The 55664-nt window shown below is 59.6% G+C and carries 58 protein-coding genes and 3 pseudogenes (2 of these 61 cut by a window edge); 32 read left to right on the forward strand and 29 right to left on the reverse strand.

The window, feature by feature from the left end; translation table 11 throughout:
* From FJ443_RS23925 to FJ443_RS23950, 6 genes are all read right to left on the reverse strand, one after another.
* Positions 1 to 151, reverse strand: partial view of an MFS transporter gene (locus FJ443_RS23925; protein WP_140565810.1) — the 5' end (the start) only. 1025 nt of this gene lie to the left of the window's left edge; only the first 151 of its 1176 coding nucleotides appear in the window; its start codon is at positions 149 to 151; the stop codon falls past the left edge of the window.
* Positions 152 to 219: 68 nt separating this feature from the next.
* The gene (locus FJ443_RS23930; protein ID WP_140523034.1) at positions 220 to 834 is read right to left on the reverse strand and encodes a 2-hydroxychromene-2-carboxylate isomerase; all 615 of its coding nucleotides are present in this window, start codon (positions 832 to 834) and stop codon (positions 220 to 222) included.
* Positions 835 to 894: 60 nt separating this feature from the next.
* Complete coding sequence (locus FJ443_RS23935) at positions 895 to 1260, reverse strand: nuclear transport factor 2 family protein (protein ID WP_140523036.1); 366 nt, start codon at positions 1258 to 1260, stop codon at positions 895 to 897.
* 288 nt (positions 1261 to 1548) lie between these two features.
* Entirely contained in the window at positions 1549 to 2049 is a 501-nt protein-coding gene (locus FJ443_RS23940) for a DUF2285 domain-containing protein (protein ID WP_140523038.1), read from the reverse strand.
* Between the two features lie 55 nt (positions 2050 to 2104).
* Positions 2105 to 2299: a DUF6499 domain-containing protein gene (locus FJ443_RS23945; RefSeq protein WP_140523040.1), complete on the reverse strand. Its 195-nt coding sequence runs from the start codon at positions 2297 to 2299 to the stop codon at positions 2105 to 2107.
* Between the two features lie 127 nt (positions 2300 to 2426).
* Complete coding sequence (locus tag FJ443_RS23950) at positions 2427 to 3107, reverse strand: hypothetical protein (RefSeq protein WP_224656331.1); 681 nt, start codon at positions 3105 to 3107, stop codon at positions 2427 to 2429.
* A gap of 95 nt (positions 3108 to 3202) precedes the next feature.
* Here FJ443_RS23950 and FJ443_RS23955 point away from each other — a divergent pair, with 95 nt between their 5' ends.
* On the forward strand, positions 3203 to 3463 hold the full coding sequence (locus tag FJ443_RS23955) for a helix-turn-helix transcriptional regulator (protein ID WP_224656332.1): 261 nt from the start codon (positions 3203 to 3205) through the stop codon (positions 3461 to 3463).
* Positions 3464 to 3532: 69 nt separating this feature from the next.
* On the opposite strand, the gene FJ443_RS23960 is transcribed toward FJ443_RS23955, so the two are convergent.
* Positions 3533 to 3859 carry a DUF736 domain-containing protein gene (locus FJ443_RS23960; protein ID WP_042643545.1) on the reverse strand — a complete coding sequence of 109 codons (327 nt, stop codon included), beginning with the start codon at positions 3857 to 3859 and terminating at the stop codon, positions 3533 to 3535.
* A gap of 617 nt (positions 3860 to 4476) precedes the next feature.
* Here FJ443_RS23960 and FJ443_RS23965 point away from each other — a divergent pair.
* The 3 genes from FJ443_RS23965 (at position 4477) to FJ443_RS23975 (ending at position 8427) form a co-directional block, all read left to right on the forward strand.
* Positions 4477 to 4662, forward strand: coding sequence for a DUF3606 domain-containing protein (locus tag FJ443_RS23965; RefSeq protein ID WP_140523042.1), 186 nt, complete (start codon positions 4477 to 4479; stop codon positions 4660 to 4662).
* A 53-nt stretch (positions 4663 to 4715) separates the two neighbouring features.
* Positions 4716 to 6617 (forward strand): DNA ligase D, encoded by a 1902-nt coding sequence (gene ligD, locus FJ443_RS23970; RefSeq protein ID WP_224680367.1) that lies wholly within the window; start codon positions 4716 to 4718, stop codon positions 6615 to 6617.
* 103 nt (positions 6618 to 6720) lie between these two features.
* Complete coding sequence (locus FJ443_RS23975; RefSeq protein ID WP_140523044.1) at positions 6721 to 8427, forward strand: DNA polymerase/3'-5' exonuclease PolX; 1707 nt, start codon at positions 6721 to 6723, stop codon at positions 8425 to 8427.
* A 29-nt stretch (positions 8428 to 8456) separates the two neighbouring features.
* On the opposite strand, the pseudogene FJ443_RS23980 reads toward FJ443_RS23975, so the two are convergent.
* Positions 8457 to 8643: pseudogene (locus FJ443_RS23980) on the reverse strand (hypothetical protein); the annotation flags it as partial.
* A 48-nt stretch (positions 8644 to 8691) separates the two neighbouring features.
* Here FJ443_RS23980 and dinB point away from each other — a divergent pair.
* Positions 8692 to 9792, forward strand: a complete 1101-nt coding sequence (gene dinB / locus FJ443_RS23985) for a DNA polymerase IV (RefSeq protein WP_140523046.1) — start codon at positions 8692 to 8694, stop codon at positions 9790 to 9792.
* 549 nt (positions 9793 to 10341) lie between these two features.
* Here the strand turns inward: dinB and FJ443_RS23995 are convergent.
* The 4 genes from FJ443_RS23995 to FJ443_RS24010 form a co-directional block, all read right to left on the reverse strand.
* On the reverse strand, positions 10342 to 11271 hold the full coding sequence (locus tag FJ443_RS23995) for a DUF2493 domain-containing protein (RefSeq protein WP_140523050.1): 930 nt from the start codon (positions 11269 to 11271) through the stop codon (positions 10342 to 10344).
* Positions 11272 to 11628: 357 nt separating this feature from the next.
* Entirely contained in the window at positions 11629 to 12684 is a 1056-nt protein-coding gene (locus FJ443_RS24000; protein WP_140523052.1) for a toprim domain-containing protein, read from the reverse strand.
* Complete coding sequence (locus FJ443_RS31750; protein WP_140523055.1) at positions 12684 to 12941, reverse strand: hypothetical protein; 258 nt, start codon at positions 12939 to 12941, stop codon at positions 12684 to 12686. The genes FJ443_RS24000 and FJ443_RS31750 overlap by 1 nt, the downstream gene beginning before the upstream one ends.
* A 254-nt stretch (positions 12942 to 13195) precedes the next feature.
* Entirely contained in the window at positions 13196 to 14155 is a 960-nt protein-coding gene (locus FJ443_RS24010) for an ArdC family protein (protein WP_140555422.1), read from the reverse strand.
* A 561-nt stretch (positions 14156 to 14716) separates the two neighbouring features.
* Here FJ443_RS24010 and FJ443_RS24015 point away from each other — a divergent pair.
* The 3 genes and pseudogenes from FJ443_RS24015 (at position 14717) to FJ443_RS24025 (ending at position 16670) form a co-directional block, all read left to right on the forward strand.
* Positions 14717 to 14966: pseudogene (locus FJ443_RS24015) on the forward strand (hypothetical protein).
* A 240-nt stretch (positions 14967 to 15206) separates the two neighbouring features.
* Positions 15207 to 15740, forward strand: coding sequence for a MucR family transcriptional regulator (locus FJ443_RS24020; protein WP_140523057.1), 534 nt, complete (start codon positions 15207 to 15209; stop codon positions 15738 to 15740).
* A 438-nt stretch (positions 15741 to 16178) separates the two neighbouring features.
* A complete protein-coding gene (locus FJ443_RS24025; protein ID WP_140523060.1) occupies positions 16179 to 16670 on the forward strand; it encodes a thermonuclease family protein in 492 nt (163 codons plus the stop codon).
* Positions 16671 to 16698: 28 nt separating this feature from the next.
* Here the strand turns inward: FJ443_RS24025 and FJ443_RS24030 are convergent, their stop codons facing one another.
* A complete protein-coding gene (locus FJ443_RS24030; protein WP_140499776.1) occupies positions 16699 to 17160 on the reverse strand; it encodes a hypothetical protein in 462 nt (153 codons plus the stop codon).
* Complete coding sequence (locus tag FJ443_RS24035; RefSeq protein ID WP_140499774.1) at positions 17157 to 17369, reverse strand: hypothetical protein; 213 nt, start codon at positions 17367 to 17369, stop codon at positions 17157 to 17159. The genes FJ443_RS24030 and FJ443_RS24035 overlap by 4 nt, the downstream gene beginning before the upstream one ends.
* A 121-nt stretch (positions 17370 to 17490) precedes the next feature.
* Here FJ443_RS24035 and FJ443_RS24040 point away from each other — a divergent pair, with 121 nt between their 5' ends.
* Positions 17491 to 18078 carry a hypothetical protein gene (locus FJ443_RS24040; RefSeq protein ID WP_140499772.1) on the forward strand — a complete coding sequence of 196 codons (588 nt, stop codon included), beginning with the start codon at positions 17491 to 17493 and terminating at the stop codon, positions 18076 to 18078.
* A gap of 15 nt (positions 18079 to 18093) precedes the next feature.
* Entirely contained in the window at positions 18094 to 18357 is a 264-nt protein-coding gene (locus tag FJ443_RS24045) for a hypothetical protein (RefSeq protein WP_140523062.1), read from the forward strand.
* 20 nt (positions 18358 to 18377) lie between these two features.
* Here FJ443_RS24045 and FJ443_RS24050 read toward each other — a convergent pair whose 3' ends face one another.
* On the reverse strand, positions 18378 to 18971 hold the full coding sequence (locus FJ443_RS24050; RefSeq protein WP_140523065.1) for an SOS response-associated peptidase: 594 nt from the start codon (positions 18969 to 18971) through the stop codon (positions 18378 to 18380).
* A 21-nt stretch (positions 18972 to 18992) separates the two neighbouring features.
* Complete coding sequence (locus tag FJ443_RS32080) at positions 18993 to 19421, reverse strand: DUF982 domain-containing protein (RefSeq protein ID WP_348641938.1); 429 nt, start codon at positions 19419 to 19421, stop codon at positions 18993 to 18995.
* Positions 19422 to 19692: 271 nt separating this feature from the next.
* On the opposite strand from FJ443_RS32080, the gene FJ443_RS24060 reads away from it, so the two are divergent.
* The 7 genes and pseudogenes from FJ443_RS24060 to FJ443_RS24095 all read left to right on the forward strand — a co-directional run bounded on the left by FJ443_RS24060 (position 19693) and on the right by FJ443_RS24095 (position 24193).
* Positions 19693 to 20394, forward strand: coding sequence for a response regulator transcription factor (locus FJ443_RS24060; RefSeq protein ID WP_140523067.1), 702 nt, complete (start codon positions 19693 to 19695; stop codon positions 20392 to 20394).
* 225 nt (positions 20395 to 20619) lie between these two features.
* A complete protein-coding gene (locus FJ443_RS24065) occupies positions 20620 to 21501 on the forward strand; it encodes a GHMP kinase (RefSeq protein ID WP_140523070.1) in 882 nt (293 codons plus the stop codon).
* A 24-nt stretch (positions 21502 to 21525) separates the two neighbouring features.
* Positions 21526 to 21927, forward strand: a complete 402-nt coding sequence (locus tag FJ443_RS31280; protein WP_181165400.1) for a hypothetical protein — start codon at positions 21526 to 21528, stop codon at positions 21925 to 21927.
* 273 nt (positions 21928 to 22200) lie between these two features.
* Positions 22201 to 22422, forward strand: a complete 222-nt coding sequence (locus FJ443_RS24080; protein ID WP_140499723.1) for a hypothetical protein — start codon at positions 22201 to 22203, stop codon at positions 22420 to 22422.
* A 633-nt stretch (positions 22423 to 23055) separates the two neighbouring features.
* Positions 23056 to 23502, forward strand: a pseudogene (locus FJ443_RS24085) (MucR family transcriptional regulator).
* Positions 23503 to 23563: 61 nt separating this feature from the next.
* On the forward strand, positions 23564 to 23854 hold the full coding sequence (locus FJ443_RS24090; RefSeq protein ID WP_140499721.1) for a hypothetical protein: 291 nt from the start codon (positions 23564 to 23566) through the stop codon (positions 23852 to 23854).
* A 135-nt stretch (positions 23855 to 23989) separates the two neighbouring features.
* A complete protein-coding gene (locus tag FJ443_RS24095; RefSeq protein ID WP_140499719.1) occupies positions 23990 to 24193 on the forward strand; it encodes a CsbD family protein in 204 nt (67 codons plus the stop codon).
* Between the two features lie 463 nt (positions 24194 to 24656).
* Here the strand turns inward: FJ443_RS24095 and FJ443_RS31755 are convergent, their stop codons facing one another.
* From FJ443_RS31755 to FJ443_RS24110, 3 genes are all read right to left on the reverse strand, one after another.
* Positions 24657 to 24908: an AraC family transcriptional regulator gene (locus FJ443_RS31755; protein ID WP_224646664.1), complete on the reverse strand. Its 252-nt coding sequence runs from the start codon at positions 24906 to 24908 to the stop codon at positions 24657 to 24659.
* Positions 24909 to 25501: 593 nt separating this feature from the next.
* The gene (locus tag FJ443_RS24105) at positions 25502 to 26902 is read right to left on the reverse strand and encodes a mercuric reductase (protein WP_140523077.1); all 1401 of its coding nucleotides are present in this window, start codon (positions 26900 to 26902) and stop codon (positions 25502 to 25504) included.
* An 88-nt stretch (positions 26903 to 26990) separates the two neighbouring features.
* Complete coding sequence (locus tag FJ443_RS24110; RefSeq protein ID WP_140499716.1) at positions 26991 to 27737, reverse strand: glucose 1-dehydrogenase; 747 nt, start codon at positions 27735 to 27737, stop codon at positions 26991 to 26993.
* Positions 27738 to 27854: 117 nt separating this feature from the next.
* Here FJ443_RS24110 and FJ443_RS24115 point away from each other — a divergent pair, with 117 nt between their 5' ends.
* The gene (locus FJ443_RS24115) at positions 27855 to 28736 is read left to right on the forward strand and encodes a LysR family transcriptional regulator (RefSeq protein WP_140499714.1); all 882 of its coding nucleotides are present in this window, start codon (positions 27855 to 27857) and stop codon (positions 28734 to 28736) included.
* Positions 28737 to 29226: 490 nt separating this feature from the next.
* Here FJ443_RS24115 and FJ443_RS24120 read toward each other — a convergent pair whose 3' ends face one another.
* Positions 29227 to 29856 carry a HipA domain-containing protein gene (locus FJ443_RS24120; protein ID WP_210239470.1) on the reverse strand — a complete coding sequence of 210 codons (630 nt, stop codon included), beginning with the start codon at positions 29854 to 29856 and terminating at the stop codon, positions 29227 to 29229.
* Positions 29857 to 30807: 951 nt separating this feature from the next.
* Here FJ443_RS24120 and repA point away from each other — a divergent pair.
* From repA to FJ443_RS24145, 5 genes are all read left to right on the forward strand, one after another.
* Entirely contained in the window at positions 30808 to 32010 is a 1203-nt protein-coding gene (gene repA / locus FJ443_RS24125) for a plasmid partitioning protein RepA (protein ID WP_140499712.1), read from the forward strand.
* 77 nt (positions 32011 to 32087) lie between these two features.
* The gene (repB, locus tag FJ443_RS24130) at positions 32088 to 33053 is read left to right on the forward strand and encodes a plasmid partitioning protein RepB (protein ID WP_140499711.1); all 966 of its coding nucleotides are present in this window, start codon (positions 32088 to 32090) and stop codon (positions 33051 to 33053) included.
* Between the two features lie 155 nt (positions 33054 to 33208).
* A complete protein-coding gene (repC, locus tag FJ443_RS24135; protein ID WP_140523080.1) occupies positions 33209 to 34414 on the forward strand; it encodes a plasmid replication protein RepC in 1206 nt (401 codons plus the stop codon).
* Positions 34415 to 34881: 467 nt separating this feature from the next.
* The gene (locus tag FJ443_RS24140; protein ID WP_181165405.1) at positions 34882 to 35217 is read left to right on the forward strand and encodes an MbcA/ParS/Xre antitoxin family protein; all 336 of its coding nucleotides are present in this window, start codon (positions 34882 to 34884) and stop codon (positions 35215 to 35217) included.
* Entirely contained in the window at positions 35214 to 35732 is a 519-nt protein-coding gene (locus FJ443_RS24145) for an RES family NAD+ phosphorylase (protein WP_140523085.1), read from the forward strand. Before FJ443_RS24140 ends, FJ443_RS24145 begins: the two co-directional genes overlap by 4 nt.
* 44 nt (positions 35733 to 35776) lie before the next feature.
* Here the strand turns inward: FJ443_RS24145 and FJ443_RS24150 are convergent, their stop codons facing one another.
* Positions 35777 to 36904, reverse strand: a complete 1128-nt coding sequence (locus FJ443_RS24150; RefSeq protein ID WP_140523089.1) for a site-specific integrase — start codon at positions 36902 to 36904, stop codon at positions 35777 to 35779.
* A 246-nt stretch (positions 36905 to 37150) separates the two neighbouring features.
* Between FJ443_RS24150 and FJ443_RS24155 the strand changes: the two genes are divergently transcribed.
* The 5 genes from FJ443_RS24155 (at position 37151) to FJ443_RS24175 (ending at position 40899) form a co-directional block, all read left to right on the forward strand.
* Positions 37151 to 37447 (forward strand): hypothetical protein, encoded by a 297-nt coding sequence (locus FJ443_RS24155; RefSeq protein WP_140523092.1) that lies wholly within the window; start codon positions 37151 to 37153, stop codon positions 37445 to 37447.
* The gene (locus FJ443_RS24160) at positions 37437 to 38030 is read left to right on the forward strand and encodes a type II toxin-antitoxin system VapC family toxin (RefSeq protein WP_140523095.1); all 594 of its coding nucleotides are present in this window, start codon (positions 37437 to 37439) and stop codon (positions 38028 to 38030) included. Before FJ443_RS24155 ends, FJ443_RS24160 begins: the two co-directional genes overlap by 11 nt.
* A gap of 246 nt (positions 38031 to 38276) precedes the next feature.
* The gene (locus tag FJ443_RS24165) at positions 38277 to 39296 is read left to right on the forward strand and encodes a DUF1403 family protein (RefSeq protein WP_140523097.1); all 1020 of its coding nucleotides are present in this window, start codon (positions 38277 to 38279) and stop codon (positions 39294 to 39296) included.
* A 5-nt stretch (positions 39297 to 39301) separates the two neighbouring features.
* Entirely contained in the window at positions 39302 to 40006 is a 705-nt protein-coding gene (locus FJ443_RS24170) for an SMC-Scp complex subunit ScpB (RefSeq protein WP_181165401.1), read from the forward strand.
* A 116-nt stretch (positions 40007 to 40122) separates the two neighbouring features.
* On the forward strand, positions 40123 to 40899 hold the full coding sequence (locus FJ443_RS24175; RefSeq protein WP_140523100.1) for a hypothetical protein: 777 nt from the start codon (positions 40123 to 40125) through the stop codon (positions 40897 to 40899).
* A 371-nt stretch (positions 40900 to 41270) separates the two neighbouring features.
* Here FJ443_RS24175 and FJ443_RS24180 read toward each other — a convergent pair whose 3' ends face one another.
* The 4 genes from FJ443_RS24180 to FJ443_RS24195 form a co-directional block, all read right to left on the reverse strand.
* Entirely contained in the window at positions 41271 to 42110 is an 840-nt protein-coding gene (locus tag FJ443_RS24180; RefSeq protein WP_140523103.1) for a hypothetical protein, read from the reverse strand.
* A gap of 169 nt (positions 42111 to 42279) precedes the next feature.
* Positions 42280 to 46272, reverse strand: coding sequence for a tetratricopeptide repeat protein (locus tag FJ443_RS24185; protein ID WP_140523105.1), 3993 nt, complete (start codon positions 46270 to 46272; stop codon positions 42280 to 42282).
* Positions 46272 to 46958 carry an RES family NAD+ phosphorylase gene (locus FJ443_RS24190; RefSeq protein WP_140523108.1) on the reverse strand — a complete coding sequence of 229 codons (687 nt, stop codon included), beginning with the start codon at positions 46956 to 46958 and terminating at the stop codon, positions 46272 to 46274. Before FJ443_RS24190 ends, FJ443_RS24185 begins: the two co-directional genes overlap by 1 nt.
* Positions 46951 to 47730 carry a hypothetical protein gene (locus FJ443_RS24195; RefSeq protein WP_224656323.1) on the reverse strand — a complete coding sequence of 260 codons (780 nt, stop codon included), beginning with the start codon at positions 47728 to 47730 and terminating at the stop codon, positions 46951 to 46953. The genes FJ443_RS24190 and FJ443_RS24195 overlap by 8 nt, the downstream gene beginning before the upstream one ends.
* 625 nt (positions 47731 to 48355) lie before the next feature.
* Between FJ443_RS24195 and FJ443_RS24200 the strand changes: the two genes are divergently transcribed.
* From FJ443_RS24200 to FJ443_RS24210, 3 genes are read left to right on the forward strand one after another with little or no spacing between them, the layout of a single operon-like run.
* Positions 48356 to 49909 carry an adenylate/guanylate cyclase domain-containing protein gene (locus FJ443_RS24200; RefSeq protein WP_224656322.1) on the forward strand — a complete coding sequence of 518 codons (1554 nt, stop codon included), beginning with the start codon at positions 48356 to 48358 and terminating at the stop codon, positions 49907 to 49909.
* Positions 49906 to 51618, forward strand: coding sequence for a ThiF family adenylyltransferase (locus FJ443_RS24205; RefSeq protein ID WP_140523110.1), 1713 nt, complete (start codon positions 49906 to 49908; stop codon positions 51616 to 51618). Before FJ443_RS24200 ends, FJ443_RS24205 begins: the two co-directional genes overlap by 4 nt.
* Positions 51593 to 52126, forward strand: a complete 534-nt coding sequence (locus tag FJ443_RS24210) for a Mov34/MPN/PAD-1 family protein (protein WP_181165402.1) — start codon at positions 51593 to 51595, stop codon at positions 52124 to 52126. The genes FJ443_RS24205 and FJ443_RS24210 overlap by 26 nt, the downstream gene beginning before the upstream one ends.
* Here FJ443_RS24210 and FJ443_RS24215 read toward each other — a convergent pair.
* Both FJ443_RS24215 and FJ443_RS24220 read right to left on the reverse strand, forming a co-directional pair.
* Positions 52107 to 53024, reverse strand: coding sequence for a TIR domain-containing protein (locus FJ443_RS24215; RefSeq protein ID WP_140523116.1), 918 nt, complete (start codon positions 53022 to 53024; stop codon positions 52107 to 52109). The two genes, FJ443_RS24210 and FJ443_RS24215, sit on opposite strands and share 20 nt — an antisense overlap.
* A 170-nt stretch (positions 53025 to 53194) precedes the next feature.
* Positions 53195 to 54100 (reverse strand): restriction endonuclease, encoded by a 906-nt coding sequence (locus FJ443_RS24220; protein ID WP_140666169.1) that lies wholly within the window; start codon positions 54098 to 54100, stop codon positions 53195 to 53197.
* A gap of 854 nt (positions 54101 to 54954) precedes the next feature.
* Between FJ443_RS24220 and FJ443_RS32085 the strand changes: the two genes are divergently transcribed.
* Entirely contained in the window at positions 54955 to 55194 is a 240-nt protein-coding gene (locus FJ443_RS32085) for a type IV toxin-antitoxin system AbiEi family antitoxin domain-containing protein (RefSeq protein ID WP_347439601.1), read from the forward strand.
* A 102-nt stretch (positions 55195 to 55296) separates the two neighbouring features.
* Here FJ443_RS32085 and FJ443_RS24230 read toward each other — a convergent pair whose 3' ends face one another.
* Both FJ443_RS24230 and FJ443_RS24235 read right to left on the reverse strand, forming a co-directional pair.
* The gene (locus FJ443_RS24230; protein WP_140523121.1) at positions 55297 to 55569 is read right to left on the reverse strand and encodes an SDR family oxidoreductase; all 273 of its coding nucleotides are present in this window, start codon (positions 55567 to 55569) and stop codon (positions 55297 to 55299) included.
* A protein-coding gene (locus FJ443_RS24235) for a hypothetical protein (protein WP_140523124.1) crosses the window boundary here: on the reverse strand, positions 55566 to 55664 show its end. It continues 132 nt past the right edge of the window; 99 of the gene's 231 nt are visible here — the last part of the coding sequence; its start codon lies beyond the right edge, outside the window; the stop codon is at positions 55566 to 55568. Before FJ443_RS24235 ends, FJ443_RS24230 begins: the two co-directional genes overlap by 4 nt.

The following is a 55664-nucleotide window of genomic DNA, read 5'->3' on the forward strand; positions in this document are numbered from 1 at the left end:
AGTAAACTCCTATAAGGATACCGATGTCGGCCAGGCTCGCATCGACGCTTTGGCTAAGCTGTGGTGCGACGGCCCCTACGCTCCCGAACTGAAATGCGAAGGCGGTGCGAGCGACAAACAAGACAGCAAGAATGGTCCAGCGGCTTGGCACTTGAGTCCTCCCGTGGGACTGACAATCCGCGCATGGTTTTCACCAAATGCCTGGCGCACTCAGTCCTATCAATGATGTCTCAGCGCTTGCAGATCATGTCGGCCAGCGGCCCAGGCAAGCGCCTCTTCGAGCCTGTCGTCACCCCAAAACGTCTCGCCATCCACGACGAACGCTGGAGAGCCGAAAATGCCGTAGTTGCGGGCCGCGTCGGTTTCAGCCTTGAGACGCTCATGGGCACCGGGCTCATCGGCCCTTGCAATCGCACGACCGACATCTTGACCGAGGGGGGCTAGCACATGCTCCAGATGGGCACGGCTACCCAGATCCATGCCTTCTAGGTACCACGCCCTGAAGCTTGCGACGGTATAAGCCTCGCACCAGCCCTCTTCGGCCGCCACCATGGCGACTCGGTTGGCCACAAGGTCCGGATCGGTCGGCCAGATGGGTGGCCTGACATAAGGCACCCCGTGCGTCGCCGCGCGTCGCTCCACATCGCGCCACATGTACTTCACCTTTGCCGCCTGGGTGCGGAGGGCGATGTTGTTCTCGGCCATGACGGTGCGGACATTGAAGGGCCGCCATCGAACGGCAACACCCGACCGTTTTGACACCGCATCAACGCGCATCACGGACAGATACGAGTAGCCGCTTCCGAAGAAATAGAAGAAGTCGAGTTGCTGCATTCCCGTCGCCTCCCATCCATGGATGCCGACACTCAGCCAACTCGGCAACAAACCTATGCCTCAGTCGGTGCTGTTAAGGCTGCACATCCGTATCAGCCATGATCCGCCGGCCTGCTGCTCGAAGACGTTGACAGACGTACCGCTGCCAACCTCCAGGCCCTCGGTATACGTCGCCAGACACCAAGCCAGGTCACCAGATCTGCCCGCGTGTATCACTGTCATCTTCTTTTCAGGCGCCTCGTCGTGGCCGTGCGTCCAGGCTGTATGGAGAGCTTCGATAGCATCCCGGCCCCGAGCAGGAGGCGCGTAGGGCGAAAGTAATTCGGCATCGGCCGTAAACATGGCGCCGCATGTTTTGGCGTCGCCAGCACGATAGGCAGCCACATAGGAATTCCAGAAAACCTGCAGTTCCTCGTGAATCGACATCGGACGGCCCTCCGGAAGCCAGTTTGCTATATTAGCGGTTTCTTAGATGTACGACAATTCTCCAATGCTGGTCCGCCGCTGGCCATCTTCCCACCTAGCCGTTATCGCGGTGACCCCGGGGGGTCGGTCTCCGCTTCAGGTAGTATGCGATCTCACACCGCGCGCACGGGTGCGCTTATGGGATATCGCAAAGGCGGGCTCTACGTCGGAGTTGAAGGCGAAGAGCAGCCGTTCACTCCAGAATCTGCCGACAGCGCATAAGTGGACCAGGCGCCGGACGGACCCCCTTCAGGAGAGGCGCCTTCGTGCGCGCAGCAATTGGCGGTAGCCGCGCTCGACCATCTTCAGGCCGTCGCGCACGAGGCGATACGTCTGGTAGCGGAAAGGCGAGTCCTGCCAGTCAGTGGCACTGACCAACTTCCGACCAAACAAGGCCGTCGCGACTTCGAAATGAGATGCCTGCTCCTCACGGCCGTCAAGGCACTGCAGCATATGGCCAAGACGCCGCCGCTGGGCCGAGGTCAAGCGGGCATCGGGAAGGTGTTGCCTGTGGATCGAGCGGACGAATCTCTCGATCGCCTGTAGCCTGTCATGCGCCATGTCATCGAGTGGAATTATGGCAGCCAGCGGCTCGCCTGGTCGCGCGCCGCCGAGAAGCGCCAACTGCACGCCGGCCGGCGAAGATCGCACGTGAAGGCCGACTTCGTCACGCTTTCCCGCGGCCAACCGAACATCGCGGGCGCTGTCTTCCCGCGCGAGCATATCCGCCGGAACCTCGACCAGGTTCACGACCCCAGGGTCGATCTGAGGCGCCCAATAGACCGGCTGCTCGACCGCGGACTGATCAGGCCTGGCGGCGAAACTGCAAGCCCCAGCGCTTGCGCAGCGCACGCATCGCTTTAGCCGAGCGGGAGGCCGCGAAGTCCCGCTGATACTGGGGATTTCGTCGCAGGAACTCCCAGGCAATCTCATCGGCCGCGGCGCCTTTAACGAACGCGTATGCCTGTGGGTCACACCACTGCGATGTATCGGGCTTCATCCGTATCCTTCCCTTCTCATGGATTTGATACGGAGACGCAGCGTTGAGCGAAATCCTTGGATTCCGTCATTGACGAATGAACGAGAGAGATCTCGGCGCCGAGCATCAGGCCGAGACTTTGCGATGCCTACTGGCTGGCCCCTTCCAGTGTCTTGAATGTGTCCGTCCAGGCGCGATAGGCCTCCTCATCGCCCTGGCTCCACGCGCTGAAGGCGCGCCAGGCGGCGAAAGAGGATGCAGACTGCTCGAACAGCGCGCCGATCGACTGGTCGCCTGCAGGCCAGCCGGCAGGCTCGCTGTTTATCGCTTCAGGCGTGAGGCGCCGCAGATCGGCCAGGGCCGAGCGGATGTGGGGCAACGGAAATTCGCACAGGTCTGTGTTGTCAGCCGCTTCTCGAACGATGACTGCAAGCTTGGCGATAACGCCCGCCAGCGATTGGGCAGACGTCACTGCAATCTTATCCAACAAGGCATCGGCCTTTTCAGCCTCGCTCTGCTCCGCCGTCCGGGCATCGAGATAGCGGTCGGCGTCAGCGCCCTCCCCGCGCCCAGGGACTTCGCCGACGGAGAAGAGCGCGCCGCGCTCCAAGAGCCCCTCCTCGGCCTGCTGCTGCCTGACACAGGAGGCTAGCATTCCAACATGAGCGTCGATCCAGGCAAGGGACAGGACGAGTGCTGGATCGGCCGACGGCGGGTCTACGACCGCATGGTCGGCCGAACGCTTAGGGTGTTCTTTGGTGCATGGCGATTGCCTCTCCCGTCCCAGCGTGACGGGAGGCAAAGTCGTGGTATTGTCGGAATCAGCCATGATCCGAGCTCCACACAGCTTGGCTTTGGTCAGGTCGAAAAGGGTGTTCGCGCACCCTCTTCGACCGCAAGTTCGAGACAGGGGTAATATACAAATTGATTGAGGTCAATCATAATATTGGAGACAAGGCGGCGAATTTCAGCGCCGAGCAGTGCCGCGGCGCACGTGCAATGTTGGGTTGGAGCCAAGATGATCTGGCCCGCGCGGCCACCGTCGCACGGCAGACAATCGCTGATTTCGAACGCGGCGCGCGGACTCCGATTGCAAATAATATATTAGCGATCGTGAATGCGCTTGAAAGAGCAGGCATTGAAGTACTTCCCAACAATGGGATCCTCTTGCGTAAGAGCAGCTGATCGCGATTTCTGGACCACCGTCGAATGCGAAAGCCCGTCCGACCGGGGTCGAACGGGCTCGATTGAGAGTTACTCGCCGTTGCGGCGGTTGGGGCGGGACCAGATGAGGCTGTGGCCCTCGCCTTCCTCGTCGGCGAAGAGGTTGGCGTAGATCGGGGCGGTGAAGCTCGGATCGTCGAGCTTGAGCCCGAGATAGTCGCGGCCCTCGTTGGAGCGCTTGGACCAGGCGGCGCCGATTTCGGCCTTGCCGACCACCACGCGGTGGCTTGGAGCGTTCTCGCCGTTGGCCCGGGTGTCGGGGACGATGCGCACGCCCTTGGCCTGGACGCTGAGGGTGACGATCTCGCCGGTGAACTCGTTCGCATTGGTCTTCTTGAAAGTGCCGATGGTAGCCATTTTCAGTCTCCGTTTCTTCGTTTCCGAGCCCGCACCATGCGGCCTCGATGGCGATCGCGGGGCCGGAGGCGACCGCCGCCGCATCGCTTGCGACCGCAGCAAAAGCGGAGGATGGCGGAGGCGCGCGTTTCTTGGTTCCGCGAGGAATGGGCTTTGCCCAGGGGAAGAAACGCGCAACGCGCCCTTGCGGCATAGGCGGTCGAGGCTTCAGCCGTCCTTCGGCCAGATCAGCCGGCTCGAGAGGTCGTTGGTGCACTCTGTGAAATGAAGAGGGAGGAAATGGCGGCACATGCGATTAGAAGACCAAGCCACCGGGTCTCCAAGATGTCTCTCGATCGGCTTGGCATGGGCTGTATCAAGCCCTTATCACGTCGGCATGAGGCGACCGCCACCTCGTCCGCAGTGGCGGCTCGGGACCCGATCCGCGCGAACTGCCGCCCAAGGAACTGCGCAAGCCGCGACATCTACATCCCGGGTCTGCATATTGACAACATTAAGGTCAAGACGGCGGGAGTTCAGGTGAATCGAATTTCTTGCCCGGCTCAGGATCGCAAGACGACCCGAGGCGTTACACGTCGACACCGTGACTCCGCGCCCTGGCAAGAAGGAAGACGATAATGGCAGACAACAAGTCGAAGCGAGGCGCCGCCGACCGTCGGCAAGTCTCCGGCGGTGAAGGCTACGAGGTCAATTACTTTGCCCGCAAGCACGGCATCAGCAAAGAGCAGGCCGAGGCGCTGATAAAGCGGGTCGGCAACGACCGCGACAAGCTCAATGCCGCCGCGCAGAAACTAAAGAAATAGGCCGCGCGCCGGAATGGCGCGTCGGACAATTCGGTTTGGTGAGAGTAAATTCTGTGAGCAAGTCAGCGTCGCGTCGCCTCACAATCAGAGGATCTTCAACTCCCCCTACGAAGCCAGCCTCGCGACGCGCGGCCAAACTCGCGCCACCTGCCTTCCGGCCGGTCCAGCTCGCAAAACTGGTGGACACAGTTCCCCCCGGCGATCGCTGGATTCACGAGATGAAATACGATGGCTACCGCATCCTCGTCGCTGTGGGTGGCGGAGAGGCGCGCGCCTATACGCGCTCCGGTCTGGACTGGTCCGACCGTTTTCCCTCGATCCTGTCCGAGGCACGCAAGCTCAAGATTCGCTCGGCGCTCATCGATGGAGAGGCCGTCGTCACCGACACCGAGGGACGATCCAGTTTCCAGGCGCTTCAGAACGCATTGAAGGGTGCTCCGGCGAGCATTGACTATTTCGCCTTCGACCTGCTGCAGCTCGATGGCGAAGACCTGACCAGGCTTCCGCTCCTGGAGCGCAAGAAGAAACTGGAGGCAATTCTGCCGGCCAGGAACCCCATCTTTCGCTACTCCGATCATATCCAGGGCCGTGGAGAGGAATTGCTGAACCGCTTCTGCGACGCCGGCCTGGAAGGGGTAATCTCGAAGCTCGCGGATTCCGACTATGTCGGCGCCCGGGACGGCAGCTGGCTGAAGATCAAGTGCATCAAACGTCAGGAATTCGTGCTCGTCGGCTGGACGCCGTCAGACAAGGATCGCGCGTTTCGATCGCTGATTCTTGTTTTCAATGATGGCGGAAAGCTGCGCTATGCCGGCAAGGTCGGGACCGGTTTCGATACCGCCGAGATGGCCCGGCTGATGAAGATCATGGCGCCGCTCGAGCAGAAAGCCGCCACGGTCGAGGCGCCGCGCGCGGAGGTTCGCGGCGCCCACTGGCTGCGTCCCAAACTTGTAGCCGAGATCGCCTTTACCGAGATGACCAACGAAGGAACGCTGCGTCATCCAAGCTATCTTGGCCTGCGCGAGGACAAGAAGCCGGAGGCCGTCGTGCTCGAGACGGAACACCGCACAGCAACCCTGCCGTCACCGGCAATCAGCACGATTGCGATCAGCAATCGCGGCCGCGTCATCTACCCGGAATCCAACATCACCAAGGGACAGCTAGCCGATCATTACGCCGAGGTCGCCGACATCATGCTTCCGTGGGTCGGCAACAGGCCGATCAGTCTGGTCCGCTGCCCGCAGGGCCGCGCGAAGAAGTGCTTTTTCCAAAAACACGACGCCGGCAGCTTTGGCGACAAGGTCCATCACGTCGGGATCACCGAGAAGGACGGACACGAGGAGCCTTACCTCTATGTGGACGATGCCGACGGGCTGATGACCTGCGTCCAGATGGGAACGATTGAGCTGCATGGATGGGGAGCCCGCATCGAGGACGTCGAAAAGGCCGACCGGTTGGTGTTCGATCTGGACCCGGACGAGGGCTTGGATTTTGAAGCCGTCCGCGCGGCTGCCTTTCAATTCCGCGACATCCTCAAATCGTTGGGACTGACGACTTTCCCGATGCTGACGGGCGGCAAGGGGGTGCATGTGATCGCTCCGCTGACCCCACAGGCAGAATGGCCGGAGGTAAAGGATTTCGCGTCCCGCCTGGCTCAGGCGGTCGCCCAGAGCGATCCGGCCCATTTTACCGCCGCGTTGTCGAAGGCCCGCCGCAAGGGTCGCATATTCGTAGACTATCTGCGCAACCAGCGCGGAGCGACCGCGATCATGCCGTACAGCGCGAGAACCCGGCCGAGTGCTCCGGTGGCGGCGCCGATCACCTGGGCGGAGATGAAGACCATCAATGCACCCTCGCATTTCCATGTCGGCGACGCTCCCGAATTGAAGAAACGAGCGGCTTCCAAGGCTCTGGCGGGCTGGGGGCGCGCTGATCAATCCCTGCCACATCTGTAGCGCCAGCGGGCAGAGGAGAAGCCACGCCGTTTTTCCAACCCGGCGCCATGGCCCGCCAGGATTCTTTGGAACCTGCCAAGACCGGCCTCGTTTGCCTGAAGCCATGGCAAAAACCGACACGAGGACCATCGCCAATCTTCTGAGGGAATACGCGCATAGGACATCCCTGCGCGGCGGTAATCCCTATCGCGCAAAGGCGTATCTACGTGCCGCTGACAGCCTGGCGGCACTCTCCCAACCACTTGATCGCATCATCGCCGCCGGCGCCCTCACCAGTATCCCGGGGATCGGGGACGCCATCGCGGACATCGTGACGAAGCTCCATCAGACCGGCACGCACCCAAGCCTCGACAAACTGCGGGAAGAGGTGCCGGCAGGCGTGATGGAGCTGTTTGCAATCCCTGGTCTTCGGCCCGACAAGATATTGAAGCTTCACCAGGCGCTCGGCGTGAGTTCGCTGGCGGAGCTCAAAACCGCGGCGAAGGAAGATCGCATCAGGCCGGTCAAGGGGCTTGGTGCCGCGCTTCAGACGAAGATCCTGGAGAACCTGGCTATCGCGCGAAGCGGTCAGATGCAGCTTCATCTCCACAAGGCTGCTGCTCTCCTGGAGCATGCAATGGCATCGTTGCAGCAAGAACATCCGGAGTTCTCCCGCGTCGAGATCGCCGGTGACTTCCGGCGCGGGTGCGAGCTCGTTTCCGCTTTCGCGCTGGTAGCGCAAGGCACGGAGCAGGCCGAGCTCGCGGATGCGACCCTGCGGGTTGTCATCACCGACAAGAAGCACTTTGGCGCCAGGCTCCTCGACGCGACCGGTTCGGCAGATCACCTCAAGCAGCTGAAGACGCTCGCGGCCGTCAAGGGATTTGTCCTGAAGGGTGACGGGCTCTATCGCGGCCGAAAGCTGGTCGCCTCAGCGACAGAAGAGGATATCTACGAGACCATAGGCCTGCAGTTCGTCGAGCCCGAACTGCGCGAAGGCAGGGATGAGATCAGACGGGCGGCCAGCCACGAGCTGCCCGCACTTGTTCGAGACCAAGATCTGTGTGGCATCCTGCACTCCCATACGACAGCGTCCGACGGCACCGAGACGCTCGAGACGATGGCCGAAGCCACGCGCAAGCGCGGGTTCGAATATTATGGTGTCGCCGATCATTCGCAGTCCGCTCACTATGCGGGTGGCCTTTCGCTGCAGGAGATAACTGAACAGCATCGCGAGGCCGACCGGTTGAACCGGCGGTATGGTGGGAGATTCCGTATCCTGAAAGGCATTGAGGCTGACATTCTGGCGGACGGCTCGCTCGACTATCCGGATCATGTCCTGGAGCAGTTCGACTTCGTCGTCGCCAGCGTGCACAGCCGCTTCAAACTGCCCAGGAAGGAGCAGACTGAGCGCATCATCGAGGCGATCGGCAACCCCCGGACGACGATCATCGGCCACATGACAGGCCGCCAGCTGTTGCGGCGCCCGGGCTACGATCTCGACATCGCCAAAGTTCTTCGGGCCTGCGCCAAATTTGGCGTCGCCGTCGAAGTCAACGCACATCCATGGCGTCTCGATCTCGACTGGCGCTGGCATCAGGAGGCACTCGAATACGGCTGCATCTTCAGTGTCAATCCGGATGCTCATTCAATTCGCGAGCTCGATCACATGCACTGGGGCGTTGAGATGTCGCGCAAGGGCGGCGTCCCTGCGCAGCGAGTCCTCAATGCGATGCGCCTGCCGGCTCTGCTTTCCTATCTGGAAAAGCGCAAGCGCGCATCCAAGAGGATCGGTCGACCACGCCTGATGGCGAGGGACGCTATGCTGTAATTCAATTGGCTGGTCTGGTGCGGCCTCCTTCAACAGGTGCACGCTGCGTATATGATATTGGAATCGAGCCAACGGTCCAGCTGACCGAGCTGTTCGACCGACAATGTCCCTGCCGGCAACGGTCTGGTCAATGATTTGGCGGAGACCGACGGATCGAGCCACGCGGCCCAATCCTTGAATGACGATTTGACGGTCATGATAAGGGGCGATGTCCGGAACTGAAGATTGTAGGATCCGGCAGCACGAAGCTTATATCCTGGCGGAATGACATTGCAGGCAAATGGCCCCTGCCGCGGCGCTGACCCGCGCAAGATAATCCATGTCGACATGGATGCGTTCTACGCGTCGGTCGAACAGCGCGACAATCCAGAACTCCGCGGCAAGCCGCTTGCCGTCGGTGGAGCGGCCGCCCGCGGCGTGGTGGCTGCCGCAAGCTACGAGGCCCGCGCCTTCGGCGTTCGCTCCGCCATGCCTTCGGTCACGGCAAAGCGCAAATGCCCCCAACTCATCTTTGTGCCGCCTCGTTTTGACGTCTACCGGGCAGTCTCGGCTCAGATCCGCGAGGTGTTCGCCGAACATACCGATCTCATCGAACCGCTCTCGCTCGACGAGGCTTATCTCGACGTGACGCAGAACCGGCTCAATATTTCGTCGGCCACGACGATCGCCGAGACGATCAGGACAAAGATCCTGATGGTGACCGGTCTCACCGCTTCCGCCGGAATCTCGTACAACAAATTTCTCGCCAAGATGGCGTCCGACCAGAACAAACCGAACGGCCAGTTCGTCATCACGCCACGCCATGGGCCGGCGTTTGTCGAGGGTTTGCCGGTCAAGAAATTTCATGGTGTCGGTCCTGCGACCGCCGCGAAGATGGAGGCGCTCGGAATTGAGACCGGCGCCGATCTCAAGGGCAAGTCGCTCCCTTTCCTGCAGCAGCATTTCGGAAAGGCGGGGCTCTGGTACTATCAAATCGCGCGCGCCATCGACGAACGCAAGGTCGAACCAGATCGGCCGCGCAAATCAATCGGCGCCGAGGACACGTTCGCAGTCGACATATTCGACCTCAATGCATCAATCGCCGAACTCAAGCCGCTGGTCGCCAAGGTCCGGGGCTACTGTGAGGGCAAAGGCGTTCGGGGCCGGACCGTCACGCTGAAGATCAAGTTCGCCGACTTCCAGCAGATCACGCGCAGCCGCACGGTGGCGGTGCCGATCGAACTTCCGGATTTCGAACATCTCGCAGCCGATCTCCTTCAATCGGTGTTTCCGGTGCGGAAGGGAATCCGCCTGTTGGGCGTCACGCTTTCCTCCCTAGGCGATGTGTTGCCGCCGGATCAACGTCAACTGCGCTTCGAGCTTTAGCACTGCCCTGGGGCCAGGACGGAAAGGACGTCCGGCCGCATCTTGTCCGGATCATCGCTCGGGTGGATCGATCGTCGCGGACGATCTGGGAAACCTCTCCTTCATATTCGTCGGCCGCACGACCGTGAGTGTACCGTCGCCGGCGCCTGGTGGCGAGGCTGAAGGCGAAGGCGTTGGCTTCGACGAGGGACATTTTCCCGGCTCCTGTTCTGGAAGCGGGGAGCGATCCCCGCGTGACAGACGCCCGATGTATCCGGCCGAGGGCCGCAATCACCGTGAAGGCAAAGCCGAAACGGCGGCACGCTTTGCGTAGTCCGACCCTTTATGGATTGATGGCATCAGGCCCTCGGACCGGACCAAGGAATTGCGCCGACAAACGCGGGGATAGGGTCCCTGTTCTCCATTCCAGGACGGGATGGGATGTGAACCTCATGGTTCGCCACTTCGCATTCACCGCCGCCAAATCGGCAGGAGCGATCGTTCGATCAACGCGCCGGGAGCGACGAAAAACAAAGCGAATGACTGGAGGCGACTGGCCTTGTGGCGCCGTCATGTGGCGCCGAACCTCATCACCGGAATGCCGAGCCTGCGGGCCTTGTCGGCGAGGTTGTCCTGAATGCCTGAGCCGGGGAAATGAATGACGCCAATCGGCAAGGTGTCGAGCATGGCGTCGTTGCGCTTGAAGGGCGCGGCCTTGCCATGTTTGGTCCAGTCCGGCTTGAAGGCAATCTGTGGCACCTTGCGGCTGTGAGCCCATTTGGCCGCGATCAACTCGGCACCTTTGGGTGACCCGCCGTGCAGCAGGACCATGTCCGGATGCTTGCCATGGACCTGGTCGAGCTTGGCCCAGATCAGCCAATGATCGTTGAAATCGAGCCCGCCGGTGAAGGCGACTTTCGGGCCCGGAGGCAACAGCACCTGACTGTCTGTATGCTTCCTCGCGGCAACGAAGTCCCGGCTGTCGATCAGAGCCGCGGTCAGGTTGCGATGGTTGACGACAGAGCCCGAACGCGGGCGCCAGATCGAGTGTGTGTGGCGCTCGTAATGCTCGGCGGCCTGATCGCGCATCAATTCGAAGGCGTTGCGGCGTTCGAGCAGCGTCTGACCTTGGGCGATGAGGCGCTCGAGCTCGACCGACTTGACCTCGGATCCGTCTTGTTCGCGCTGTAGCCGTTGCTGGCCAAGCTCGTTTTCATCGAGCTCGCGTTCGATCCGCTTGGTCGCGCGATGGAACAGATTGACCGTCCCCCACAGCAACTCCTCGAGGTCGGGCTCAAGGCGTGTGTCGGCCATCGCCACCAGGAGAGCGTCGAAGATGTCGGCGATGCTGGCGGCTATGACCCGGCCTTCGGGAAGCGGGCGCGGATCGGGTTCATCGTCGAAGGGACGGTAGCCGTAGAGCTGAAGCTCGTGCAGGATGTGGTCGATGGATGATGATGCGGGTTGCGGCTCGAAGTCGGTATCGTGCTCGGTGCTCATGGCGGCTTGCCTTCGTGGGACCGGCCGCGCCCATCGCGGCCTTCATGGCGACGAAGGCGATGGACGATCCGGACTTGCACCCGAAGCGCCAGCGCAGGGCCGGAACGGGAGTGAAGGATGGCGAAGCCCGGCTATTTTGGTTCGCGATGGAAAGGCCCGAAGACGAGGTCCCGGGCGGCTCGCCGCACGGGGTGGCAAGGGCCGCCGGAAAATAACGGGGCGCAGCCATTGCCTGTCCGGACCGGCTGGTGCCCGATCGCCCTCTGGAAGGCCGGTGGGCCGGCCCTCGCCTCAGCGAAGGCCCCCCTGCGCACCGAGGTACGCCTAGCAAATGCCACCCCTCCCTTCCCCTTCCGGTCAGGCCGCCAGCTTCACGAAGCGCTCGACATCCTGTGGCGCGATCTGAACCCGCAGGATCCCCCTCAGCGCATTGACGCCGAGTAGACGCAGATCCTCGTTGAGGTCGCCAAGTTTCGGCGTCAGAACCATGGCCTCGATACCGGCCGCGCTGGTGCGTTCAATCAGGGTTGCCACTGCTGCGTCGCCTGCCGGATCATTGTCACGGGCGATGTAGAGGCGCCGCAATGTGTCAGGAAACAGGATTGCGGACAGATGCGCCGCCGACAAGGCTGCGAGTGCCGGCATGGCGGGCAGGACAGTGCGTTGCGACAGCATGGTCTCGATGCCCTCACCGGCGGCCATGACATCGCAGCAGCAGCCGAAGCGGACAGCGTGTCCGAGCAGTTCGCCCATGGCCCGTCTCGGTGTCTCGAGCGGAGCGCGGCCGAGATGGGCTTCGCTAAATCCGCCCGGATCGAGCCAGGTGCGGTGGGCCCCGGTAAGCTTGCCTTTGAGGTCGGTGACCGCCGCGACCATTGCCGGCCAGGTTTCAGTCCGGCCGCGGTCTGAACGGTAGTAGCAGCGAGGATGAAACCGTAGGCTCCCAGTCTCATGCACGGCTGTAATCGCGCGTGCGCGCAAATACGTCTCCACAAGAGTTCCCCGTATCGGCTGCGACATGGAGACCAGCCGCCGCGCCGCTTCAGGGGAACCGCCGGCAGCGGGAACGGCTTGCTCCCACTGGCCCTTTGGTTCGTTCGTGGGCGGCATGGACAGAAAGCTGCGCGCCTCGCCGGACACATCCTTGAAGTCCGTCAGGCCAAGCGATTCACGGATGACGTCCAGAAGGTCGCCGTGCTCGCCGGTGGCGGCGTCGGTCCATTTCCCGGCGGCACCCTTGCCGCAATCCGGTCCCTTGAGACGCACAAACATCGAGCGCCCCGGCGCATTGCGGGCGTCGCCAACCAGCCAGTAGCGGCCCTCACGGCGACCGTTGGAAAGGTAACGGCGGCAAACAGCCTCAGCCTGCCGAGCAAGATGGCTTGCCAGTTCGGATGCATCGCGAGGCAGCATCAGCGGGCCTCCCTCTCACTGATGCGCTGCACTGGCCAACACTCGATAACCTTGGCCGGCACCGCAGGCCCGCTGGCGTCCGCCGGCACAAACATGCGCAGCTTCCAGGATATGATTTCATGGAAGAGTCCGTAGGCGGTGAGCCGCTCGCGCATGGTATCGGTGATGCGACGCACATTGGACTGGCCGAGCACCAGCTTGTTGAAAGGGATATCGCGCGAGGACGACAGCGTGATCTTTTGAACGGCAGTGGTCATTTGAAGGTCTCCGCGACGGGCCGCCGAGAGCCTCTCTCTCAGCCTTGAACCCGTCACAAGATCCCTCCAACCCTCTCCCTCTCCTGCCTGCACAATCCGGCACACCGTTGCTCGACTGCCGAGCGCGCACGCATGTCGGCCTGTACGTTGTCTCCGCGTGAGCCGATGGTTGGAGCGGACAGACGAAGTGCGGCTGGCACTTGATACCTATGCCGATCGGCGGAACGGTGCATGCGCTGTTCGGGTCAGCGAAATTATGCCGCCCATTTGTCGTTGCCTGCGCTCAGCCCGATGGATGCTTCGGCCTCCACCGGCACGTGGCCAAGAAGCCAATCGGCCGCCTTGCTGGCCAGGCTGGCGGCGCGAACGATGGCGCGATTGTCCTCGCGCAAAACCTCCAGCCATGAGCCGATGTAGTCGGCATGCCGAACCGTGGGCACTATGCCCAAGGCGGCGCAGCAGAAGGCCGCGTTGATTTCTGCCACGAGTTCCTCGAACGCATACTTCCTGGAGGCGGTAGAGCCGGATAATTTGCGATCGAGACGTGAACTGTGGCCGGTGGCATGACCGAGCTCATGCAAGGCTGTCCGATGCCAATTGATCGGCTCGAAGTAGGCTTGGGGCGGAGGCACCTGTATATAATCGTGGGCCGGCACGTAAAACGCCCTATCGCCGCCGATACGAAAGTCGATGCCGGTGGCCTTGATCAGCGCCTCGACACGCGGTTCGATCGGGCTAGCCACCGGCAGTACAGCCGAAGCTGCGATTTCGTCAGGTAGCCCTTTACATTGTTCAATGTTGAAAACGGTGAAGCGCTTGAGGAACGGGATGGCTTGAGCATCCTCACCCGTCTCGCGAGCGCGCTTCTTCTCGTGATCCGGGACAAAACGATCGGCATAAACGACCGTTGTCCCGCGCTCGCCTCTACGGACATTCCCGCCGAGCGCGAAAGCCTGTCGATAAGTTATCCAACTCTGCGTTGGGAACCCGCATTCAACGACCGCGCCCCAGAGAATAAGCACGTTGATCCCGCTATACGCGCGATGCGTCCTGGCATTCTTCGGCAGGGAAAGCGACGCGTTTGCGGCGGAAGTTCCCCATGGCTGAACCCAGGGAAAACGACCCCCTTCCAGCTCGGCAATTATCTTGCCGGTGATCTCGTCGTAGAGGTTCGACCGGTCGGCGGCGTGGGTTCGTTTGGTCCGGACATACATCGCGGTTCTCCGCGACGGGCGCCGAAGGCCTCTCCTTCCGCTTTCAACCCGTCGCGAAAAACCCCTCCCATCCTCTAACTCTCCGTCGGGAGAGCTCTGCTTTCCCGACCAAATGAAAAACGGCGTACAAGGCGGAGGCACCGAAATGTCCGTCATTGCGACCAAGTCAGTTCGGTGCTGGAGCAAGTTCGTGGCCCTGAGACCGGTTCAACAGAGGCGGCCGAAGGAGCATCAGCATAGCGCCGCCGCCAGGCGGGATGCGGGACCGACCGCCCCCGGCGAAGGGCGCCGGATCAAAAACGATTGGTGCCATGCCTGCGTAAAATAAGACACTCTTCGAAGAAGGGGGCACCGTTTTTACCGGTCGTCGCGTGATTCCGACGGTCTATTTCCAGTACACCAACTCGGCGCTCAACCAGCAAACCATCCTATTTACACGCCCTGACCGCAATTCACCGCACCGTTTGATCGGATCCCTTCCGGCAGTGGCTATACAATCCAGATCTTGATCCATGAATGGGAAGCCCACGCACAAGGGCGGACACATACCGGGGCGAGGTTATGAAAAGCGACTCCCTTTCCTATCCTTCTCGGGGTCTCTCACGCGAAGAAGCTGCCCGATATGTTGGCGCGGCCATGACAAAATTCGACCAGATGGTTGCTGACCGGCGCATGCCGAAGCCGAAGAAAGTTGACGGCCGCGTGATTTGGGATCGCCTTAAACTCGAAGCGGCGTTTACCGAACTACCTGGAGACGATGACGAGAATATCGTCGACTTCCTGTTTGCAAGGGAATCACCGCAGGGAATAGATTCATTCCGCCATGATCGACAAATGTCCCGGCCTCTCCTCTTACACCGACCTCTCGGCGTTTCGTTCATGGCAGCCTTGCCGGCTCTGCTTGGCTAGGTTGACTCGCCTAGGTGTAGTATTTTCGGCATGTTTTGGGAAAAAACATGTGGCTTGTAGAGGGAAATAAACTATTTGTCTCGCTGGCGGTATGGCAAATCAAAGCTCGATCAATTCGTCCGATACGGTAAGAGGAAACTATATGACCACTGCTCTCGAACATGACGGCCAACTGGATACTGTGTCGATAGCGGCCGACATCGTCGCCGCGTATGTCTCGAACAATCCGCTGCCGGTTGGCGAGTTGCCGAAGCTGATTGGCGATATTCATGCCGCTCTGAAAGGCATCGGCACGACGGCGATAGAGCCTGTGGTCAAGCAGGAACCGGCAATATCGATCAGAAAGTCGGTGACGCCAGACTTTATTATCTGCCTTGAGAATGGGAAGAAGTTCAAATCGCTCAAGCGCCATATCCGAGTTCACTACAATCTGAGCCCTAATGAGTATCGCCTGAAGTGGAACCTTCCAGTCGACTATCCTATGGTCGCGCCGAACTATACGGCCACGCGCTCGGCATTGGCGAAATCAGCAGGCCTTGGACGAAAGGCGGTGGTGCCCGCACCAACCGCGAACGAGAAAACAAAAAAACCAGCGCGCTTAGCAGCCGCAAGAACACCTGCGGCGTCAATCAAGTCACCGCTGAAGAAGACGCGCAAGGCATCCGTCAAAGCCTGAGGGACTGCCCTGGCAAGGTGCCAGGCTGTAGCGGCCTGACCTTGATGAAGCCCCGCCGCGTGGCGGGGCTCAGTTGCATGTCGGTTCAGTCTGCGGCACAGCGGAACCGGATGAGGGAAGAACTGCCCCGACCAAGAAGGTAAAGAAGAGAACTAAGGACCTGGGTCTTGGATCACCGAGGTCGCTGGCACGGAGCCGGGGTGTCGTAGGGAGGCGCAGTTATGTTTCGGATTATCGCCGCATTGGCGATCGGCGGCGTTTTCATGCCGGTGGATCCTGCGTCGGTCGTGCGGCGCCCACAGGCGCCGGTGCCCTGGTCGACGGTTTATGTCGAGGGATGTTGCAAGACTTGTTCGGCCGGTCAGGCATGTGGCGATAGCTGCATCTCGCGAGAGAAGCGATGCCACAAAGCGCCCGGCTGCGCGTGCGATGGCTGAGATGCCGCGATTTCCCGCCCTTGGCGTCTGCCGCTTGTCGGCCGCCTTGCTCTGCCTCACCTTGCCTTCCGTGGCCGAACCACTGGTGGGCATTCCATCAGTCGTGGACGGCGACACGATCGAAATTCATGGACAGCGGATTCGCCTCAATGGCATGGACGCGCCGGAGAGTGCTCAGATCTGCGCCATCGCCTCTGGCAAGAAGTACCGTTGCGGCCAGCAGGCGTCTCTGGTGTTGGCGGATTTCCTCGATGCGCATCGCCCAACATCGTGCATTGGAGTCGACCGCGATCGCTACAGGCGCATGGTCGCTGTCTGCACCGCCGCAGGCGTCGATATCGGCGAATGGATGGTCAGGCAGGGCTATGCGCTTGATTGGCCGAAATACAGTGCCGGCTTCTACGTTGGAGCCGAGCAGGAAGCCAGGACCGCAAAGCGCGGCCTGTGGGCCGGCTCATTCGACAAGCCCTGGAATTGGCGCAGGCAACACTAGGACCTTCGCCGTTCCCTCAGGAGCCGGTTCAATTCCGCGGCAGCTTGTGAATCTCCAGTCTCACCGGACCGCCTCGATCGCAGCTCGTGCAGACAAGCGCCCTCTCAACGGAGCTGAACAGCGCGTCCTTGCCGTATCGCCGAATAAGCGCGGCTGGCTTCACCTCGGCATAGTGCGAGCAGCGTTTGCACCAAGCTCGCAACGTGTGCCATTCGCGCAGATCGCCAAGTGAAACGTCCAACCCGGCATGAATGCTGCCGTTGATGACAGTCTGCGGTGGAACCTTCACCTCGCCCGGAGTGATAATCTTCTCCATGACATGGCGGCTGTTGTAGTGAATCAGCAGCATTCCGGGCCGACGCCGAATGGCCGCCTGCCAAGCTGCCTGGCTGACCACCGCGTCCGGAGATCGGCATATGGTTTCTAGATGGGTTTTCTCCTCTCGATCCCAGACTTCGATCCGGAAATTGTCTTCCGCCGTCTCGGTCATTGAACCCGCGCCTTATGCCAGCCGCGAGAATAGCCGTTCGAGACTGCGGCCCGCGACAAGCCCAGTTCCCGTTCAAGGTCGTTGTTCCTGGCAAGGACATTCAGCAACGCGACCAAGACATCGCCGCCGGCTGCGGCTATGGCCTGCTCAGCCACCTCTTCCAGTTCGGACATAGCTTCGCCGGCCGGCGCGTTCTGGCGCGTTCCCATGCCTCTTTCCTGCTCAGATGTCATTCAGGAATAAGGAACATATTCCTTCCTCGTCAAGAGCAGTCTTGACTCAATGTTCTCTTTTCGTTCACTGTAGCTAAAATAGTTACCGGAGACAGACATGGACCTGGTTTTGACCGTCCCAGGCGCATCGCCTGAGGAGATTTCGCGCGGCATCGCGGCCGCCGAGACGGCTTTGGAGCGCGCCGGTTTCACAGCCGAGGAAGCGGCACAAGGCGCCTTTGCACTCGAAGGCTGGGATATAAACGGCTTTCCGGAAGATGGATTGGACGGTCGAGCCGGCGCCTGCGCACAAGCCTGGGGCCAAGCCCATACCGCCGCCCTGGAGGCGTGCTGTGCCGGCTGGCCTGAAGAACGCAAGCCTCTAAGCGTGGATCTGGAGCTACTGATCGATCCGGAAACCCAACTCGTCGACCGCGTCACCGCGTTGGCGATGCTTCGTGCAGATGTTGAGCGAGGCGGCAAAGACACGCTTAGCGGAAGGGATTCCATCTTGGCCTGGCGCATTGCGGCCGATGTCGAAGATCGGTTCAAAATGCGAGACCTCATCGGCGACCTAACCGTCGTCTTCACCACTCTTTCGCTTTCTCATTTCCACCCTGACGAGCCGGTCGAACCCAAGCGCCAAGCCGTCTGTGATGCAATAAACGCGCTTGAAGCGGCGACGGAAAAGCAGGCCTCGCGCTGATGCGAAGGAGAGATGATGTCCGACCATGTCCTGCCTGGCCAGAAGAAGCCAAAGCTGATCGTCGTCATTGCCTTTGATCGCGGCAACGAGGGCGATCTGTTTGCCGCCTACGGCCCGGCGGATCAGCAAAGCGAGGAAAGGGCAGTTCGCATAGCCAAGGCGCTGGCTACCAGGCATGTCGGCGTCATCGCATGGAGCCGCGATGCCGATCCAGCGCTTGGGGACTACGGCCCGCCTACAACGCTTTTCGTCAGCGGTGACGTACCCGACATGGAATGATCGTCAGGATCGGCCTCGTGTTACGCGCTTTGCGGGCGCACCGTTTCCACTCTAAGCGACCCCGCCGGAAGCGGCCGCAAGAGTTCAGATTCGGGCTTCGTCAGGTTGATCCAGGCAGCCCAATTCTGCGGCTGAAGAACAACGACCTGCCGATTATGAAATGGTGCGACATCGGGCCCGGGATCAGTCGTCAGCATGGTGAAGGTAGGCGGCTTGTTGCCGGCGGCCTCACGCCAAAGCCCTGCGATGGCCATAAATGGAGAGCCGTTGAGCGTAAAGCGATGTTTCGCCTTCGGATATTTCGCACCAGTGAACTCGAAGAACCCGGAGGCCGGAATGAGGCATCGATTGCTGTTTGCGAATTGCCTCCCTTCGGAGCGAAAGTTGAACACCGGTCCCCCCTTTGGGCCCGCCGGCGGAAATCCGAACGTCATCGATGCCAATTCAATCGCATCGCCGGCGCCGCGCATTATTGGCGCCGGGTCATTAATGCGGATGTCATCCGCCTGCGGCAAATCGAGTTCGGTTTGGTGCGCCGGGATTTTGAGCGCCAGCGACGCCATCATCCGACAGTATTCACCCCACAGGACATGCTGTTCATAATCGTTGCACATGGAAGGCTCCGGGCGACCTTCTTAGAGTAAGCCTATCTGGCTCTCGATGAAAAGGCGGCTGCCGCTCAACTCAGCGGGCCCATTTAGCCAGAATATCCCCTTCGTCGCGGCCTCAATGAATAGCCTGCGGGCGTGATGGGCCTCTTTCAGCCCTTCGAGAACACGCGGTAAGGCTTTCCGGGCCGCAACATCTTTCGAACTGGTCATCGCCGGCCATCGGGCTCCCCCTGGGAGTAGATTAATGATCAGGCGATAGGTTCCGGTTCGCCGGCGAGATCCGTTGCGGCGGGATGCCGATGACAGATACCACGGCCTACCTCGACCATCGTGCAGTGTGCGGACCGCCTTGGCGGGGACAGTCAGTCCCGCGTCCAGGCTTTCAGCCGTCGCTATGCTGACGCTCCTTAGGCTGTCCCGTTCACCACCGCGGCCGAGGCGGAATTCCTCCATCCCACGCGCGAGGCTTGTCCGCCGTTGCGGACGCGCGCGGGATTTCGGTTTATACGCCCTTTGTCTTTTTTGGCGGCGGCCGCCGCTGGACTCGAATTTGCCGTAGAGGGAAGCACGGACCGGCCGCCGGCATGTTTGCTGCGACGCCAAGCTCGTTTTTGGGCTTTGTTGTTTTGGGTGGCTTGTTCTGGCATGCTGGCCTTTGGGAATGCGGGATTCGAATATAGCCAGCCCGTCTTGATGGCAGCTGAAAGATCCTAACGCTGCGCATATGAAGCCATTGATAGTGATCTGCTCGAAGGACGCGGAATTTTATCTGCTCCTCAGCCACATTCTCGAGGTCGACGGCTTCGCCAGTACGCTGGCCGGTTCCATCGATGAAGTGCTGGAGCTTGCAGCGGGCATGCCGGTTCGGGCCGTGGTGCTGGATTGTCGACCGGACAACCAGCTGGGGGCCAAAAGTGCCGGGCTCAAGCAGGATGCTCGCACAGGCGCCCTCCCCTGTGTCGCTCTGGTGTCGCCCGGCGCGGAAGCTCAGCACATTCAGCTGCTGAGGTCTGGCATTGACGAATGCTTTGTCCGGCCGTTTGCCCCGGCCAAGCTGCTCGAATACCTGCGGGCCAGGCTGGCGGTGGGCCAAGCATCGGAACAGGGATCCCGGCGTGGCAAGTCGCTGGCATATAGCGATATCGAGATGCAGCTTGATACCCATCGCGTGCGCTGCGCCGGCAAGGAGATATCGCTCGGGCCAATCGAGTTCAAGTTGCTGCGCCACATGCTGGAAAATCCGGAAAAGGTGCTCAGCCGCGATGAGCTGATCGCCGTGGCCTGGACAAATAGCGCCAGTGTAAGCACGCGCGTGGTCGATGTTCACATGAGCCAGTTGCGAAAGTTACTCAGGCGGTCATCACGAAGCGTTGCCATTCGCACTGTAAGGCTCGCCGGATACGCGCTCGAAGACCAGTCGGCCTGATCATTCCCGCAGCACATATCGAGGAACGCCGGCAGCCGCCCCTGCCCGCCTGGTCGGGCTCTACATTTGTGACCAATATGTAAGAGGAAATAAATGCGCGTCATGTACTCGCAACGTTTTGGAATACAAAAGATTATCAACTTGGTTGTTGCTGTAGACGATCCGGCCTGCGAAAGTATTCACCGAGTAACTTAAGTGGTTGCTAAAGTATATGGAGGAATGCCCATGTCTGAGGGCTCGGGATACGCTGAAGCCATTGGCCATCACGGGGAACTGGTTCAAGGCGTTTTCGAGGATGAGGGCGCGCGGTTGCGACGCGCGCTGGTCTCGCTGCCCTGTCGTCATCTGAGGTCCAAAGCCAGGTTCAGCGCAAACGATAGCGATCACGTGACTGTCTGGCCAGCCTCGCGGGAGAAGGCTCGACGCGCGGCCGAGTTGACCATCAATGCATTCGGCCGGCCCGGCAGCGGCGGCCATCTCTCGATGGATAGCAACATCCCCATTGGCCGTGGCATGGGCTCCTCCACCGCCGACGTTCTGGCAAGCATCCTGGCGGTATTGAATTGGTTGGAGATCGATGCGGCGTCGGATGAGGTCATGCAGCTCGCGGTCAGCGCGGAAACGGCCTGTGACTCCACTTTGTTCAGGCAGCAAGCGGTGCTGTTTGCGCACCGGGACGGCATCGTGATGGAGGCATTCCGCAAGCCGCTGCCGCCGATCGACTTCATCAGCATCGATACCACCCCCCAGCTCACGGTCGATACGCTTGAATTCGAGCCGGCGCGTTACGGTCACCTGGAGATCGAGACCTTTCGGCCGCTTCGAAGCCTGTTGCGAACAGCCATCAAGAATGCGGACGCCCGCATGCTGGGCAGGGTTGCGACGGCGAGCGCGCGGATCAACGAGCGGTTTCTTGCCAAACCACGGCTGAGAGAGATCGAAACCGTCGGTGACCGCTTCGGCGCCATTGGCGTTCAGGTCGCTCACAGCGGCACGGTCGTCGGACTGATGTTCGACGCTAGAGACCAGAATGCATCCGTAAACATCGATCGCGCGGCAGGCGCTCTGCGTCAGTCCAATTTCGAGCCGACGATCTTTCGCCATTGAACGCCTGGCACGCAGGAGTAACCCATGTCGACCCGTGCGCTGATGCGAAAGCTGGAAGATTTCGAGGGCCCGCGCCTTGTGGCGCTCGGCGGAGCTCTTTTCGGCGCCAGCTTCTTCCTGATGAAGCTGCTGCCAGCCCGGTTCATGCTCGAGCGGGCTGTGGAACGCGATCAGTTGAAGCCTGAAGCCACGATCTGCGAATCCTCGTCGGGAACGGCGGCAACGGCGGCAACAACGTCGGCTGCTGCTCGACGCAAACGATCCCGGTGCTCGGCGGTCATGGCGGCAATGGAAGCGCCGGCGTTTCGCTTGTCTCCGGAGCCACATTCACTAACCTCGGGACGATCACCGGCGGCAATGGCGGCAGCGGTGGCAACGACAATGCGGCTCCCACCACGGGCGGCAATGGCGGCAATGGCGGGATAGGCGTCACGCACAGTCAGCGGATGTTAAAAAGCCCGCCACTGCGGAAACAGTGACGGGCTTCATCGGAGCCGGCCAGCGGAGGACGATGCTGGCCAAGGGTAGCAACGCTCCCCAAACCATCAGTTGCATCTAAGCGAACAAGGCCGCCCATCTTTCGAATAGCCGCCTTCGTGCACCAGCACCTTAGCAAGCAATTCCTGTTCACCAGCAACAGCCACGACAGTTCCGTTCGAATTCGGACTTGGCTAGGATCGCCTCGGAGAGATCGGGCCGATGGCAAGTTTCAAAGTTGAGGCGATGAACGGCACGAAGGTGATCAGCACCACCTCAGTGGAAGCCCACAGCCATGTTCATGCCGTTGTGAAGGTCGTCCAGCGACCACTGAAGCCCGGGCGAACATCCGGCAAACCCTGGGTGCGCGTCACCGATCTCGGCACGCGCAAGATCAGTGAGTTCGAATTCGCAAGTTACCGGAACCTCAAGTCTCCAGAATAATTTGCAGCACTAGAGGCCGAGCACTGGATCCAGAAAACCGCGGGATACGGCTGACGCGCTGGGCGGGCTTTCAGGAGCCATCGATGGCCGAATTTGTCGTGGAGGAGTTGACAAGATTGGGGCGCCAAGCGCCATTCAGGCGGCGTCCTCATCGAAGGGTCGACGGTGACGACCGGACGCCAACCCGGTATGATGTCGATACGCGTCACACACGACCAAGGTCAGGTCAGCGACTTTCGCTGATGACCGAATATGATGAAACAGCACGGCAACCGGGCTGCGCCGCTCCTGCCGCGAAATGCGGACCGGCGGTTCGCCGCCGTCAGCATCGTGGAGCGCGCGACGGACATCCGCGTCGCCAGCGTTCGAGATGCGGCCCCTGAACGTCGATTGAAGTGCAGGACTGCCTGCACCGCGACGTGAAGCCGAATTAGGCCGCAATTTCGAGGCTTTGGCGCGATCTTCTGGTCGCCTGGCTTTGCATCATCTTGAGAGTATGAAACACCGGGACACCCGCCAGCGCGGTCGTATACGATCGCGCCAATCTACAACCGCAGAACGTTTTGCTCTTTCGCGAATTGCGAAGAGGCAAATCCCAAGTAGAAGGTGCCGAAGCAATAGGAGTTCCAATAATTGCCGGAGCGGACCAATAGTGTCACTGAGATTGTCGAGCTAACCGCGGGTGTTGTCGCCGCATATGTCAGCAACAACCCCGTGCCGGCCGGCGAACTGCCAAACCTCATTGCGTCTCTACACGCTTCCCTGCCTGGTCTGAGCAAGCCTGCCGCGCCGGCAGTTGAGATGCAGGTCCCCGCGGTCAATCCAAAGAAGTCGGTTACTGCGGACTTCATCATCTGTCTTGACGACGGCAAGAAGTTCAAATCGCTGAAACGCCACCTTCGTTACCTTGGCATGACGGCCGATGAATACCGTGCCAAGTGAAAATTGCCAGCCGACTACCCGATGGTGGCGCCGAACTATGCGGAACAGCGGTCCGCTTTGGCAAAGGCGTCGGGTCTGGGGCGGAAGCCGGTCCCTCGGAAGAAACCTCCTGCCAAACCCACGGCCAAAGTCGCCTGACGCGAACTAAATCCTGCCCTTGTACTGGGCAGGCCACCGCCGGTGTGGCAAAAATGGAGCCATGACCCGCGCATCCATTGCCGAAGAGCTTGAGCGTGCCGCCGACCGCATCGCGGACATGCCGCGGCCGGATCTTCAAGTTATCCTTCGCCGCGCCGCCTTGATGCTGCGAAACGTCGCTGGCGTTCCCCTGGAGCCGGCAACAGAAGACGCGCTGAACTCGATCGCCGGAGAGATGAAGATCGGCCGGTCAGATCTCATTCAGATTGTGTTGCGCGAGTGGCTGGAAACCAACGCCTACCTGCCGGTGCGCCAAATCGATGAGGATAGCGAAACGGATGGGAGCGCTTAGAAACTTCCGCAATGATCATCGCGCCGATCAAACCAACGTGCGCCACCATCTTCCCAGCCCGCCTCTCCCGATTATAGCGGAACTCGAGGGCGATTTGTCCGTTCTTCCGATGTGTGATTCGAAGGAGAAGCCACGATGGATTGGAACCGCGTCGAAGGAAATTGGAAGCAGGTCAAAGGTAAAGTCAAGGAACAGTGGGGCAAGCTCACTGATGATGATATCGACCGCATTGGCGGCAAACGCGATCAGCTCGAGGGCCTGATCCAGGAACGCTACGGCATCGAGAAGGATCGCGTACGCCGAGATGTCGATGACTGGTATGGTCGGCAGGGCTGGTAGATACCAGGTTATGGAATTAGGTTCCGCTTGTCTCAATCGATCTAGATGGACTTCCGGGATCGAACCAGGGAGACTGGCCTGCGCTTCGCCGCATGCCGCTGCTGGCCCTGTACGGTGCGTCGAGCCGCGCACCACGTCGACCCTTTGCCTCCGCCGAAGCTGAAGCTCTGGAGATCCCAATGGGTTGGTTCTTCCTGCGCCCCTGCCAAGCTTGCGGCGCGCCTTGCGGCGGTAAAGGCCAACCAAATTTCAGCCAGCCAGCGGAAGCCCGCATCCAGTCACGCATCGAGCGACGTGCAATGGCCCGACGCTTATGTTAACGCTCGACACGCCGTCCTCCATCTCCTCGCGCCCAGCCGCCTTCCAGCATGCAGCCTAAGCTTCGCGTATAACCTTGCCCACCCGCGCCTGCGCCGGCGTTAGATGCCGGCATTTCTTCATGACGGTCGTAAAGTGGCTTTGGCTAGAGAACCCCGCTCACATGGGCGATCTCCGCAATGGCCATGCGCTTGTCGGCAAGCAGTCTCTCCGCCAAGTCGAGCCGCAGATTGAGAACGTAGTGATGCGGCGGCGCCCCGACTGTCCTGGAGAAAGCCCGCACAAAATGAGAGGATGAAAGCCCGCAAACCGCGGCCATATCGGCAAGCGCTAATTTGCGCGAGAAGTTCGCGCTCAGGAATTCCTGCACCCCGGGCATTGCGGGCAGAAAGCCCACCTTTTTCGTTCATCTGTGGATGCGGCGCTGCATCAGTTACGGAAATCCATTCCGGAAAATCATCATTGCGCCGCATCTTCGACCTTGTTACCTCCCGGTGGGAACACCCTGTGGCGCCTCTCAGCTCCCTCACGAAAAACAATTCGTTATTGTTCGATAGTCCGCGCATAGCATACGCACATTGGCGATCCAGAGAACCCCGCGCGGTAGCCTTCTCGAAATCAGGTCGAAGAGATATCGACCGCCTCACATCCAAGATCCAGATGCTTGCAACGGTACCTCGGCCGTTACGATAGGCGATCTTTCCCTCTGCGTTGTTGTCGCTATGGCCCTCCGACGTTTCTTTGCAGGAAAAGTCTCGTGGCCGGGCTGCTTCTGATTACAGAACCGTTCAAGGACCGCACCGGAGAACGAACCCGCAGCTTCGAAATACAGATCAGTCCGGGGAGAACGTTGAGGTGCCCGGTTGCATAGTCGGGACCGATCCGATGCAGACCGTTGGCTGCGTCGCTCGAGCGTCAATTTTTAATGTGCAGGTCAGACGCAGGCAGATCCCGTCATATCAACTGGACCTGCCTGTGATGTTTTCATCGCTATTGATTCGACCTAGGCGGCACGTTGGAGAAGAGAGCTCCTAGTCCCTCTGCGATCGTCAGGTGCGTGATGACGGCATCGCGAAGCTTCGGGTACGGCAGCTTCGCCAGCATGGCAGTCTGGATGGCAGCCAAGACCTCGCCGGCTTCGGAACCGATCATCGTGAACCCTAGGATACGGTCATCATCCCCGCCCACGACAGCCTTCATGAACCCCTGGGTTTCCTCAGTTGCTTCGGTGCGCAAGACGCTGCTCATCGGCAACTTTGCGACGCGCACGCTGACATCCTGGCGTTGTGCTTCGCCTTCGCTTAGCCCGACACGGGCAAGCGGCGGGTCGGTGAACATCGTGTAGGGCACCAGCCGATCGCGCGTGCTGCGGTTGCCGCCTGCCAGATTGTCCCTGACGATGCGGAAGTCGTCGACGGAGACATGCGTGAACTGCGGGCTGCCGGCGCATTCGCCTAGCGCCAGAACATCAGGCGCGCTCGTCTCCAGCCGCTCGTTGACCCGAATGTAGCCGCGTCCGTCGATTTCGACGCCAAGTTTTTCGAGACCAATTCCGGCAGTGTTCGGCACGCGCCCCGCCGCAACAAGGAGATGGCTGCCCTCCAACGTCGGCTCGCCTGATGAGGTGCGCACGGCCACGCTGATGCCTTCGCCAGAGCGGCCATGCACATTGAGAGGCTCCGCCCCTATAAGGAACTCGATACCTTCGCCAGCAAGAAGCCGACGCATCTCATCGGCGGCGTCAGGATCTTCGCGGCCGACGAGTTGAGGACCGGCTTCTATTACGGTCACGCGGCTGCCGAAACGGCGGTAGGCCTGCGCCAGCTCAAGGCCGACATAGCCGCCGCCGAGCACGATCAGATGCGGTGGCAAGACATCGAGCTCCAGGGCTTCGATGTGTGTAAGCGGTCGTGCCGCCTCAAGGCCGGGAATGCTCGGAATGGCCGCATGCGTCCCGACATTGATTGCGACTTTATCACCAACGAGCAGTCGCGTGCCGCCGCCGTTCAAAGCCACTTCGAGCGTCTTTGGCGCCACAAAACGGCCGCTCCCCATGATTAGCTCCGCGCCGCTGGTTTCGTAGGCGTTGAGATGGAAGGCGACCTCCCGGTCGATCATGTCCTGCTTGCGGCGGCGGACCTGCGCCATGTCGGTCACAGCGGGTCCGATGACCGTTCCGAACTCCGCGGCGTGACGGGTGAGGTGTGCGACCCGCGCGCTCCAGAGTTCATTCTTACTCGGCAGGCAAGCGACGGCTGGACAGGAGCCGCCGATCCATCGGCGTTCCACGACCGCAACCTTCTTTCCCGCGCGGGCCAGGTGCCATGCGAGCAGCTTGCCGCCTTGGCCGCTGCCGAGGATCACCACGTCATATTGTTCGGGCTCAGACATGAGTTCTCTCCGTCAGTTCTGGATGAAGGATATGAGGGAGGCCGACTCCAAGACGCTCCCGCAGTGCCGTCGAAGAAAGGCCGGCCGCCTAACGCTGGCCGCCGGAGGCCGTGATGCGTTCGCCTGTCAGCCAGGCGGATTGGTCCGAAGCGAGGAAGATTGCGACGCGCGCAATGTCATCGGGCCGTCCCAGTCGGCCCATCGGCAAGGTTGCTCCGATATTTCTGGCAGTCTCACCTTCGATGCCTGCCACCGCCAGACCCTCGGTCTCGGTCATGCCGGGTGCGATCGCGTTGACGCGGATATTGCGGCCCACGAGCTCGTTGGCGAGCGCCTTGGTGATTGTATCCACCGCGCTCTTCGAGGCGGAATAGATGACCGAATTCGGCACAGGATTGGTGCTCGAAATCGTACTAAGATTGATTACGCTGCCGCCGGCAGGGCCAAAGGCGTTTACGGCTTCCTGCGTCGTTAGGAGGATGCTCAGCACGTTGGTGTCGAACTGGCGATGGAATTCTGCTTCCGTCACCTCCTCCAAAGGGGCGAAGCGGTACACGCCCGCATTGTTGACGAGGATACTGGGCCTTCCGAACGCGGTCTTCGTTTCGGCGAACAGCCGCTTAACGTCGGCGCTCTTGCTTACGTCCGCCTGGATCGCAACGGCCTTGCCGTGGCCGCCCAGGATCTCGCCCACCACCTTGTCGGCATCGCTCTTGTTCGACGCGTAGTTGACGACAACGGCCGCGCCCGCCTCGGCGAACTGCCGGGCGATTTCCGCGCCTATGCCCTTCGATGCGCCGGTCACTATTGCTACTTTGCCCCTGAGATTGTCCATGGTCTTACTCCTTTCAGCTTTGTGAACCGCCGTTGAGTGGCGTGTTGCTCAGGAGTTAAATCATGCGCAAATCGGCGAGTAGCGCTGCCGATCTCATATAATGTATACGTATTCCGTATGAATGATCGGCTCCAGCAACTCGCGATGTTCGTTCGCACGGTGGAAACCGGCAGCTTCTCGAAAGTGGCCCGAGAGTTCGGATTGTCGCAACCCTCCGTCTCGCGGACGGTCGCGGCGCTGGAAGAACGGCTGGGCGTCAAGCTACTCACGCGTACGACCCGCGAACTTTCGCTAACTGATGCCGGCGAGGCGCTGCTTTCCCGGGCGCGCGAGGCACTTGCTGGGATCGAAGAGGCGGAGAGCGCAGCGCGTGGGGCGGATCAGTTGTCGGGGATATTGCGGGTGGCTCTGCCGGCGACTTATGGGGTGCGGCAGATCGTACCGCTGCTGCATGGTTTCTTGGAGCGGCATCCTTTGCTCAAGGTCGATCTCATGATGTCCGACCGCTACGAGAATCTCGTCGCAGAAGGCGCAGACATGGCGCTCCGCCTGGGCAACCAGCCGGACTCCAGTTTCGTGGCGCGTAAACTTGCCGCTAGCCGCCGTTTGTTCGTGGCCGCGTCTACCTATCTCGCACGACGCGGCACACCGACAAAACTCGCCGAGCTTAGTCAGCACCATCTCATTGGCGGTCCCAGTGATACGGGCGATCAGAATTGGACCGCCCATCGCGAAGGCGTTACCGAGGTTCAGCCCGTCAGCCCGCGCGTGCGAACCCGCTCTGCCGCAGGTGCTATCGCTTGTGCGAGCGCCGGCCTCGGTATTGCGATCGCATCGAGGTGGATGTGCGCGGACGAGCTTGTCTCGGGAGCTCTGGTTGAAATCCTTCCTGACTACAGCCTCGAGCCGGTGACCGCCTTTGTCGTGTTCCCCGCCGGGCGACGCCCTTCGCAGAAAGCCCGCGCCTTCAGCGACTATCTGGAGCAGGCACTGCGCTAAAAGGCAGAGTGCAGCCGCTACGCTGAGATCGACTGTTCGCCTGGCACTTTGCCGCCATTGAGAGCCGCTTCTGGCGCGCGTTCAGCACGCGCTGGAGCCTAGGAGCAGATCCGGCGCCTTCATGATAAATCGAGGTCAACCGGCCGAAACGCTGAACTCCTCTTGGCGGCACTTCACGGCCGCTACTGACCCAGCGAGACCTCCTCGCCGGCCTGCATAGGAACCGGTGAACAGGCCGGCCTTCAAGAAGGCCAGAAGCTCGCCCTGCGGTGTCTCGACGAAGATCGGCAAGCTCCGCACGGTCCTTCAGTTTTTTGGACATTCAGCGCTTTCTGAGGACGTCGCGCTCCATCGCGCTGACGCAATGTGGGCGAGCCACTCCTCCGGCAAGAGCGACACGATGAACGGTGGCAAGTTGCCTGGGATCGTCTCGCGAATGAGCAGCGTGCCGCCTGTTCGGTGAGCAGGCTTCCACCGCCTCTCGAAACCGTCATGGATCAGCTGTCCAAGCGAGATCCCGTGCCAGGCAACGAGAAACTCCAATGCGGACTTGTTGCCGGCGATTTGCCGGCGTCGGCCCGCGCCGAAAGATAGCGTTCTGCCCCTGCCCTTCCCGACACCAGCTGTTCTCACGGGCGAGCGCCCAAACCGCGTCCGCGGCTGCTTGCGGCGATCCAAACTCACCGATGAGACGCACAGCAAGTTGTGCCCGCATCTGCCCGGGTATCGCACTCGCATGGTCGCCGCGCAGCCGGAACGCTTCCAAAAACCCCTGTCGTGGGGACGAAGCATCGGTGCGCAACTCCCCCATGTCATCTCCAACAACAACGCCCATCGTCGACGGGTGGGCTGGCGCCTCATTTTGAATAATCTCGAGGGTGCGTAGGCGGGTGCGCTGGTTGCGTCGCCCGCTGATAAAAAGCCGCCCGTCCGGCGTAGGTCCGAGCAGAATCGCACTTGCCGATGACAGATACGCCGTTGGATAGAGATAACGTGCGATCCGAACGGCATGGTTCAGGATCGTGGTCTCGATGTCATCGGCAGCATCGACATAGATACCGCGAACGAGCTGAACCAATTCGCCTGCTTGCGAGCGCAGATGGGCATCGTGCGACTTCACGAGGCCTTCAGAAACTTGGCTCCTCTGACGTACAGCTGTGGCATGGGCCGTTTCAATTGGTCGTGCGCGCATTCGAAAACGCCGAGGCATGTTTGCAAGGCGGGCGGCGGTGCCCGATCCGTGGTCCAGCCCTGACTTGGCTTCTCGTACCGATCCAGCGCAGTCTCGGCAGGCAGACGCAGAGTGCTCCACCGGCGGGGCAACCCCACCTCGCTATCCTCTGCCAATTCGAGAGCCATTCATATCGGCACGTCTAGAGTGCAGGCTGCTCAACGCAGCCGTTCAACTCCTTCTCTCAACGCAACACCGGTCGCGCCGCGATCGACGATTGCGGCCTCTTGAAGTTGCTTGTCACGGCGCCCTTGCGCCTGCGTCGCCATCCGGGTTTGCGGTCGGCAATGGCAGGCAGACTCGACCGGCATCGCTGAAGTCGCAAGGGCAGCCGCCCTGCCCTACCAGGATCGCTGCAATGTGAGCTGCCCAATGATCTCAGTGGCTCGATTTCCGACAGAGCCCTTTACGACATGTAAAACTGGATTCCCGTGGATCGATCGCAATCGGGCGCGCCAATGAGGATCAAAAATTGCAGCGCCCCTGTGCGGTTTGAGCAGCGCTTGGCGGATGGCGTCCGTCAGCGCTGGGCGGGTTGGAACCGCCCTGCCAGGCACCGGTCCGCTTGTGCCACCCTCGACCTTTGACTGGCGCGATCTTTACTGCGGTAAAAACTTGCCCTTGTCGCAGAGAAAACATGCATTTAGCCACGCAGCGGCAGAGTCCTGGGTTCAGACGACAAGCAGCCGCTATGATCTCGCTATTCGGCAGTAAGACGCCTGCTGGTGGCGTTAACCTTCTGTTAACCCAAAACTTCTTGCCGGGCTGTCCGAATCGGAGCTTAATGGCGCTTGTTGAATAGTTTCTTCGCAAAAAGCGCCAATTCAGGTTTCGACAAGAATGAATATCGCCATGCGGCTACCACGCTTCGAGTTCGATGACAAAATCCTCGAGCAGGGTGCTGAGATATCGCGACGCCTCAATCAGTTGCGCATGGAGAAATTTCCACCCAACGCGACCAAGACGCTGCGTTCATTTTCGATGGCAGAAGTCGCCCACTATCTCGGTGTGTCGCAAAACAATCTGAAGCGGCTACACCTTGAGCGCAAGGGTCCTTTGCCGGAACAGATGCCTTCCGGGCGCCGCTCCTACACGGCCGCGCAGATACTCGAACTTCGCCATTTTCTGGACCAGCATGGCAGGACCGAGGTCAAGAAGTATGTCCCGCACCGCAAACCCGGCGACAAGCTCCAGGTCGTTGCGGTCGTCAATTTCAAAGGGGGCAGCGGCAAGACAACGACTGCCGCCCACCTTGCCCAGCACTTGGCTCTGACAGGTCACCGGGTCCTCGCGATCGATCTCGACCCGCAAGCCTCGCTGTCTGCTCTGCATGGATTTCAACCGGAACTCGACCGCAACCTCTCGCTCTATGAGGCGATCCGTTACGATGACGAGCGCCGGCCGATCTCCGATGTGATCGTGCCGACGAATTTTCCTGGCCTGGATATCATTCCGGCCAATCTCGAGCTGCAAGAGTACGAGTATGACACGCCGCTCGCTATGCAGGACAAATCCTCCGCTGCCGGCCGGCAGTTCTTCGTCAGGATTGCAAACGCCTTGTCCGAGGTGGACGACCGCTATGACGTGGTCGTCGTCGACTGTCCTCCGCAACTTGGCTATCTGACTCTAACGGCCATGTCGGCGGCGACGTCCGTTCTGATCACCGTTCATCCCCAAATGCTCGACCTGATGTCGATGAGCCAGTTCCTTTTGATGCTCGGCGGCATCTTGAAGACCATCAAAGCCGCTGGCGCGGCGATCGAACTCGATTGGTTCCGCTATCTGATCACGCGGTACGAACCGACAGACATTCCGCAAGCCCAGATGGTCGGCTTCATGCAGTCCATGCTTGCTGGCCAGATCCTCGAAAATCCCATGCTCAAATCGACAGCGATCTCGGATGCGGGCCTGACGAAACAGACGCTCTATGAGGTGGAGAAGTCGTCTTTTACCCGCTCAACCTATGACCGGGCGATTGAATCGCTCGACGCGGTGAATTCGGAGATCACGACACTTATTCACCGCGCCTGGGGACGGACATGACGACGCGGTTTACGGCAGTAAATAGTGGCAATTTTTGCCGTGAATTCAGTCCATTAGCCGCGAATCGGAGCGATTGAATGGCACGCAAGGACATTTTCGGAAGTGTCATGGGTCCCGCATCGGCAGTCGCCGATGCCCAGGACGTCTCGAGCTACGCCGTTCGTGGTGCATCACGGTCGATCATACAGTCGTTCCAGGAGCTCTCGAAGGGCTCAGTCGTCGATCTCGATCCGGATTTGGTCGACACCTCATTCGTGTCGGACCGTATCGACGATGACGATGAAGCGTTTCAGGAGCTGCTGGTTGCAATTCGGGAACGTGGCCAGGATTCTCCTGTGCTGGTCAGGCCCCACCCTGACATTTCGGGACGTTTTCAAACTGTCTTTGGCCACAGGCGCGTCAGGGTTGCCCGGCAGCTGGAACGGCCTGTGCGCGCCGTCGTCAAGAAGATGGACGATAGGGACCATGTCATCGCCCAAGGCCAGGAGAACGCCGCCAGAGCTGATCTGTCCTTCATCGAACGGACGCTTTTTGCCGACCGCATCCTCAAGCGGGGCCATTCGCCTGATACGGTGAAGTCGGCCCTCGCGCTCGACGATACGACCTTCTCGAAGATGCGCTCCGTGACCAGCACCATTCCAGAACAGGTCATTTTGGCGGTAGGGGCTGCCAAAGGCGTTGGCCGAGACCGCTGGTGGCAGCTTGCCAAGCTTATGGAACATCCTGGTGCGGCGGCGAAGGCCATGGAGTGCGTGAGCCGCGCCGATTTCGCGCAGCAAGGCAGTGAGGCCCGTTTTGCCCGTCTGTTCGACCTTGTGAGCGCCTTAGAAAAGCGCCCACGCGCAGCAGCGAAGCCCAAGGAGCGGGCGTGGATGCCCCAGGACAAATCCGTTCAGGCCAAGATCACCGACACGGGAAAAGTGTTTACGCTTGCCTTTAAGTCCAAGGAAGCATTGCCCTTCGGTACATTCATTGCCGGCAAACTCGATGAGCTTTTCGAGGCATTTCGGGAGTCGGAAATGGCGAAGAAAACAGGAGACTAAGACCGCAAAAGAAAAAGGCCCCCGAACGTCACCGTCGCGGAAGCCCTTCTCACGTCTGTAGCAAGCTGAGAATCGCATTTCCCCGAATCACTGTCAAGAGTCGTGGCGCCGTTTCGGCGAGCAGATTTCTTTTGCCTGATTGAAAGGTGAGGGAAATGGAGAGTGGGTACGCGACGACGCCCTTTGGGCGGCGGCCGATGACGCTTGCGCTGGTGCAGGCGAATGCGGCATCACGGGAGATCCCGCAAGGATCTGCTGTCGAAAAATGGCAAGTCTACCGTTGGCTATGTGAAGGTAAGTCCATCATCGGCGTGGGTGACCGCGCCCTGGCAGTGCTGAACGGGCTGTTGTCCTTCTACCCGGATGACCAGGTCAGTGAAGAAAACGGCTTGATGGTTTTTCCGTCGAACGCACAGTTGTCGCTGCGCGCGCACGGCATGGCCGAGTCCACGCTTCGGAGGAATCTGGCCGAGCTGGTGAGTTGCGGGCTGATTGTCCGCCGCGACAGTCCGAACGGCAAAAGGTTTGCTCGCAAGGGGCATGGCGGGAATATTGCGGAGGCATTTGGGTTCTCGCTGGCGCCGCTGCTGACACGGGCAGCGGAATTCCAGCGAGCGGCGGAGCAGGTCCGGTCCGACGCTCTGGCGCTCAAGTTGATGCGCGAACGGATCACGCTCCATCGACGCGATATTCAAAAGCTTGTCGAGGCCGCGATCGAGGAGGGCGCCGCGGGCGATTGGGGGGCGGTCTGGAGACGGTTTAGGGCTATCGTGGAGGCAATACCGCGCAGGGCCGGCCTGTCCGATCTGGAGAGCATCGTTGCAGATCTCGCCGAGCTCCACGATGAAGTGGATAGGATGTTGGAAAGCTTTATGAATTCCACGAATCCTAGCGCCAATGAATCCCATAATGAGCGGCAGCAATCTGATTCAAACACAGACTCTACTTTTGTATTTGAACCAGCTTTCGAAAAAAGCAGGGCGGCGGCCGAGCCAGCATCTCCTCCGGCTGAGAAGCCGAAAGGCTACCCAATTGGACTGGTGCTGCGCGCTTGTCCCGAAATTGCGGACTATGCCGTTAACGGGATCGGAAACTGGCGCGATCTGATGATGACTGCCGCCCAGGTGCGGGGATACCTTGGCGTTTCGCCCTCAGCTTACGAGGAGGCCTGCCATGTGATGGGCCAGGAGGTTGCCGCGATCGTGATTGCGTGCATCCTGCAAAGGGCGCAGCACATCAATTCGGCCGGCGGCTACTTGCGTGTGCTGACCGACAAGGCGAGGGCGGGAGAGTTTTCGGTCGGACCGATGCTCATGGCAGCCCTGAAGGCCAATGGGGCAACAGCAAGAATGACCGGATGATGATGAGCACCACAATTTGTGCGGGCGCTCGACCAAACGACCGCTCTGCCTGTAGATGCTTAGCCGACTTTGTCGTGTGAGACCTTGCCCCCTGCATGTCATCGCACGACCGGGCAACATTCTGATCAACCCAGCTTATGCCGTTTTTTACTGGGCCGCGGCTGTTTGGCTCCTGATCAGGGCAGGGGAGGGGCGTTACAGTCCTGAAGCCACCGGGCTCAAAAATGCTCCAGCCGGCGGCAGAGGCGCGACGGGTGTTTGCCGAACTCGCTACCTCGACATGCTCGCGCGCACGGTCGGCTCGATCGGCGTCCGTACTCGGGCGGTGGCAGCAGCCCGGGCTTGAAAGCTGCCGAGAACTGCCATATCTTTTGCACAAGAAATATGCCTCTCAATATGGTAGGACGAATTCTGTGGCCCCTGCATTCAAGATCCTCGAGCAGAATGGACCTCTCATCTTGTCCTATATGGACCGGAACGGGAAGATTGCGATCGAGCAGGTCGCGGACGGTTTTGGCATGTCCAAGGGCCAGTTGGCCCAGACCGCCGGTCTTGCGCGCGAGACCCTTTATCGCTCAGAGCGCAGCGCTGCGGTAAAGACACAGGGGCGTCTGCGGGAAATGCTCGAGATCATCAGTCGCGTGACGGATTGGGCGGGTGGCAAGGAGCAGGCGATGGCTTGGTATCGGGCTCAGCCGCTTCCAGCATTTGGCGGACGCACCGCTGAGGCGCTGGTGAAGGATGGCAAGGCCGCAGCGGTCCGTGATTATCTCGATCATATGGCCGTCGGTGGTTTCGCTTGAGGTTCGTTGGAACCTGCTACCGGGCACACGATCCACGTTGGGCATTCAAGCCGACTTCCGGCGAAGGGGCGGCGATCAGAGGTGCGCGATTAAATCCCAAAGGCGTGCCGGCGCTCTATTTGGCGCTGACCATCATGACAGCGGTCAAGGAAGCCAACCAGGGGTTCGCGCACCGGATCGATCCTTGCGTGCTGTGTTCCTATGAGATCGACTTCGATGACATCGTGGATTTGACAACGGACGAGGCGAGGGGAGAATTTTCTATCGCGCTCGAGGACATGGCCTGCGCCTGGGCGACGGCGCTTAGCGACGGAGAGCGCCCGGCGTCCTGGTCCGTCTACGACAGGCTGCGGCCTCGGAATATTGCCGGCATTGTGGTCCCAAGTTTCGCGCCGAGCGCCGAGAAGGAGGATCGTAACCTGGTCCTTTGGGACTGGGGTCCGGGTCTGCCGCACAAGGTAGCCGTATTCGACCCAAGCGGCCGGTTGCCGAAGGACCAGCTGTCCTGGAGATAACGCACTTTTCCGCATCCGAAGGGCAGGGGAGGGGCGAGCCCGGCCTATAGTCCGCTCGCCTTTGTGAGGTTGACACGGAAGCGATCGCGTCGGCGCTGATAGCGGCGAGTCATTTCAGCCGAGGCATGGCCGAGCTGCTTTTGCACATAGCGCTCATCGACTTCGGCCGAGGAGGCGAGGCCAGCGCGTAGCGAATGTCCGGCAAAGAGCTTTGCTCGTTCACCTTCCGACAGATCGCCGCGCACGCCGGCCGCCAGCGCAGTGCGCTTGACCAGGCGCGCGACCTCCTGATCGTTGAGCCGATCGGCGCCGACCGCCTTGCCCTGCTTGGTGACGCGCCTGAAGAGGGGACCGTGCGCGATACGGGCGAGCTTGAGCCAGGTCTGCACCGCGACAACCGGGCAGGTGGCATCGGACGACCCGCGCCCGACTTCAACCTCCCGCCAGCCGGTCTTGCCGCGAAGCGAAACCAGCATGCCCTTGTCGAGGATATCGATCCAGCCGCGGCCGTCCTCAGTCTGGTCGCGGCCGACGTCCAAAGCCACGATCTCGGAGCGCCGCAGGCCGCCGGCGAAACCCAAGAGCAGCATGGCGCGGTCGCGCAGGCCGCGCAAGGTTCCGCGGTCGAGTGTTTCTAGCATAGCGGTCAGATCCTCGGGAAGGATCGCCTCCTTCTGCCGGGGCGGGGCGGCGTGCTTGTTGCGGATGCCGGCCATCACGGTGGCGATGTGCCGATCCTTGCGGTCCAGCGGCTGGCCGCGCTGCGTGTAGTTCCAGGTCAGGGATGACAGGCGGCGCTCGATCGTCGCTACCGCCTTTTTGTCCCTTCCAGTGCCCGAAGCCTGCGCGGTGATATAGAGGCCGACGGTCTGCGGGTCCGGCCGCGATGGATCAAAAGACTGGCGCCGGCACCAGGCGCAAAAATGCTTCCAGTCGGCTGCGTAGGCGCGACGGGTGTTCGCCGAACTTGCTGCCTCGACATAATCGCGCGCACGGTCGGCGAGCTTTTCGAGATGCGTAGGCAACGATGTCTGTCGCGGGTCAAGGACCGACGGGAGAGGGGAGGGGCCTTCATCCGACCGCCCCATCTCCATGACGACGTCGACAATGTCCGGCAGGTCATCGGCGTCGATTGCGTCGGTGGACACCATCAAATTACGGGCTTTGCCCATCCAGCCTCGTCCATTCTAATGTCGCAGCAATGCGATTCTTGCGAGCGAAGGTGCGGCCAAAGTCCGGAATTGTCCACCGCGAGCTGTGTGACGGAATAGCTGAGGGAATTGTGTCCGCTCCGGTCTTGGTATCGCATCAGCGGGAGCGCAACGGGCCTGTCCGATCCAGGGATGGCCTCTCAAGGGTGGTCTCTCCTTGTTTTCATGTTCAACATCCTATTCCGTTCAACAGATGGAGATCCCAAGATGACCATACGTGGCGCAGCGACAGCCGCAAGCGAGGAGCGGATCGCCCACACCCGCAACCGTCTGGTGCTTGAGCAGGCGAGGGCGGTCGGCCTGCTTGGCGCGGCCAAGAACACCCGCCTTTCCGGCAGGGTGTCGTCGGAATTGATCGAGGCGGCAGAGAAGCGCGCCCATGTGAGCTCAGACACCGAACTGCTTGAGCTCGCCTTGTCGCGGCTGGCGCTCGAGGATGATTTCGGCGCCCGGCTCGTCGGCCGCAAGGGCAGCATCTCCGCGGACATCGATCTTGGCATTTGATCTAGGCGGCGCACTGCGGTCCCTAAAACCTCAGCGGCGCAGCGCTGGGCTGGAACGGCGACCGGATTCCGCCCTGTCCTGGGCAGGTGACCAGTCGCCCGTCGGCGGCGTATTGCTCCTCGACACCAGCGTCTATCTGGATGTCCTGCAGGGACGCACGCCCGAAGCGGTCGATAACCTTCTGACCTATCGGCTCTGTCACCACTCGGCCGTCTGCCTTGCCGAGCTCAGCCATGTGTTCGGCCGGCTCGATCCGGCGCACCCGACGACAAAGTCGGTCCCGGGAGCCGTTGCAGATACGATTGAGGATATTCCGGCGCACCGGCTGCATGCACCCGACGCCAACGCTTGGGAACGCGCCGGCATGCTGGCCGGCCTGTTGTTCCGGCTGAACCATCTGCCGAAAGGGGAGGGGCATGAGCGCCGCTTCCTCAACGATGCGCTGATCTTTCACCAGGCCGGTATGCTTGGGGCGACGGTCCTGACCGGCAATGTTGGCGATTTCGATTACCTCAGCCAGCTTGTTCCGTCGGTGCGGGTGATCTTCTACCGGGCAGCGCCAGGTTTGCGCCCGCAGGCGTAAAAGCGTCAGTGGGATGCACCAGCGCTATCGTTAGCCGTTCCAGGAAAGACCGTCGCGCTGTGGGATGGTCCGGAGGGTCGCTGGGCGTGAATTTTGGGCTTCTGCTCGACGAAAACGGCCATTCGTCCTTGTAGCCCACTAACGAACGATAATGCAACATTATCATTCGTTTGATATGTGCGACAAGTGCGGCGGTTATGTGCAAATAGATTGCTAAAAGCGCCGCCGTGATTCATCGTGCTTGCGATGATTCTGCGACCCAAACCCTCTCTGTCTCGCCATGGCGTGCTCGGCGGCGCCCCTTCGATCGCACCGATGGCAACGGTGCCGGCTTGGTTGCGCCGGGCCATCCCCGATGCGCAAAGCGGTGCAGGAAAAGATATTGAGGACGTGGCGCTCGTTGCCGGCGCCGCCATCGGCGCACTCGATGCGGTGGTTCGGCGGCAGGAGCGGTGGGCCGGCGCCTGGCGGCAGCGGCTGGCAATTTCGGCGGCCGCGGCAACGGCAAAGCAGGCCGGCCGCGTCGAGGACGAAGCGGCCTTGCGCGATGCCGTATTGCTCACAAGACCGGGCGACAACGTCGGTCCCGCCGGCCTTTTCCTTCTTGCTTGGCGGCGGCTGGCATCTCGGCCAGCGCACGATCTGCTGACGGAGAAAAATGTCGAGGCGGTGCTGGAAGATCTAGGTCTCACGCTCAACGATGAGGCGGTCAGCGACCTGACGGACGATCTGCGACAGCTTGCCGCCAACACCGGCACGGTCGAAACGCTGGTCGGAGTCTTCGCGGTCGCGGAGCGTTACGGCTTCCGGCGCGTTCTCGGAGCCTGGCTTGCCGATGTCTTGCTCGCGCAGCGGCTAGGCTGGACACATGCAATCCCTTTGTTGGGCGCCGAAGTGACCTTAGTTGTGGGTACGGGCCGGGCGCGTCGACCAGTGACTGCCGCTCTGGCTGCCGGCGCCGAAACGGAAGCCGATTGGGCCAAAAGCCTGCTGGCCGCGCAGGCGCGCGCTGCGCTGCGCGCCATTGATCTTTTCGCCGAACTCGAGCGCCGCGCGGAACGGCTGCTTGCGGTTGCGCCGAAACTCAGGGCCAAGGCGGCGGACGTCGTCGTGGAAAAGCTGCTCTCTGACGACTCGATCGTCGCCTCGGAACAAATCGCCGGCATGAGCGATCGCGGCCTGCGCCGCCTGTTTGACCGGCTGGTCGAGCTCGGTGCCGTGCGTGAATTGTCCGGCCGCGCCACCTTCCGCATCTACGGGCTGTGAAGACAATGGCGGAGAGTGCACGTAGGCGAGGAGGGAGCCGGCTAGATGACCGTCGATCAGCTGACCAGCTGTTTGACCGGGAGCTGGATCACCTGCCGCCGGAAGCGCGCTGGCGCGAATGGATGAACCGCGTCGAGGCCACGATCTTTGCGGCCAGCGAGCCAGTCGACCGCGAAATGCTCGCCCGCATCGTCGGGAAAAGCTGCAGCATTGATCTTCTCATCGACGACATCCGCGAGGAGCTGCGCGGCCGCCCTTACGATCTGGTTTCGGTCGCCGGCGGCTGGAAACATTTGACCCGGCCTGCCTATGCAGACGCCATCCGCGCTGCTGTAGGTGGAAGTGGGAAGACGGCCGACCTTACGCAGTCGGAGGTTTTGGTGCTGATGTGCATCGGCTACTTCCAGCCGATTACCCGCGCCGAACTGTCGTCGTTCTTCGGCAAGGAGATCAGTCGCGATTTTATTGGTCATCTGCGCGGTGCCGGCCTGATCGCTTCCGGTCCGCGCAGCCCAACGCCGGGCGCGCCCTACACCTACGTGACGACAAAAGAATTCCTGCTGGAGTTCGGGCTCGACACGCTGCGCGACCTGCCGGATTTCGAAGCCCTCGAAGACGCGGGGCTGTTGTCGAAGGAGAAGCTGCTGGCGGGCGACATCATGCCGGAATTTTCAATCCAGCAAAACTCCAACGGCGAGATCGAAGATTAAATGCCCGCTAGCTATTAGCATCCACGCAGATGGTGGATGGTGCTCGCTCCAAGCGTGAGAAATCGTTGACGGGCGAAAGCGGTTAGGAGTTGGATAGCTGCGCAGGGGGAAGAGCCATGCCGCTCAATCTACGTATCGGGATACTTGTCGTCGGATCGCTCGATTGGGAGAGCAAAAGCTACGGCGGGCATTTTGTCGGAAAGCCGGATCAAGTTCGCATGAAGTGGCGGGAGACACGCCTAAAAGCAGACAAGCGGTCGATCCAATACGTTCGTGTCCCGATCCGGTATGGCCGGCGGTCCTCTAGTCGTGGCAACACCTATACGATGGTTTTCTCGCCTGAGCTTGGTCCACGACTTGGTATTGGCAAAATCTTCCGCTGTCGCAATCCTGCCAACGGCATCGACGATTTGGTGCAGGAGGCCAAAGAACTCTGGAGAGCGGAGCAGCCAAATGGCAACGACGTAATCTCCGCAGGCTGGGGATGTGTCGCGATCCTGACGTCGCCCGGCTTTCTCGACCACGAGGACGCTGCGGATCGAACGAAGCTGCTGGAAGATTGGGCTGCCTTTACGGAAAAGCAAAGCCGTTACGCTGATTTCGCATTTTCCGCCGCCGACCGCGCCGCCGCCGGGGATAGGCCTGTGATTGAAAATGGCCGCCTCAACATCCCTTGGCCGAACTTCAGAAACAACTGGCCGCTCTCGCTGGACGTGGTTCTGCTGACAGCGACCAAACCGAAAATTATGCTGAAGGGAGCATACTGCACCGCGCAAGAGATCGCCGACGCTTGGAAAAAGAACAAGAAGGAAGATTACTATTTTCGCAACAATTTGCTTGCCGGAATTCGAACGGCAGACGATGAGGAAATCAAAACGTATCTAGACGGCTGAAGTGTTGCCGTAGTGCCTTAGGGTCGCATCGCGTCATAGGTTTTGCCAAGGTGCCTTGCGCTGCTGGCTGGACCAACCCAAGCGCCCCATCGTGAGAGAAGGGAGACGCAGTCAGCAAGCATGATCGGAAGAGCTTGCTTGGTCCCGACATGAGGATCGCATCCTCGATGCCGGGTGCTCCTTTTCGAAGTGAGCCTAGTGCACCGTCGAGCCAATCAGGTCCCATGCCGCGGCCAAGGTGATAATTTCGCGATCCAGTGCTGAATAGATTTTGCTTGCACAACCTGATCGTAAGCGAGCTGCAAAGCCGCCAATCGCCTTCGGGGAGTTCGCTTTAGCTCTCAGCTTCCCCGATGTGACTAACGCCGCGGCTAGGCCACGTCGGACGGGGGGACACCCGCCATCAGATCTCTCAAAAGGGGAGCAAGGGTTGGGAGGGGACAACCAAAGATAATACGGCGGCTAGGAAGCCAGGCGCTTTGCAGAGCGACAACCCAGTAGCGAACCCTCTTTTCGCCCTCGATGCGAAACCCAAATATCGGCCCGCCGCTCATGCCAACGACACTGGAGATCTGCAAGCCGTCATCGATCTCTCCAACAAATCGCGGGTAGGTGGTCTGGCGCGTGCCAGGCGGGAGCGTCTCATGTCGCAACACGCGAAACATGGTAGGCGAGACTGCGCCGTTTCCCGAAGCGTCAATCGCGGGCGATGTGAATTCCTGAGGCAGACCCAGCATCGCGTAGCCATCAAAGCAAACTCGGTGCTGGTGAATCCACCGCTCCTCATCGAGTGCTACTGTTCCGTTCTTCGCCAGAAGGTTGGTATAGTAGGGACGCAGAGGAATGGCACCAAAATCGAGCCCCTGTTCATCGTCATCGACGATGTAGAATGGCTCGTTTCTCACATCGAACGGAATTGGATTGTCTGTGACACGGCCTTGAGCGAACGTGTCAGCCAGAACGACATCGATGACTTCGATCCTGTCATCGGCGAGTTTATCCTTGAGATCGGCCAGAACGTGTCCTGCGGTGACGAAGCAGGTGGAGCCTGCGATGTCGATCAGCGTGCCATTGTATGCCGCAAAAGAGAGCGCTTCCTGTTTGGAAGCGCTTACTAAACGATAGGTCACGCAGATCGCCACGAGATGACGGCCGAAAAACTGCAGGCCGTCGCTTTCGCCCCACTCCCGGGTATCGCTGGTCTGATCCATCTGCCGGCTTGAATCCTTCAAGCGTAGCAACCTGCACGATTGGACCTGGCTAGGCAACCTTTGCGGCACACGCGCATCTTGCCTGCAGCGACAGTGCCGCGCGCCAAGCAAGCCCAGCGGCGCGGTCGTCCGCCTCAGGGAATCGATATGGTGGATGTTCTCGTTGCAGCTAATAGGGCCGTGTGGGTCGCAAGGTATCGGTGGGAAGAAAATGCCCGCGGACCCAACGCACCAAATAGTCGACGAGAAACGGTAGATCTTGCACATGCCGTTGAATCGTACGCAGCAACGCAACGTAGTCCGATCGCCCTTTGATCAAGTGCTCGAGCAACAATCCGGTCGCAGCCTGCCGGAATGGGTAAGTAGAACCATCCGACCAGAGGTCACGAAGACACTGTAGCGCCGCCAGCACGTGGGATTTTGGCTCCGCGCCTCGCCCACCTATGACCTCGCACAAAGTCCGGTACAAATATCCCGGTGCCTGGCCTTCGGCGGCGTCGAGTCGAAATGCGCGAGCCAGAGCAATGCCCGAAACTCCAATGTATGTATGGCCGCTATCTACCAAGTCAGCTGACCAGCGAATGAACGTGTCGAAGTCAATATGGCCGTGTTCGGCCGCGACCCCGAACACTTGATGAAGCCATGCACTACGGCTCCATCCCATAATGTGCGCAAACTCCCTGATAGGCCGATCGTCGCTGATCAATAGATGCTTGTTCTGGATGGCCAAGGCTACGCTGTCGAAGAAGTCGCTCTTCCCACCCTGCAAGAATTCAATCAATTCCTTGGGCAGTTCGTCGGTCAGAAGCAACGGACAAACGTGGGCATTGGTTTCGACCCACGCTATCGCCTTGTCGATATCTTCGAGCCAGGTCTTGACGATCTCCGGAGCGACTTCCGTCGCAGCGATCCGTCCGTTGTCGTATTGAGCCGTCTTGAGGCCGTCTTTGAGAGAAAATTGAATTTGTTCACGACGGGCAAGCAACCGGTCAGATACGCTCTGAGGCAGATGAATTCGACCACACGTTGCCTCGATAGTCTCGAGAGCCCTCAACCGCCAGCCTGTCCAGAATGCCAAGAGATCCAGCGTGCATCCCTGGATCGCGTTCTCACGGACGGCGATTGCGGCGGTATCTCGTTCAGCCTCGTTGCCGATCGCGACTTTCAGCGGCACTCCCTGGGACGCCAGCCCAGCTGCGACCTCGATCGTGTCGACGCCGATGCGATGCGCGAGCATAGCAAGTGGCCACGGTCCGTTCGTGTAGGTTTCCTGCTCCTGCTTGACCCAGTCAAATCTTTGCTTCAACTCGGCGATCAGGTCATTGAGTCCGTCGGGTCGCTCAATATCGATTGACACCTTCCGAAACCCAAATATTTCGGGAAAGCGGCCCTCATGATGCTCCATCACGTAGTGAAGTCGGGCGACGTACTTGTGGCGAAGCGCTATAATCTGGCCCGGCCTGCCAGATGGATCCAGGAACCGATCACCGCTTGAAAGTCCTATGAGTGCTCGGACGAGCGGATGGTCAGGCTCCCAGGATTCATTGTCGAGTCGACGGAGATCGGGATCCGGCTCGACCACCAGAAAGAGCCGCTCGCCGTCGTCGTAGCTGAGGTCCACCGCAACGTCAGATGCAACGACTCTAGCATTCCACGATCGATCTTCGTTGTCGGTACGGCCTTCCTCGATGACGAGCGCCGAAAGCGTCATCCATGCCTGCGATCGATCGCGGTTCTCGAGAAAGAGGCGATACGCAAGAGCCGCCGCCCTATCGAGGTAGCCAAAGTGGCCAAGCAAGCTTGCAATTCGAAAGCGATCCTTAAGGCGTCGGTATCGAAGAAATTCCAGGGGGTGATCGAGTTCGGCGACGATCTCCGTCGATTGATTCTGACGGAGCAGGATTTCAATTCTCAGAAGGCGCGCGTCCGCATCCGAAGCATCGAGACTCAAAATCCTTTCGACGGACGCACGCGCCGTAGAGAGGTCGCCAACGTTCCACGCGTGAGTTGCGGTTGCCCAAAGTACGTCGGGTGTGTCGCGCACGATTGGTGCTGCACGCTGGAGCGCATTCCGAAAAGCCTCATCCCGACGGGCCGCGGCGAGGCACTGCAGATACATCGTAGTCAGGGGACCGGGACGGTTCAGGTCGACAGCGCTGTCCAAGAGTGCGGCAGCTTCCTCCGGCAAGTCGTTGTGGCGAAGCTGGTCGGCGACTTGATATCGCGTGACGACATCAACCGTGTCGGGCAAGCCCTCCACAATTTTTCGCAGGCGAGTCGTGATCTCATCATTACCAACGCCGGTTTTCTTGTCACAGCGGATAAGGAGCAACTCAGCCTCGACTTTATCCGTGCCCAGCTGTCGAAGGGCTTCCACCGCCTCCCGCACCCTTCTTTCGTCATCGAGAACAAGCGCGAGTTCGCCGATGAGATGCCATCGTGAGCTTGCCAAGGCAGGGCTCAGCTCGTCCGGATCAATAGCCAACACCCGACCCAATGCTCCCGAGGGGTCATCGAGTGCGACTAGGTCAGCGGCGAGAAACTGGTTCTCGGGATCACGATCGCCTTCCAGCGTCGCCAAGGCATCCTTCGGTCTGCTCTGGCCAATCAGAGATAACGCGAGAAGACGTCGCAGCTGAGGCTCGCCGTGAACGACGGCGGCTGCGCGCTTAAGCAGTGTCTCGCATTCCGCGGGCCGATCCCCCAGCCGCAGGAGGACGCCAGCGTTGTTCAGATAGGCAACAAGATCATGTCGATCGGCAAAGCCGATTTCCAGCATATGTTCCGCAACTGCCTTCATATCGTTGGCCGCGGTGTTGAGTTCATCGGGACTGATCGGGCTACGGGCTCCCGGAACGGTGGCGCCGGATGTCACGACTATAGAGAGCGTTGCAACGGCCCCAATTCGCTTGAATTCCGCGACCTCGGGATGCTTTCGTGCAAGCTGACGATTTCGCTCTGCCCAATCGGAGACGTTTCGACGGCTGTAAAATTCTGCCAGACCGAGATCCGCATGAGTGCTATCGACGAGATCCGGCGGGATGAGCGAATGTGGGTCGCCGGCGAAATCTGATCGCGCCGCTGCTTGGAGTAGATAACCTATCGCATGATCGGCACGCGGCGTACCGGCCAAAGCCTTTTGCGCAAGATCCATGGCCTCGGAATATCGTCCCTGAATCGTCCGGGCCAAGGCGAGATTGGCATTGGCATTCGGATCATCAGGGCGGATCGAATGCGCCGTTTCGAACCGCCGTGCCGCGTCCGGCTCCCGGCCCAGATCGAGAGCCGCCGCGCCCAGGTTGGTTTCAATCCGAAAGCGGGCCCACGGCTTCTTGTCCAGGACCTCCTTCTCTAGCAGCCCAAGAAGTGCCTTCTCCGCAATAAGCGGCTGATCCTCTCCCAATAGATCGCGAAATGTATCGATGCGGGCATGCAACGCCGGATCCTCGCTGGAGAGACTGCTATTCGATGAGCTATCTGTCGGTAAGGAAACAAATCCCATTTGCCGAAGCTGTTCGCCGACTTGCAAGGCAATCTGTCCCGCCAAGTCGCCTGGAGCGCGGTCTCCCGGTAATGGCTGCTGTGGGGCAGACGTGGATACCGAAGCCGGGAAGAAAAAGGCGTACGCCCGCTCATGGAGGGCGATCAGGACCTGGAGCGCTCCCCAACCATAGAGTGAAACCGTCAGGTCGTGGCCCTCTTCCCGCAGGGCTTTCTCAACGGCAACCGCTGCATCGGTCGCATGGGTATCGTCTTCCGCGGTTGTGGCAAAAATGATCTCCTTCAGTGCTGCCTCGAGTTGCAGCGCCGCCCGGCAATCGGAGAGGATTTTCGCCTGCTTGAGCGGCTTTGTGACCCTTCGGCATTGGACGCCGACATAGTGGTTGGGATCGCCATTGCGACGTCCGATTACATCGATTCCGCGCTGATCCTGCCCGCCGCGGCCGTACTCAACGGTGTTCGGGTCGTTCAGCTCATCGCGAAACAAGATCACACACCCGCGCTGCAGCGCCTGCCAATCCTTAGGTTTTGGGATTTCGTGGGCAAGTCGCGTTGATAGCGGCACACTCTGGTCAGATGGTTGCCGGAAGACGCGGCTGGGGAGGTCAACAAGTACCTCGTTGCTGTTTCCCGATTTGCCCTGGTCGCCCGTTTCAGCCATCAGAAGCTGACGCCTACGATCTTTACGCCGATCCGGTCGGCGAGTTCGAGCAACTCGGAATAGATGTCAGAGTTGCCGGTCAAATCGAGCGACGCGCCGGACTGCACCAACATGTTTGCCGGAATTCGGTCGCCAAACAGCATCACCGCGAGAGCCCGGTCGTCCTGCCGAGAAATCCAGCAAAGTCCCTGGATATCTGGGCATTGTGCGTGAATGGCTTCAGCCCAGGGGCGTGTTGCAGGATATCGGTCCTTCTCAGTGTCAATAATCTGGCTGCGCTTGATGCCGAGTTTCCGCAACGCGGTGACGCTCAAATCAGCTAGGACCAAATCCCTCCGTGGCACCACCTGCGAATAGACTTGATCGGCTAGTTTCACCTTGTCGTAAGTCTTCAGGCCTGCGGTGAATGGCACATCGTGGAAGACGGTTTCCATGGCCGCACAGTCGAAGGTCGTACCGCCATAGAGAGTTGGGACACTTGCCCCATTTGCACGCTTTATCGGGCTGAATCGGGCGTTGCCTTTAAAGCCTGGATTGAATTCCGCGCCGGCATAGAGATTCAAATGTATGCGATGGATAGTTTGGTCCGCTGGCCATATCGCTCGCGTTATGTTGTCGTGCAAATCGTTCGATGGGACGGGAACTGGTGTTGTCAGGGGTCCCCGTCCAATCTTTGATTTAGCCATGGAGTGCGCCTACCAACTCATCCTCGGCCGCCGCAAGAACGCGCTCGGGTTGCGCAGCGAGCACATCTTGCGGACGCTTGCCTCCGAGGAAGCTATTAACGGATGCAAACCAATAGGCGAGCCCCCAGTCATCCTTCTTCCCGTGTAAGACGCTCAGAATTTTAGCGAGCGTTTTCATCGGCCGATATCCGGTGGCGGAATCCAGAGCGTAGCCAGGGAAATAGTCTATACCCCGATGCCGAACGGCAAAGATCTGACCCTCTTTCTTCCACTTGTTTGGCTGTGCACTTGGGTTGCTTGTGCTGAACCCAGCCATCTTAGCGATTTGGGGAGCGGTTAGCCAATCGCCGCTTTCCAGCACGGCCTTTCTTGCCTCGGCCGCCATCCGCGCCTCGACAAGCATATGCTGTGGGGGCGGAACCTGAGGGACCAGGGCCTCAATTATCGAGTTGATTGCCTCACGCTGGCGACGCATCAGGATGGTTCGAACCAACGGCGCAATGCTGACGACCGTGTCGGCTAGCGCCCGAACTGCGGGTTCGCTCCCATGCTCGAACGTTAGTGCGATGACCTGCTCCGCTGTCAGCCGATCAAGTTGGTCGCCAACCTGCTTAGGCGTTCCGGTGAGTGCGCCAAATCCCGATAGTTCGATGGTGTCATTAGAAAGTGCCATGATATCCAACTCCGTTGGTTTGGTGAGGGTGATTACATATATAGCATGATAACCGATCTCATCAAGAGTGTCGACTTGAACTCTGGGCTGCCGCTTCATCCGGGCGGTCGGCCTTTCGGGTGATCGGGTGCGCCGCCAAAATTTATCCTGGGCTCACTGCCTTCCGATTCGTCTCGTTATGGCCGCACGTGATATGTTCGTGGTATGTTCGGCACGCATCAGGTAGAGTGTCGGGCAGCGACCTACGGTATCAAGCTAGAATGGTGCGCACGGAAAAAGCCCGATTACGACCGAGCGATTGCGCGGTTTGCGTGTTCGGACGCCGAAGCCGACACCTGGCTGGAGGGTTTTGCCGACGACACCTACCAAGCCAAAGAGCTGCGGTCGACGCGGACGCGGCCGATCACACCATCGAAGAACCCGGCGAGCAGTACTTCAACGCTGCCAAGGATGAAGGCCGTCGTGAAGCTTCGTCGGGGAGGCGGCCGCAAAATATCGGAATTTCGCCCCCGGAAAATCCGACAGGCTGCCGCTGAACGACGTCCCGCAGTGTTTCGTCGTCATAAACTGATTGTACTGCCACAACACCACACGGTCGCCTCCCACTGCACGGCACAAGCCACAAGCGCGCTGTTCCTAGGTAAATTCCAGCAAATTTAGATGGAACTTATCGTGAACATACACTAACACTGCTTAAGTCGTCGGAATTTTTTTGAGGGAAATCATGGCTCGGACTTGGAATCGTGATCGTGCTGCGAAACGCATTCAAACTAGGCTGAGTGAAGTCCGCCTCGAGGACATTGAGATCCGTAAATACGTTCGCGACATAAACCTCGACAACCTTCCGCGCACGGTAGCTTATCGCGTGGATGGCGTGCATTTGTATGCCGATATCGTCAATCTCGATGATATGTTGAACGTAACGACCGTGGAGGGTGAAACCTGCCACAAACGGACCTTGCGTTTTCTTAACCTCCATTATCGCGCGGTGCATCGAATTCTGCAGGAAGTCGACGCGCTTTTCGTTGATTTTCACAATCAGCGCTTACATTCAGTGGTCACCAAGCCGTACGACACTGAAGACGGGCGTATCCATCGCGCCGTGGCAATTGGTCAGTTGATCATTGATGTCCTGAAGCGAACAGGTGAGGACGCCGACCACCCTGCGGCGAAGGTTCGAGTGGGTATCGACAGTGGGAAGGCCGTTGCCGTCAGCAATGGCCGTCGCGGCCACCGCGAACCACTTTTTTTGGGTGAACCCGCCAACCATGCAGCCAAGCGGGCTGGGGGAGGGAAAGCTACCGGGATTTATCTGACGAACCTCGCGCGCAAAGTGATTGGATTGAAGGACGTCGACAATCCAGACGTCAATCCGCTTTCGGCGTCGGAAATCGAAACATCGCAAAAATCAGCCAATCTGAGCGTGACAGCAGATCAGATCGTCTCTGAGTGGAAGACTGACTTGACCAACAACCCAATTGGTTCTTTCAGCTTCAGCGGTCACACGCCGCCGTACAGCACTCTCGATATTGAAACGCTGTCGGTCCGGAATTCGCGCCGGCAAGATGCCGCGACAGTTTACGGCGACATCGACAACTTCACCAACTACGTCAGCGCAAACATTGGCGACGACAGTGGTGCAAAGCACGTCGTGCGCGCTCTTCATGTCATTCGCAGCGAGCTCGATGCCGTTCTTCACAAAGACTTTTCAGGCCGGAAGGTTCGTTTCATCGGCGATTGTGTGCATGGCCTTCTAGTCGAGGGCACTGCTCAGACTACCGATAGCGAGACGACGATCAGCAATATGGTGCTCTGCGCCGGTGGGATGCGAAGCAGTTTCGACCTGGCAATCGAGAAACTGCAAGATGACGGCACTGATGCGACAGACCTTGGGCTTGCTGTTGGGTTCGAATTCGGACCGATGACAGTCACGAGACTCGGGGTAAAAGGCGCGCTTGTCCGGTGTTCTGTAAGCCGGGGAGTCATACAGGCGGAACGGGAGCAGCATCGTTGCGGAGAACATGAAACCGCTATCGGGCAGAATGCTTATGACAAAGGCAATGATGCAGTTCGCGGTATTTTTGGTTCGAGGCGGAAGCGCGCCAATTTGGACTACGATGTAGCCGTTACCGAGTTGTCGTCCAAGGGCGACAAGGTCGCCAAAGCAGCGGCGGCCTTTGCAACCGCCGGCTTACTGAAACCAGCGTCGGCTCCCGCAAGTCCCTACAGTTTTCAGAATCGCCCGACCGGACCAGCCAAGAAAGACGGCTTTTCTTGATCTGGTATTTTCAGAACGCGGATCGATCGCGGCACGAGCGGCTCGCCATCGAAGCGCTCGTTGGGGAAGTCCAATGGTTACGCCCGCTCGATTGGCGAATCGATGAACATCTTCGTTTGGTTTGGGACGCCGACATCTTGATCGGAGAACGCATATTTCCGATTTATCTTCGATATCCCAACCATTTTCCTCATTCACCGCCGCTCGTGATGCAACGAGGCGATACGTCTAGATGGTCCAGCCACCAGTGGGGAGCTGGCGGTGAGTTATGTCTTGAAATTGGCGCCGACAACTGGAACTCGGATTTTACAGGCGCAGATATGGTTCGAAGTGCCTATAGTCTGCTTGAAATGGAGGTGGAGCGAATACCAAGCTCCGAAATTCCATCTCGGCATCAGACGACCCTCGGCCAGGACCTTCGTTGGACGGTGAGCCGGCTTGCAGCGACGACATCTTTGCTGGAATTTGCCGCCACTCAAGACGTGCCCCTGGAAGGGAAGGTCGACTGCATAGTACACGACGAAGCCGTCATATATTACGCTTCACTTTTTGCTCGGAATGGTGCCGAAGTCTGGCGTGACGCGTCAATCCCAAAGCCCCTCCGAGCGGAATCCTTCAACATCGACGGGGTTCTAATTCCATGGCCGTCGGCAACGAGCCTTCCAACCATTGCGACAGTTAAAGACTTTCGCGCTGACTTGGCTGCCCAATGGTTCCCGCTGGATGATAATAGAAGGGTTGTCCTGCTTATGCAGGGCAAAGCGCTTCACGCCTTTCGGATGTATGGAGACTCCGTTTCCAAGGTGACCATCGTCGGTCCCGAGCTAGTCGTGGATCGACTGGGCGAGGACCATCGCTCTCTCTTGGAAAGGAAGGTGGCTATCGTAGGCTGCGGATCACTCGGTAGCAAGGTTGCAGCGAGCCTTGCCAGATCTGGCGTTGGGAATTTTCTTCTAGTCGATGATGACGTTCTTATGCCCGGTAACTTCGTGCGGCATGATCTCGATTGGCGGGATATCGTGACACACAAAGCAGACGGCGTTGCACGTCGCGTCCAGTTAGTGAATCCGATGGCCCAAACTGACATTCGTCGACAGCGGCTTGGCGGACAGGAGTCGAGCGGTAGTCTCGAAGGGCTCATCGAAGTCATCTCGCAGTGCGACCTTATTGTTGACGCGACATCTAGCGCAGAGGCGTTCAACTATCTGTGCGCCGCCGCCGAAAGTGGTGCGAAGCCAATGATATGGGCGGAAATTCACGGCGGGGGTATCGGCGGCCTGATCGCTCGTCATCGGCCAGGCATTGAGCCCGGCCCAGCACTGATGCGGCGAGTGATCGAAAATTGGTGCGCCGAGAAGGGACTCGTGGTTGAGCGCCCCGAAAGGTCATATGAGGATCGAAATGTAGGCATTCCTTGGGTCGCAGATGATGCAGATGTGTCTGTTATCGCAGCTCACGCCTCGCGATTCGCGATCGACCTGTTGATCCCTCGCTCGCCATCCATTTTTCCACACTCAGTATATTTCATCGGGCTTGCGGAAGGATGGCTGTACAGTGAGCCGTTCCATACGGAACCTGTTGACGTCGGACTGGCCTCTCAGGTTATTGCGGAGCAGAACATTCTCGACGAAGCCGACGTAGCTGCCGAACGGGCACGTATTATCCAAATACTTGGGAGATCATTTGGTCAAACTCCTCCTGCCGGATGATATAGCGTCGCGGCTCAATATCGCGCTGGCGAAAGCTAGACGCCAGGAGATCGGTGGTCTTATCGTCGGCGAGCACGTGACGGACGAAACGTTTCGGATTGTCGATATTTCAATCCAGACGAGCCATGGCACTCCCACACATTTCGAACGCGATCCTGTATTGCACGCGGAATTCCTGCGAGAATTTTTCGAGCGAACAGGCAGAGATTTTGAGCGGTACAATTATCTGGGTGAATGGCACTCGCATCCGAGCTTCGACCCGATCCCAAGTGCCGACGATGTCAGGACGATGCGATCGATTGTAAGCGACCCGAAAGTAGGCGTGAATTTCGCTGTCCTGTTGATTGTCCGTCGTACCGGCTCCACGAGGCTCGCCCTATCGGCGACCGCATTTTCCCAATTACTTCCTCCTGAGTCGGTGACCGTCGTCGGTGATGTTGGCACCGCAGCAAGGAAGAGGAGCCTCATGGAAGCCAGTCTGGATTGGCTCAGGAATTTGGTGTCTTAACGCCGAGTTGCCGCACGATTTTTCGGATTTGCGTGCAAACCGGTCCAAGGCGTGACGCCAGCGTGCTGGGATCGCCCGTTGCGAAAGACGCTGGCGTCAGACCATGGAGGTCCGACGGAAGGTTTATCCCCGTTTGGCGCGGATATACTAGGATACTGCGACGCCGACCAAGGCGTCCCATGAACATGCCAAGCTCAAAGAGCACGTTGTCTCGGATGGCAGAATTGCGAGCGCCTCGGCTGGTTTCGACGATGTCCTCGAATAGTGCGACCGCTACACCGAAATCGCTTTCGGCCACGGCTAGTTCCAGAGATTCAAGCGGATAGCCGCCCGCCCAGAAGACGCCGTTCGGCCACACGGTTGCAAGTACGTCATGCTGGAGACCGGTCTGGATTTCATTCGCAACGTCGAGCCCCTCCACAGACGACATTATAAACATCCTCGGCTTCTCGTTGGGGGTCGTCATGAGTCGATTGCGATCGAATAGCCGCCGCGACAACTCTTGGGCTACGGATTTCCAGATCAAACCCGGAAACTTGTCAGCCAAAGCCGAGAATTCTGCCCCCGACATCTTTATCGCTACGACCGTATCTTCAGCGAACACTGAGGCGGACCGCCGCTGGGAAGGCTCTATCGCGGCCATCTCGCCGACGTGCGCACCGGCCTTTAGAGTTCGCACCTCTTGACCTTTGACCACTACAGAGACGCCGCCGGCGACAAGAAAGAACACGTCGTTGTCCTCACCGCCTTCGGCAATGAGCGTATCCGCGGCCTTGTATTCTACGAGCTCGCCAGCCGTCGCGATTGCCTCAGCGACCGCTGCGTCACCACTGTCAAACTGCCGCTTCAGACTAGCGATAAGCGCCGAACTGTTGCCGCCTTCAAACCGCTCTTTCATATTCCCTCCCGGCAATGCATTTGTCTGAATCCTATGTATGTATTTGCTGGGCCTACAGGAAATGTTCGCGAGGGTACGAGGCTATGGAGTGGCCGGAGACGGCCAAATTATGAGCCGCGTGGTCCTAGGTTGCCAAAACTAGTGCCGACTGCTGAAGATTCTACGAGAATCTAGACGAAGCGCCGTTCCGGTAGATTGCCGATCTTCACTCGATGGTCCAACGCTCCCGTTGAGACGAGGTAGCCCATAATGCCGTCCTTTGATTTGATGAATGCCAACGTAGACTGCCCACTCGGGAACGTAATTTGTCCGGACGCGATCTCCAGCGCTGCGCTTTCTCCGGCGTAGTAATGGAACGTAATTGGGCGCTCCGTAACCTCAATCTCCAGTGCGTAAGTGCATGTGATATCCTTCACTTGGAAGCGCTGGCCCAGAGCGTCGATGACGTACAATCCGTCCATCGGAGCAACGATTTGACTGTTGAGGGTCTGGCGGGTCGGATTGCGGGCCTCCGGGGGCAATTTGTCCATGATGAGGGATTGAATACCCTCGCCGGGGTAGGGCAAGCCGTCAGACGTATAGACTGCGGATGGTTTCGTGACCTTTCGCCCGTTTTCCACCACGCCAACGCAGGCCCCGATCGCGGTGAAGTTGTAGAATTGGCCGACGATGGTGACGGTGCCAATCCATTCAAAGGATTCCGCCTCGGCCAAGTCCATGCATGTCAGGTTCAGTGCCTTTGCCTTGGTGCGGGCGGTGCGTGTAAAGCCGTTCGCAGCAACAACGATTCCGCGATGGATTCCAGTCTTTTCACACTTCTTAGCGAAGGCCTCAATCTGAGGAACTCCCACCTTTCGCCCTTGGTCCCTGCATTCAATGGCCGTCAGGTTGGGCCCGTGATGAGTACGACGGATAATCACCACGTCATGTTCGCGAAGCCGCCCGGTGTCCTTGTCGGGTAACCGTAAGGAGGAATCCACCGTCACGCCGTCATGGTGCGCGAACATACGCTCCAGGGTGGCAACGAAATTATGGAATCGCTGACCAGGTCGTTCATGAGAGGCGGTTTCTTTCACGGCGCAAATAGTACCACCATGGTGTCAGCGTTGCATCCCGTCTAAGACTTTGGGCTGGAGTTTATCCGCGACGATTGGCGAAGAACGTGTTTCTGGCCCATGGGGTCAGTCGGAGGAACGAGTGTCTGTCGGCGACGGTGCGACGCACCGAAGCTTGGCCGAGAATGAAGTCAACACGGGTTGAGGCTGACCGAGCGCCGTCGCCTTCAGGGTTGCGGGGATCCTTGCTGCGACTTTGGCTTGTTCGGCGAGCGTTGCGGGCGCCTCATGGGCTTCTCAGTAATAACTATGATTGAAGAGGTCGAGACCCCAGAGGAACATGTCTGAGTCAAGCGACGGCCCTGATCCCACGTCAGGGAGCATCGCAACATTTCGATGAATGGAAACGGGGGTTGTTCCTGGTTTGTGCTCAAAAAGCCGCATAAATGGCAGTCTGGTGCGACGTCCGGAATTATTGAGCATTTCACGGGGTAACCAGTCCGGAATTATGGGTTGCTGGCGGGCGGGCGATTGAAAACAGGAGAGTTTTCTGGCTGAGGGTAGGGGTTTCCGATCAAAGATCGAGTTTACTAATGGCCTCAATGACAGTTAATTCTGGATTGGCATTAAGCGATTGGATTTGCGTAGAATATAGCCGCCCTTATTGGTAAACCCGCTCACGGTCGACAACGGATTGGTCGACCCAAGACGACAGGATTGGTAAAACCTGAGCACCGAGGTTCAGCTCTATACTTCCTCCCCAATCGCTTGAGACTTGAGCCAGATGGCGTCAGTATCTCAGCGTTGGCGCTTGCGCACGACGGCGACGGCCTGATTAATTCCGGACAGCGACAGATAATTCTGGACGGCACACCATGCGGAGGCACTTCGCTTTGCGGTCCCAAACCATCACTTCTCAACCAAGCTGTTGCTCTGGCTACAAGGGCTGTGAGGTGCGGACCTGTGATTTGTCAAATGCAGGAATCCCTCGCTATTACTTGTCCCCGATGTGCAAGGAAGGCCTGCTCGTGAAGGTCGGTAAGGGCGGTATCGCGCCGCAGTGGTCGATGCGCCTGCTGTTTCAAGGGCCTCACGCATCTTGTCGACACTGCTGACCCGAGCATCCTGGCCGGCCTCAAAACGATTACCGTAGTCCCTTCACTCCGGCCGCCTTGACTAGGCCGAGAGTGCTTCTAAGCGCGTCATGCGCTTGCGATCTACATCGCTTTGGGGTCATGTCCTTCGACCCGAATGCAAAGCTTGCCGCGCCATATTCGTCCTTGACGCCACAGCTCATGAACGAGCGACGCCAAATGCAGGAGCAGACGCCTCAGAGTTTGGCCAGCGTAGCCAGCATCGCGATAGTCCGCAATGTAGTTGTCGACGTGAGGGAGTGAGGCCGCAGCCTCCACCTCGTGGCCCTTACGCTGCAGTTTCTTGACGGTGCGTGCTCTTATATAACGTGAGCCGCCAATGACCACAATTTTCATGTTGCGTCTCCTTGCCAGCATTGAAACCAAACATGCTCGCCGTCGTGCGTGCCGTTCCCGGTCAGCGTTTCGCCACTATCCTTTGCCGAGATCGT

It is taken from the genome of Mesorhizobium sp. B2-6-1 (genome assembly GCF_006440475.1).
In the GTDB taxonomy this organism is placed as follows: domain Bacteria; phylum Pseudomonadota; class Alphaproteobacteria; order Rhizobiales; family Rhizobiaceae; genus Mesorhizobium.

Bases quoted from the DNA above. Each gene is read 5' to 3' on its own strand.
- FJ443_RS31280 (WP_181165400.1), top strand. From the start codon at position 21,526: ATGTCGACCCGTGCGCTGATGCGAAAGCTGGAAGATTTCGAGGGCCCG.
- FJ443_RS24185 (WP_140523105.1), bottom strand. From the start codon at position 46,272: ATGGCTGAAACGGGCGACCAGGGCAAATCGGGAAACAGCAACGAGGTA.
- FJ443_RS31750 (WP_140523055.1), bottom strand. From the start codon at position 12,941: ATGACCACTGCCGTTCAAAAGATCACGCTGTCGTCCTCGCGCGATATC.
- FJ443_RS24090 (WP_140499721.1), top strand. From the start codon at position 23,564: ATGACCCGCGCATCCATTGCCGAAGAGCTTGAGCGTGCCGCCGACCGC.
- FJ443_RS23965 (WP_140523042.1), top strand. From the start codon at position 4,477: ATGGCAGACAACAAGTCGAAGCGAGGCGCCGCCGACCGTCGGCAAGTC.
- FJ443_RS24110 (WP_140499716.1), bottom strand. From the start codon at position 27,737: ATGGACAATCTCAGGGGCAAAGTAGCAATAGTGACCGGCGCATCGAAG.
- FJ443_RS23930 (WP_140523034.1), bottom strand. From the start codon at position 834: ATGCAGCAACTCGACTTCTTCTATTTCTTCGGAAGCGGCTACTCGTAT.
- FJ443_RS24050 (WP_140523065.1), bottom strand. From the start codon at position 18,971: ATGTGCAACGATTATGAACAGCATGTCCTGTGGGGTGAATACTGTCGG.
- FJ443_RS24190 (WP_140523108.1), bottom strand. From the start codon at position 46,958: ATGGCTAAATCAAAGATTGGACGGGGACCCCTGACAACACCAGTTCCC.
- FJ443_RS32085 (WP_347439601.1), top strand. From the start codon at position 54,955: ATGCGGAGGCACTTCGCTTTGCGGTCCCAAACCATCACTTCTCAACCA.
- FJ443_RS24025 (WP_140523060.1), top strand. From the start codon at position 16,179: ATGCCGCGATTTCCCGCCCTTGGCGTCTGCCGCTTGTCGGCCGCCTTG.
- FJ443_RS23950 (WP_224656331.1), bottom strand. From the start codon at position 3,107: ATGGCTGATTCCGACAATACCACGACTTTGCCTCCCGTCACGCTGGGA.
- FJ443_RS23960 (WP_042643545.1), bottom strand. From the start codon at position 3,859: ATGGCTACCATCGGCACTTTCAAGAAGACCAATGCGAACGAGTTCACC.
- repA (WP_140499712.1), top strand. From the start codon at position 30,808: ATGAATATCGCCATGCGGCTACCACGCTTCGAGTTCGATGACAAAATC.
- FJ443_RS24170 (WP_181165401.1), top strand. From the start codon at position 39,302: ATGGCGGAGAGTGCACGTAGGCGAGGAGGGAGCCGGCTAGATGACCGT.
- FJ443_RS23945 (WP_140523040.1), bottom strand. From the start codon at position 2,299: ATGAAGCCCGATACATCGCAGTGGTGTGACCCACAGGCATACGCGTTC.
- FJ443_RS24230 (WP_140523121.1), bottom strand. From the start codon at position 55,569: ATGAAAATTGTGGTCATTGGCGGCTCACGTTATATAAGAGCACGCACC.
- FJ443_RS24150 (WP_140523089.1), bottom strand. From the start codon at position 36,904: ATGGGCAAAGCCCGTAATTTGATGGTGTCCACCGACGCAATCGACGCC.
- FJ443_RS24140 (WP_181165405.1), top strand. From the start codon at position 34,882: ATGGACCGGAACGGGAAGATTGCGATCGAGCAGGTCGCGGACGGTTTT.
- FJ443_RS24105 (WP_140523077.1), bottom strand. From the start codon at position 26,902: ATGTCTGAGCCCGAACAATATGACGTGGTGATCCTCGGCAGCGGCCAA.
- FJ443_RS23935 (WP_140523036.1), bottom strand. From the start codon at position 1,260: ATGTCGATTCACGAGGAACTGCAGGTTTTCTGGAATTCCTATGTGGCT.
- FJ443_RS24165 (WP_140523097.1), top strand. From the start codon at position 38,277: ATGATTCTGCGACCCAAACCCTCTCTGTCTCGCCATGGCGTGCTCGGC.
- dinB (WP_140523046.1), top strand. From the start codon at position 8,692: ATGACATTGCAGGCAAATGGCCCCTGCCGCGGCGCTGACCCGCGCAAG.
- FJ443_RS24065 (WP_140523070.1), top strand. From the start codon at position 20,620: ATGTCTGAGGGCTCGGGATACGCTGAAGCCATTGGCCATCACGGGGAA.
- FJ443_RS24095 (WP_140499719.1), top strand. From the start codon at position 23,990: ATGGATTGGAACCGCGTCGAAGGAAATTGGAAGCAGGTCAAAGGTAAA.
- FJ443_RS24000 (WP_140523052.1), bottom strand. From the start codon at position 12,684: ATGCTGCCTCGCGATGCATCCGAACTGGCAAGCCATCTTGCTCGGCAG.
- FJ443_RS24045 (WP_140523062.1), top strand. From the start codon at position 18,094: ATGTCCGACCATGTCCTGCCTGGCCAGAAGAAGCCAAAGCTGATCGTC.
- FJ443_RS24010 (WP_140555422.1), bottom strand. From the start codon at position 14,155: ATGTATGTCCGGACCAAACGAACCCACGCCGCCGACCGGTCGAACCTC.
- FJ443_RS24035 (WP_140499774.1), bottom strand. From the start codon at position 17,369: ATGGGAACGCGCCAGAACGCGCCGGCCGGCGAAGCTATGTCCGAACTG.
- FJ443_RS23975 (WP_140523044.1), top strand. From the start codon at position 6,721: ATGGCAAAAACCGACACGAGGACCATCGCCAATCTTCTGAGGGAATAC.
- FJ443_RS24040 (WP_140499772.1), top strand. From the start codon at position 17,491: ATGGACCTGGTTTTGACCGTCCCAGGCGCATCGCCTGAGGAGATTTCG.
- FJ443_RS24060 (WP_140523067.1), top strand. From the start codon at position 19,693: ATGAAGCCATTGATAGTGATCTGCTCGAAGGACGCGGAATTTTATCTG.
- FJ443_RS23995 (WP_140523050.1), bottom strand. From the start codon at position 11,271: ATGAGCACCGAGCACGATACCGACTTCGAGCCGCAACCCGCATCATCA.
- FJ443_RS24030 (WP_140499776.1), bottom strand. From the start codon at position 17,160: ATGACCGAGACGGCGGAAGACAATTTCCGGATCGAAGTCTGGGATCGA.
- FJ443_RS24155 (WP_140523092.1), top strand. From the start codon at position 37,151: ATGACCATACGTGGCGCAGCGACAGCCGCAAGCGAGGAGCGGATCGCC.
- repC (WP_140523080.1), top strand. From the start codon at position 33,209: ATGGAGAGTGGGTACGCGACGACGCCCTTTGGGCGGCGGCCGATGACG.
- repB (WP_140499711.1), top strand. From the start codon at position 32,088: ATGGCACGCAAGGACATTTTCGGAAGTGTCATGGGTCCCGCATCGGCA.
- FJ443_RS24180 (WP_140523103.1), bottom strand. From the start codon at position 42,110: ATGGATCAGACCAGCGATACCCGGGAGTGGGGCGAAAGCGACGGCCTG.
- FJ443_RS24200 (WP_224656322.1), top strand. From the start codon at position 48,356: ATGGCTCGGACTTGGAATCGTGATCGTGCTGCGAAACGCATTCAAACT.
- FJ443_RS24020 (WP_140523057.1), top strand. From the start codon at position 15,207: ATGACCACTGCTCTCGAACATGACGGCCAACTGGATACTGTGTCGATA.
- FJ443_RS24080 (WP_140499723.1), top strand. From the start codon at position 22,201: ATGGCAAGTTTCAAAGTTGAGGCGATGAACGGCACGAAGGTGATCAGC.
- FJ443_RS24115 (WP_140499714.1), top strand. From the start codon at position 27,855: ATGAATGATCGGCTCCAGCAACTCGCGATGTTCGTTCGCACGGTGGAA.
- FJ443_RS24215 (WP_140523116.1), bottom strand. From the start codon at position 53,024: ATGAAAGAGCGGTTTGAAGGCGGCAACAGTTCGGCGCTTATCGCTAGT.
- FJ443_RS24175 (WP_140523100.1), top strand. From the start codon at position 40,123: ATGCCGCTCAATCTACGTATCGGGATACTTGTCGTCGGATCGCTCGAT.
- FJ443_RS24195 (WP_224656323.1), bottom strand. From the start codon at position 47,730: ATGAAGCGGCAGCCCAGAGTTCAAGTCGACACTCTTGATGAGATCGGT.
- FJ443_RS32080 (WP_348641938.1), bottom strand. From the start codon at position 19,421: ATGGAGGAATTCCGCCTCGGCCGCGGTGGTGAACGGGACAGCCTAAGG.